General features: G+C 68.4%; 48 protein-coding genes (2 of these 48 cut by a window edge). 18 read left to right on the top strand and 30 right to left on the bottom strand.

The window, feature by feature from the left end:
• Positions 1 to 5,767: the 5' end (the start) of a non-ribosomal peptide synthase/polyketide synthase gene (locus ACWEOI_RS10720; protein ID WP_452359476.1), read on the bottom strand. The gene continues 12,233 nt to the left of window position 1, outside the view; only the first 5,767 of its 18,000 coding nucleotides appear in the window; its start codon is at positions 5,765 to 5,767; the stop codon falls past the left edge of the window.
• 440 nt (positions 5,768 to 6,207) lie between these two features.
• Positions 6,208 to 7,560: a GAF domain-containing protein gene (locus ACWEOI_RS10725; RefSeq protein WP_357281711.1), complete on the bottom strand. Its 1,353-nt coding sequence runs from the start codon at positions 7,558 to 7,560 to the stop codon at positions 6,208 to 6,210.
• A 316-nt stretch (positions 7,561 to 7,876) separates the two neighbouring features.
• Between ACWEOI_RS10725 and ACWEOI_RS10730 the strand changes: the two genes are divergently transcribed.
• Complete coding sequence (locus tag ACWEOI_RS10730; RefSeq protein ID WP_452359477.1) at positions 7,877 to 9,112, top strand: cytochrome P450; 1,236 nt, start codon at positions 7,877 to 7,879, stop codon at positions 9,110 to 9,112.
• Positions 9,113 to 9,439 (top strand): nuclear transport factor 2 family protein, encoded by a 327-nt coding sequence (locus ACWEOI_RS10735; protein WP_433668633.1) that lies wholly within the window; start codon positions 9,113 to 9,115, stop codon positions 9,437 to 9,439.
• On the opposite strand, the gene mftF is transcribed toward ACWEOI_RS10735, so the two are convergent.
• Entirely contained in the window at positions 9,440 to 10,837 is a 1,398-nt protein-coding gene (gene mftF / locus ACWEOI_RS10740; RefSeq protein WP_452359478.1) for a mycofactocin biosynthesis glycosyltransferase MftF, read from the bottom strand.
• 313 nt (positions 10,838 to 11,150) lie between these two features.
• Between mftF and mftR2 the strand changes: the two genes are divergently transcribed.
• Together mftR2 and ACWEOI_RS10750 are read left to right on the top strand one after the other, a co-directional pair.
• Positions 11,151 to 11,771, top strand: coding sequence for a mycofactocin system transcriptional regulator MftR2 (gene mftR2 / locus ACWEOI_RS10745; protein WP_357091178.1), 621 nt, complete (start codon positions 11,151 to 11,153; stop codon positions 11,769 to 11,771).
• Between the two features lie 72 nt (positions 11,772 to 11,843).
• Positions 11,844 to 12,899, top strand: a complete 1,056-nt coding sequence (locus ACWEOI_RS10750) for a 2Fe-2S iron-sulfur cluster-binding protein (protein ID WP_404204528.1) — start codon at positions 11,844 to 11,846, stop codon at positions 12,897 to 12,899.
• Between the two features lie 106 nt (positions 12,900 to 13,005).
• On the opposite strand, the gene ACWEOI_RS10755 is transcribed toward ACWEOI_RS10750, so the two are convergent.
• The 6 genes from ACWEOI_RS10755 to ACWEOI_RS10780 all read right to left on the bottom strand — a co-directional run bounded on the left by ACWEOI_RS10755 (position 13,006) and on the right by ACWEOI_RS10780 (position 18,889).
• A complete protein-coding gene (locus ACWEOI_RS10755; RefSeq protein WP_433668635.1) occupies positions 13,006 to 13,584 on the bottom strand; it encodes a transglycosylase SLT domain-containing protein in 579 nt (192 codons plus the stop codon).
• 323 nt (positions 13,585 to 13,907) lie between these two features.
• The gene (locus tag ACWEOI_RS10760; protein ID WP_452359583.1) at positions 13,908 to 14,666 is read right to left on the bottom strand and encodes a DNA alkylation repair protein; all 759 of its coding nucleotides are present in this window, start codon (positions 14,664 to 14,666) and stop codon (positions 13,908 to 13,910) included.
• A gap of 102 nt (positions 14,667 to 14,768) precedes the next feature.
• On the bottom strand, positions 14,769 to 16,313 hold the full coding sequence (locus ACWEOI_RS10765; RefSeq protein WP_452359479.1) for a hypothetical protein: 1,545 nt from the start codon (positions 16,311 to 16,313) through the stop codon (positions 14,769 to 14,771).
• Between the two features lie 137 nt (positions 16,314 to 16,450).
• Positions 16,451 to 17,596 (bottom strand): lipase family protein, encoded by a 1,146-nt coding sequence (locus ACWEOI_RS10770; protein ID WP_433673495.1) that lies wholly within the window; start codon positions 17,594 to 17,596, stop codon positions 16,451 to 16,453.
• A gap of 178 nt (positions 17,597 to 17,774) precedes the next feature.
• A complete protein-coding gene (locus ACWEOI_RS10775) occupies positions 17,775 to 18,389 on the bottom strand; it encodes a TetR family transcriptional regulator (RefSeq protein ID WP_433591925.1) in 615 nt (204 codons plus the stop codon).
• A gap of 146 nt (positions 18,390 to 18,535) precedes the next feature.
• The gene (locus ACWEOI_RS10780; RefSeq protein WP_433668641.1) at positions 18,536 to 18,889 is read right to left on the bottom strand and encodes an SPW repeat protein; all 354 of its coding nucleotides are present in this window, start codon (positions 18,887 to 18,889) and stop codon (positions 18,536 to 18,538) included.
• A 157-nt stretch (positions 18,890 to 19,046) separates the two neighbouring features.
• Between ACWEOI_RS10780 and ACWEOI_RS10785 the strand changes: the two genes are divergently transcribed.
• Positions 19,047 to 20,240: an NAD(P)/FAD-dependent oxidoreductase gene (locus ACWEOI_RS10785; RefSeq protein WP_452359480.1), complete on the top strand. Its 1,194-nt coding sequence runs from the start codon at positions 19,047 to 19,049 to the stop codon at positions 20,238 to 20,240.
• Positions 20,241 to 20,335: 95 nt separating this feature from the next.
• On the top strand, positions 20,336 to 21,118 hold the full coding sequence (locus ACWEOI_RS10790) for an aspartate/glutamate racemase family protein (RefSeq protein WP_433668644.1): 783 nt from the start codon (positions 20,336 to 20,338) through the stop codon (positions 21,116 to 21,118).
• Between the two features lie 156 nt (positions 21,119 to 21,274).
• Here ACWEOI_RS10790 and tuf read toward each other — a convergent pair whose 3' ends face one another.
• The 7 genes from tuf to hppD all read right to left on the bottom strand — a co-directional run bounded on the left by tuf (position 21,275) and on the right by hppD (position 28,368).
• A complete protein-coding gene (tuf, locus tag ACWEOI_RS10795) occupies positions 21,275 to 22,465 on the bottom strand; it encodes an elongation factor Tu (protein ID WP_433668646.1) in 1,191 nt (396 codons plus the stop codon).
• 116 nt (positions 22,466 to 22,581) lie between these two features.
• Entirely contained in the window at positions 22,582 to 24,687 is a 2,106-nt protein-coding gene (gene fusA / locus ACWEOI_RS10800; RefSeq protein WP_433668648.1) for an elongation factor G, read from the bottom strand.
• A gap of 177 nt (positions 24,688 to 24,864) precedes the next feature.
• Entirely contained in the window at positions 24,865 to 25,335 is a 471-nt protein-coding gene (gene rpsG / locus ACWEOI_RS10805; RefSeq protein WP_040813378.1) for a 30S ribosomal protein S7, read from the bottom strand.
• The gene (rpsL, locus tag ACWEOI_RS10810) at positions 25,335 to 25,709 is read right to left on the bottom strand and encodes a 30S ribosomal protein S12 (protein WP_014353064.1); all 375 of its coding nucleotides are present in this window, start codon (positions 25,707 to 25,709) and stop codon (positions 25,335 to 25,337) included. Before rpsL ends, rpsG begins: the two co-directional genes overlap by 1 nt.
• Positions 25,710 to 25,987: 278 nt before the next feature.
• Complete coding sequence (locus ACWEOI_RS10815) at positions 25,988 to 26,551, bottom strand: DUF3558 family protein (RefSeq protein ID WP_433668650.1); 564 nt, start codon at positions 26,549 to 26,551, stop codon at positions 25,988 to 25,990.
• An 11-nt stretch (positions 26,552 to 26,562) separates the two neighbouring features.
• Positions 26,563 to 27,093: a DUF3558 family protein gene (locus ACWEOI_RS10820; RefSeq protein WP_433668651.1), complete on the bottom strand. Its 531-nt coding sequence runs from the start codon at positions 27,091 to 27,093 to the stop codon at positions 26,563 to 26,565.
• Positions 27,094 to 27,162: 69 nt separating this feature from the next.
• Entirely contained in the window at positions 27,163 to 28,368 is a 1,206-nt protein-coding gene (gene hppD / locus ACWEOI_RS10825; RefSeq protein WP_452359481.1) for a 4-hydroxyphenylpyruvate dioxygenase, read from the bottom strand.
• A gap of 163 nt (positions 28,369 to 28,531) precedes the next feature.
• Between hppD and ACWEOI_RS10830 the strand changes: the two genes are divergently transcribed.
• Positions 28,532 to 29,050: an Lrp/AsnC family transcriptional regulator gene (locus ACWEOI_RS10830; RefSeq protein ID WP_357091151.1), complete on the top strand. Its 519-nt coding sequence runs from the start codon at positions 28,532 to 28,534 to the stop codon at positions 29,048 to 29,050.
• Here the strand turns inward: ACWEOI_RS10830 and ACWEOI_RS10835 are convergent, their stop codons facing one another.
• The 3 genes from ACWEOI_RS10835 to ACWEOI_RS10845 form a co-directional block, all read right to left on the bottom strand.
• The gene (locus ACWEOI_RS10835) at positions 29,051 to 30,163 is read right to left on the bottom strand and encodes a winged helix DNA-binding domain-containing protein (RefSeq protein ID WP_452359482.1); all 1,113 of its coding nucleotides are present in this window, start codon (positions 30,161 to 30,163) and stop codon (positions 29,051 to 29,053) included.
• An 87-nt stretch (positions 30,164 to 30,250) separates the two neighbouring features.
• On the bottom strand, positions 30,251 to 31,225 hold the full coding sequence (locus tag ACWEOI_RS10840; protein WP_433668654.1) for a zinc-binding dehydrogenase: 975 nt from the start codon (positions 31,223 to 31,225) through the stop codon (positions 30,251 to 30,253).
• Between the two features lie 110 nt (positions 31,226 to 31,335).
• On the bottom strand, positions 31,336 to 33,198 hold the full coding sequence (locus tag ACWEOI_RS10845; RefSeq protein ID WP_452359483.1) for a protein kinase domain-containing protein: 1,863 nt from the start codon (positions 33,196 to 33,198) through the stop codon (positions 31,336 to 31,338).
• Positions 33,199 to 33,439: 241 nt separating this feature from the next.
• Between ACWEOI_RS10845 and ACWEOI_RS10850 the strand changes: the two genes are divergently transcribed.
• The gene (locus ACWEOI_RS10850) at positions 33,440 to 34,219 is read left to right on the top strand and encodes an acyl-[acyl-carrier-protein] thioesterase (RefSeq protein WP_357091144.1); all 780 of its coding nucleotides are present in this window, start codon (positions 33,440 to 33,442) and stop codon (positions 34,217 to 34,219) included.
• 176 nt (positions 34,220 to 34,395) lie between these two features.
• Entirely contained in the window at positions 34,396 to 35,136 is a 741-nt protein-coding gene (locus tag ACWEOI_RS10855; protein WP_452359484.1) for a hypothetical protein, read from the top strand.
• 81 nt (positions 35,137 to 35,217) lie between these two features.
• Here ACWEOI_RS10855 and ACWEOI_RS10860 read toward each other — a convergent pair whose 3' ends face one another.
• Positions 35,218 to 36,885, bottom strand: coding sequence for an FAD-dependent oxidoreductase (locus ACWEOI_RS10860; RefSeq protein ID WP_452359485.1), 1,668 nt, complete (start codon positions 36,883 to 36,885; stop codon positions 35,218 to 35,220).
• A gap of 228 nt (positions 36,886 to 37,113) precedes the next feature.
• Here ACWEOI_RS10860 and ACWEOI_RS10865 point away from each other — a divergent pair, with 228 nt between their 5' ends.
• Positions 37,114 to 37,605: a SixA phosphatase family protein gene (locus ACWEOI_RS10865; protein WP_404204403.1), complete on the top strand. Its 492-nt coding sequence runs from the start codon at positions 37,114 to 37,116 to the stop codon at positions 37,603 to 37,605.
• A gap of 25 nt (positions 37,606 to 37,630) precedes the next feature.
• Here ACWEOI_RS10865 and ACWEOI_RS10870 read toward each other — a convergent pair whose 3' ends face one another.
• Positions 37,631 to 37,834, bottom strand: a complete 204-nt coding sequence (locus tag ACWEOI_RS10870; protein WP_379447973.1) for a hypothetical protein — start codon at positions 37,832 to 37,834, stop codon at positions 37,631 to 37,633.
• Positions 37,835 to 37,963: 129 nt separating this feature from the next.
• Here ACWEOI_RS10870 and ACWEOI_RS10875 point away from each other — a divergent pair, with 129 nt between their 5' ends.
• Both ACWEOI_RS10875 and ACWEOI_RS10880 read left to right on the top strand, forming a co-directional pair.
• Positions 37,964 to 38,422 (top strand): MerR family transcriptional regulator, encoded by a 459-nt coding sequence (locus ACWEOI_RS10875; protein ID WP_452359486.1) that lies wholly within the window; start codon positions 37,964 to 37,966, stop codon positions 38,420 to 38,422.
• Complete coding sequence (locus ACWEOI_RS10880) at positions 38,419 to 39,429, top strand: aldo/keto reductase (protein WP_452359487.1); 1,011 nt, start codon at positions 38,419 to 38,421, stop codon at positions 39,427 to 39,429. The genes ACWEOI_RS10875 and ACWEOI_RS10880 overlap by 4 nt, the downstream gene beginning before the upstream one ends.
• Positions 39,430 to 39,493: 64 nt before the next feature.
• Here ACWEOI_RS10880 and ACWEOI_RS10885 read toward each other — a convergent pair whose 3' ends face one another.
• Positions 39,494 to 40,114 (bottom strand): GTP cyclohydrolase II RibA, encoded by a 621-nt coding sequence (locus tag ACWEOI_RS10885; protein ID WP_433668665.1) that lies wholly within the window; start codon positions 40,112 to 40,114, stop codon positions 39,494 to 39,496.
• A gap of 165 nt (positions 40,115 to 40,279) precedes the next feature.
• On the opposite strand from ACWEOI_RS10885, the gene ACWEOI_RS10890 reads away from it, so the two are divergent.
• From ACWEOI_RS10890 to ACWEOI_RS10900, 3 genes are read left to right on the top strand one after another with little or no spacing between them, the layout of a single operon-like run.
• Complete coding sequence (locus tag ACWEOI_RS10890; protein WP_452359488.1) at positions 40,280 to 40,735, top strand: carboxymuconolactone decarboxylase family protein; 456 nt, start codon at positions 40,280 to 40,282, stop codon at positions 40,733 to 40,735.
• 3 nt (positions 40,736 to 40,738) lie between these two features.
• The gene (locus tag ACWEOI_RS10895; protein ID WP_357091126.1) at positions 40,739 to 41,059 is read left to right on the top strand and encodes a GNAT family N-acetyltransferase; all 321 of its coding nucleotides are present in this window, start codon (positions 40,739 to 40,741) and stop codon (positions 41,057 to 41,059) included.
• 16 nt (positions 41,060 to 41,075) lie between these two features.
• Entirely contained in the window at positions 41,076 to 42,062 is a 987-nt protein-coding gene (locus tag ACWEOI_RS10900) for a pirin family protein (RefSeq protein ID WP_452359489.1), read from the top strand.
• Between the two features lie 3 nt (positions 42,063 to 42,065).
• Here ACWEOI_RS10900 and ACWEOI_RS10905 read toward each other — a convergent pair whose 3' ends face one another.
• A complete protein-coding gene (locus ACWEOI_RS10905; protein WP_452359490.1) occupies positions 42,066 to 42,905 on the bottom strand; it encodes a helix-turn-helix transcriptional regulator in 840 nt (279 codons plus the stop codon).
• Positions 42,906 to 43,073: 168 nt separating this feature from the next.
• Here ACWEOI_RS10905 and ACWEOI_RS10910 point away from each other — a divergent pair, with 168 nt between their 5' ends.
• A complete protein-coding gene (locus ACWEOI_RS10910; RefSeq protein WP_433668672.1) occupies positions 43,074 to 44,099 on the top strand; it encodes an aldo/keto reductase in 1,026 nt (341 codons plus the stop codon).
• 2 nt (positions 44,100 to 44,101) lie between these two features.
• Here ACWEOI_RS10910 and ACWEOI_RS10915 read toward each other — a convergent pair whose 3' ends face one another.
• The 3 genes from ACWEOI_RS10915 to ACWEOI_RS10925 all read right to left on the bottom strand — a co-directional run bounded on the left by ACWEOI_RS10915 (position 44,102) and on the right by ACWEOI_RS10925 (position 46,881).
• Positions 44,102 to 44,578: a PaaI family thioesterase gene (locus ACWEOI_RS10915; RefSeq protein ID WP_452359491.1), complete on the bottom strand. Its 477-nt coding sequence runs from the start codon at positions 44,576 to 44,578 to the stop codon at positions 44,102 to 44,104.
• A gap of 132 nt (positions 44,579 to 44,710) precedes the next feature.
• Positions 44,711 to 46,216 carry a malate dehydrogenase (quinone) gene (mqo, locus tag ACWEOI_RS10920; RefSeq protein WP_433668676.1) on the bottom strand — a complete coding sequence of 502 codons (1,506 nt, stop codon included), beginning with the start codon at positions 46,214 to 46,216 and terminating at the stop codon, positions 44,711 to 44,713.
• Between the two features lie 128 nt (positions 46,217 to 46,344).
• Complete coding sequence (locus tag ACWEOI_RS10925) at positions 46,345 to 46,881, bottom strand: CGNR zinc finger domain-containing protein (protein ID WP_452359492.1); 537 nt, start codon at positions 46,879 to 46,881, stop codon at positions 46,345 to 46,347.
• Positions 46,882 to 46,920: 39 nt separating this feature from the next.
• On the opposite strand from ACWEOI_RS10925, the gene ACWEOI_RS10930 reads away from it, so the two are divergent.
• Positions 46,921 to 47,874, top strand: coding sequence for an EamA family transporter (locus tag ACWEOI_RS10930; protein WP_433668678.1), 954 nt, complete (start codon positions 46,921 to 46,923; stop codon positions 47,872 to 47,874).
• Between the two features lie 117 nt (positions 47,875 to 47,991).
• On the top strand, positions 47,992 to 48,645 hold the full coding sequence (locus tag ACWEOI_RS10935) for a hypothetical protein (protein WP_452359493.1): 654 nt from the start codon (positions 47,992 to 47,994) through the stop codon (positions 48,643 to 48,645).
• Positions 48,646 to 48,663: 18 nt separating this feature from the next.
• On the opposite strand, the gene ACWEOI_RS10940 is transcribed toward ACWEOI_RS10935, so the two are convergent.
• The 4 genes from ACWEOI_RS10940 to ACWEOI_RS10955 form a co-directional block, all read right to left on the bottom strand.
• The gene (locus ACWEOI_RS10940; protein WP_452359494.1) at positions 48,664 to 49,137 is read right to left on the bottom strand and encodes a hypothetical protein; all 474 of its coding nucleotides are present in this window, start codon (positions 49,135 to 49,137) and stop codon (positions 48,664 to 48,666) included.
• A gap of 139 nt (positions 49,138 to 49,276) precedes the next feature.
• A complete protein-coding gene (locus ACWEOI_RS10945) occupies positions 49,277 to 53,230 on the bottom strand; it encodes a DNA-directed RNA polymerase subunit beta' (RefSeq protein ID WP_433668683.1) in 3,954 nt (1,317 codons plus the stop codon).
• A gap of 103 nt (positions 53,231 to 53,333) precedes the next feature.
• Positions 53,334 to 56,822, bottom strand: a complete 3,489-nt coding sequence (gene rpoB, locus ACWEOI_RS10950) for a DNA-directed RNA polymerase subunit beta (protein WP_357281766.1) — start codon at positions 56,820 to 56,822, stop codon at positions 53,334 to 53,336.
• Positions 56,823 to 57,400: 578 nt separating this feature from the next.
• Positions 57,401 to 57,671 carry the end of a hypothetical protein gene (locus ACWEOI_RS10955; protein ID WP_433668685.1) on the bottom strand. 473 nt of this gene lie beyond the right edge of the window, so only the last 271 of its 744 coding nucleotides appear in the window; its start codon lies off the right edge, out of view — the gene reads right to left on this strand; its stop codon occupies positions 57,401 to 57,403.

The following is a 57,671-nucleotide window of genomic DNA, read 5'->3' on the forward strand; positions in this document are numbered from 1 at the left end:
TGACCGGCAGGCCGCCCAGGTACAGCTCGCCGATCGCGCCGACCGGCACCGGCCGCAGCCGCTGGTCCAGGATCCACTCGCGCGCACCCGGCACCAGGTGGCCGATGGTGACGGTCTCGCCCGCCGCCAGCGCGCCGGTGATGTTCACGACCACGGTGGCCTCGGTGGGGCCGTAGGCATTGATCATGTCGCGTCCGGCCTCGGCCCAGCGCCGCACCATCTCCGGCGACAGCGCCTCGCCGCCGACCGCGACGTGGCGCAGGGTGGGGACGTCGGCCGGATCGATGGTGCTGGCGCCCGAGGGCGTCATGAAGACGTGGGTGACCCCGTGCGCCCGAATGACTTCCGCCAGCTCGTCGCCGATGTGCGCGCCGGTCGGGGCGACCACCAGGGTGGCGGCCGACCGCAGGGCCAGCAGCAGCTCGCCGACCGAGACGTCGAACGAGGAGCTGGTCACGTGCAGCACCCGCGCGTCGGCGGAACCGCTGAAGCGCTCGTACTGCGCCTCGGACAGACCCGCCAGGCCCGTGTGGGTGACCACGACGCCCTTGGGCAGACCCGTCGAGCCGGAGGTGTAGATGGAGTACACGACATTCGCGGCGCGCAGCGGGCGCACCCGGTCGGCGTCGGTGATGGGCTCGGCCGGGAAGGCCGTGCGGGCAGCGGTGAATTCGGCGTCGTCGAGCAGCAGCCAGGGCAGCGTGTCCGGCAGCGCGGCGCGCACCGGCGCCACGGTCAGGCCGAGCACCGCGCCCGCGTCGCGCACGATGTACTCGATGCGGTCGGCCGGGAAGGCGGGGTCCACCGGCACCCAGGCGGCGCCGGTCTTGGCGATGGCCCACACGGCGACGATGTACTCGATCGACCGCGGCAGGCTCACGGCCACCAGCTGCTCCGGGCCCAGGCCGCGCTCGATCAGCAGGCGCGCCAAGCGATTCGAGAGGGCGTCCAGTTCGGTGTAGGTGAACTGGACATCGCGCTCGATCAGGGCGATCCGGTCCGGGGCCGACGCCACGGCCGCCGCCATGATCTCCGGCAGCAGGCGGACCGCGTCCACCGCCCCGCCGGAACGGGTTGTCAGATCGGTGTATTCGGCCTCGGACAGCAGCGGCAGCGCGTTCACGATCACGGCCGGATCGGCGGTGATCGCCTCGAGCAGGCGCACATAGCGGCGCGCGAAGACCTCGATGGTGGCGGGATCGTAAAGATCCACCGCGAATTCGAACTCCGCGTGGATCCCCGCCGGTGCCGGACCTTCCCCGGGACCGGCACCGGCGAAGCTTTCGGTGACCGCGACCGACAGGTCGAATTTGGTCACCTCGGTGTCCAGGGTACTCGTCGTGGCAAGCAATCCGGGCAGTTCGAGGCTGATGTCTCCGGCGGCGGTGAACGAGAGGGCCACCTGGAACAGCGGATGCCGGGCCGCCGAGCGCACCGGATTCAGGGTCTCGACGAGCTGTTCGAAGGGGACGTCGGCGTGCGCGAACGCGGCGAGATCGATGTCGCGGACCCGGTGCGCGAGGTCGCGGAAGCTGAGCTCGCCGTCGATCTCGGTGCGCAGCGGCAGCGTGTTGACGAACATGCCGATCAGGTCGTCGAGTTCGCGCGCGCCGCGGCCGCCGACCGGGGTGCCGATGACGATGTCCGATTCGCCGGACAGGCGGGACAGCAGCACCGCCAGCGCGGTGTGCATCAGCATGAAGGTCGAAATGCCCTCGGCCCGAGCCGTTTCCGAAATGGCGGCGTGCAACTCCGCGGTGAGCTCGACGTCGAGCTTGCCGCCGCGGCCGGTGGCGATGGCGGGACGGGGACGGTCGGCCGGGAGCTCCAGCACGTCCGGCGCGCCCGACAGGGTGCCGCGCCAGAAGTCCAGCTGCCGCGAGAGCAGCGACTCCGGGTCGTCGGCCGCGCCGAGCCGATCCCGCTGCCACAGCGTGTAATCGGCGTACTGCACCGCGAGCGGCTCCCAGGCGGGCGCCTGGCCGCCGGTGCGGGCCAGGTAGGCGGTGATCAGATCGCGGGCCAGGATGGGCAGCGAGAGGCCGTCGGCGGCGATGTGGTGCAGCACGATCGCGATCGCGTACTCGGGGACGTCGAGGTCCGCGGCGTCGACCAGGACCGGACCGCCCAGTCCGCAATCGGCAGCGACGGCGCCGGTAACGGTGAACAGTCGTGCACGGAACGGGATCTCGCGCTCCAGGTCGAAACCCTGGGCGGCGAAGGCCCGAAGGCGGGCGTCCAGTTCGTCGGCGTCACAGGACTCCTGCGCCACCGGCTCGGTCGCCGCCGCGACCGGAAGCACCTGCTGCGTCGCGAAACCCGCCGCGGTGGTCGGGAACACGGTGCGCAGCACCTCGTGGCGGCCCAGCACGTCGACCAGCGCGGCGCGCATGACCTCCGGATCGGCCTCGCCGCGCAGGCGCACCACGAACGGCATGTTGTAGCCGGCGCTCGCGGTGTCGAAACGGTTCAGGAACCAGATGCGCTGCTGCGCCGGGGACAGCGGCAGCGCCTCCGGACGATCGCGGCGCACCAGGGCGACCGCACTGCCGGACTCGGCGTCGTCGTCCACGAACTGGGCGTCGATCACCGCGGCCAGCTCGGCCACGCCGGTGGCGGAGAACATCTCGCGCACCGTGAGGTGGCAGCCCAGCTCGGCGTTCAGCCGCGACGCCACCTGGGTGGCGATCAGGCTGTTGCCGCCCAGGGCGAAGAAGTCGTCGGTGCGGCCGACCTGGTCGGTGCCCAGCACCTCGGCGAACATGGCGGCCACGGCCCGCTCGGTCACCGTCACCGGCGCCTCGTGCACCACCGCGACCCGGACCGGATCCGGCAGCGCGGCCCGGTCCAGCTTGCCGGAAGCGTTGACCGGCAACGCCTCCAGCAACACGAACGCGCTCGGCACCATGTAGGCGGGCAGCGCCCGCGCGGCGGCGGCCTTGAGCTTGATCGCGTCCACCTCGTCGGTCGCGACCGCGTAGGCGACCAGCTGGTCGTCGCGCACGATCACCACCGCGCGGGACACGCCCTCGACATCGCCGAGCACGGTCTCGATCTCGCCCAGCTCGATGCGCAGGCCGCGCACCTTGACCTGGAAGTCGGTGCGACCCAAGTACTCGATCTCACCCGACTCGGTCCAGCAGACCAGATCGCCGGTGCGGTACATGAGTTCACCCGGGGCCGCGAACGGGTCGGCGACGAACCGCTCCGCCGTCAGACCCGGACGCGCCATGTAACCCCGGGCGAGCTGAACCCCCGACAGATACAGCTCACCCGGAGTCCCCATGGGGACCGGCCGCAGGCGTGCGTCGAGCACGTACAGCCGGGTATTGAACACCGGCGCGCCGATCGGCACGGCGGTGGTGTCCGCGGCAGTCACCTCGTGCGAGGTGACCTCGACCGCAGCTTCGGTGGGGCCATAGAGATTGTGGAGCGGGGCGCCGGTCAGGGCGCGCAGCCGCTGCGCGATGGGGCCCGGCAGCGCCTCGCCCGAGGCGAACAGCTGCCGGATCCGCAGCGGCGGCTCACCCGCGGCCGCGGCGGCCTCCAGCTCGGCCACGAACGGATCCATCATCGACGGCACGAAATGCACCACCGTGACGCCGAATTCGGCGATCACCGCGCGCAGGTAGGCCGGGTCACGGTGGCCGTCGGGCTGGGCCAGCACCAGGGTCGCGCCGATCTGCAGCGCGAAGAACAGCTCCGGCACCGAGACGTCGAAGGTCATCGGCGTCTTCTGCAGCATCACGTCCGTGGCGGACAGCGCGAAGGTCTCGCGCATCCAGACCATGCGGTTGACGATCGAGCGGTGGCTCACCGCCACGCCCTTGGGGCGGCCGGTGGAACCCGAGGTGAAGATGACGTAGGCGGTGTTCGCCGGACGCAGCGGGGACAGCCGGTCCGCATCGGTCACCGTGGCGGCCGAGAACTCGGCCAGCGCGGCCTCGGTCAGATCGGCGATGTCCAGCACGGCGGCGGCGGTGTCGGGACGGTCCGCGGCGGTGGTCAGCACCAGCGCGGGCGCGGCGGTGTCCAGGATGTGCGCGATCCGGTCGGCCGGGTGATCGGGGTCCAGCGGCACGTAGGCGCCGCCGGCCGCCTGCACCGCGTAAACCGCGACCAGTAGCTCCGGCGAACGGCGCAGGTGCAGCGCGACCAGCGACTCCGGGCCGATGCCGCGCGAGATCAGGTAGCGGGCGAGCCGATTCACCCGTCCGGCGAACTCGGCGTATGTGAGATCGCAGGCGGGGGTTCCGCCGAAACGCACCGCGAGCGACTGCGGCGTCCGGGCGGCCTGCGCCTCGAACATCGACACCAGCGTCGCCTCGGGGTCCACGGTGAACGCGGTGTCGTTCCACTCGCGCAGCACCACCTCGCGCTCGCGCTCGGTGATGACCTCGACCGCCGACAGCGGGGCCGCCGGGTCCAGCTCCACCAGCCGCTCGACGAACGCCACGAAACGCTCGATGTGGCGGTCGATCTCGTCGGCGGTGTACAGGTTCGGGTTCACCTCGAGGTCCAGGCGCACCCGGTCGTTCTCGCCGTAGAAGGCGTTGAGGCTCATGTCCTCGACCGGGCTGGTGGACAACAGGTTCAGCCGGCCCTGGATGTCGCCGAAGTCCAGCTGCGGGTGGAACAGCATGATGTTGACCATCGGGCCGTACAGCGCCCGCGACGCCGGGGCGCCCTGCAGTTCGGCCGCGTCGCGGCGGATGTCCTCGTGCCGGTAGCGCTGGTGGCGCAGCGCGCCGGAGATCTCCAGGCGAGCCGCGGTGAGCAGCTCCAGCCAGGTGGTGTCCGGCCCGGCCGCCATCCGCAGCGGCACGATGTTGGACAGCATGCCGGTCGAGCGGCGCATGACCGCGGTGGTGCGGGCGGTGACCGGCAGGCTCAGCACGGCCTCGTCCTGGCCGGTCAGCTTGGCCATGTAGGCCGCGAAGGCGGCGATGATCACGCCCGCCAGACCCGAATCATGCTGCGCGCCACACTCTTCCATGCGGCGGACCAGGTCCTCCGGCAGCACCACGCCGCGGCGCAGGTTGTCCGAGCGCGGCGGGGCGGCGCGGCCCTTGAGCGACATGGTGCCGTCCAGGCCCGCGGTGCGCTCCTGCCAGTAGGCGCGATCGGTGCGGAAGCGGCTGCTCTCGCGATAGGCCAGTTCGGATTCGACCAGCTCGCGCAGCGTGCCGACCTTCACCGTCTCCGGCTCCTGGCCGCGCTGCAGCGCGGTGTAGCGACGGGCCGTCCACTGCATGGTGTTCAGGGCGGCGTAGCCGTCGCCCACGATGTGGTGACCGACGAAGAACCAGAACCAGCGCTGGTCGGCGACCCGGATCAGGGTGGGCGAGAACAGCTTGCCGGTGAGCAGGTCGATCGGCTCGAGGATCTGGACCTGCATCCACTCGTGTGCGGCGGCGATGGGATCGGCCGCCGAGCGCAGGTCCATCAGCTCGGTGTTGTGGCCCGCGGTCGGGTCGATGTACTGGTGGGGCTGTCCGTCGATCTCGGTGAAACGCAGCTGGGAGGAACGCCAGATCGGGACGCCGTCCTCGGCCACGCGCAGCAGCAGGTCGACGTCGAAGTCACCCTCGATGTCGACGTACTGGACCAGGTTGAGGGGCACTTCGGGAGCCAGCAGCTGGGCGTACCACAGCCCGATCTGCGCGGGTCCGAGCGGGAACGGCGTAGACAATTCAGTCGACGTCGGAACTTCACTCGGTCCGAGACCACTCGAGTCCGTACCCTGCACCAGAGCCTCCCTTGTCATGGCGAATTGCTATGTCGACCAACGGTTTCGGGGCATCACGAAATAGACCTGCGTGCGCTCGGCTGACGAGAGCGCACCAGGCCGCGAGTTATCGCATCGCCCTGGGTTTTTCGACGAATGCGCGGCGAATCCGCGCGTGATCCAACTAGTGCTCGAAGCGGCCGGGCTTACTGGCTCGCCGGCCGGGACGCGATTGCCTCCGGGTCATCGCGTCCGGACTGTCCTACTGCCGATCTCCTCCAACTGTCACCTGCATCACAAGGGATGCCGTTCATGCATGCGAACACTAGGCGTTTACACAATAAAAAGGAACTTTTTCCTGAAAAAAAGTTGGACGAGCGTCTAGTTGGCAGCCGATCCGGCGCGAAGATCGCGATGAATGTGGGTCAGACCACATAACAAGGCGGCGGTGTGACCGACCGCACTTTCGGATGTGGAGATTAGGAGTCGAAACGTTGCAACTGCGTTGCATCGGCGCCCAAGCGCCGGTCCAGCACCCGGATCTTGGCCTCGATCTGCGCATACAGCGGAGACTCGCGATCCACGGTGGCCCGATAGGCCGCCCACGCCGCCGCGTCGTCGCGCCCTTCGGCGCCCGCAGTCCACCGACTCAAGACCGAAGCGTCGCCGGAACGTAATACAGCCGTTCTCAAGCGCACCCGCAATTCATCGCGAATGTCTATAACTCCCGGAGCGGTCGAGCGCGGCAACACCGGGCCCGCGTACAGCCGCACGGCGGCGTCCACATCCCCGGAATCCAGGGCGGCGCGCAGCGCCTCCACATCGGTGGCGATCGGCACCCGCAACCGGTACGGGCGCGAGCCGAAGACGTTCGAACCGACCACCGAGCGCAGCCGCGACATGGCGGCGCGAATCGTGGCGTTGTCCAGATCGGCGTCATCGAGGAGCAGGGCCAGGTGATCGGCCGACAACCCCTCGGAATGCTCGGCGAGCAGCAACAGGATCTCGGCGTGCCGCTGCGACAACGGGACCCGCTCCCCCGCCACGGTCAGCTGCGGCTGCCCCAGCCCGAGCACCTCCAGACCCAGGCGTTCCGGCGCGGGCGCGTCGGCGTGCGAACGCCGGTCCTGGCCCGAACGCACCGCGGCCAGCAGCAGATCCATCTCCGCGGCCGTGGCCGCCGCCTTCACCAGCGCCAGGATCTCCGGGCGCGCCACCCGCACGCCGCCGGCGATCATCAGCACGCCCACCAGGCGGCCGTCCGGATCGTGCACCGGCGCAGCCGCTCCCGTGATCTGGTGCATGCGGTGCAGGAAATGCTCGGGGCCGTGGATCCAGGCCGCGCGGCCGGTGCGCACCACCAGGCCCACCGCGTTGGTGCCGACCCGGCGTTCGCTCAGGTCGTTGCCCTCGCGCAATCCCGCCTCGGCGGCCGGCTGCACCCGGTCGGCATTGCCGTGCACCGAGAGCACGCGGCCGAACTGGTCGGCCACCACCACGATCAAACCGGTACTGGTCGCGTCCCGCAGCAACAGCTTGTCCACCAGCGGCATCACCGCGGCGATCGGATGCGCGTCGCGATAGCGCTCGAGGTCCGCGCCGCGCAGGCCGCGACCGTCCCCATCGTCCATCGGGTCCACGCCGCCGCGCACGCTGCGCAGCCACGATTCCAGGACCATGGGACGTAACAAGCCGGGCAGTTGCCCCAGCTGTTCTCCACCCAGGCTGAGATATCCGTGAGCCTGGGCGGCATATGTTTCGAGCGCACCGAGTTGACTGCCCGGTTCGGCGCCGTGGTTAGGGTTTCCCCCACCCGCAAGATTGCTGACCATTTGCCTTTCTTTCCGCACCCAAAGGGTACCGGCGGACCTGAGAGCCCAAGGCGGAAGCTGTACGTTTGTCCGGCAGGTCACACAGCAACCGTGTCCCGCGGAAATGTGAGCTACGCAGCATCTTGTTAAACACGCCGTGTTCAGTCACTGCGCGTGATCCGCGCGTCGCGGCGGCCCCGCCGAGGTTGCGGTGGCGCCGCTGACCGGATCACGACCGCGCACCCCGCCCCGAAAACCTTGCGGCGGCCCGGTTTTCGGTTAACACGGTTCACCGAATGTACCGCCCCGGCTCGCGCACTGTGCGAGGGTGGGTGGGGTGGAGGACATCGACCTGACCGATCTCGACCGGTTCGCGCGCGGCTTCCCGCACGCGGTCTTCGACCGGCTGCGGGCCGACACGCTGGTCTGGTGGCACCCGCCCACTCCACACACCCCCGACGGGGAAGGGTTCTGGGTGGTCAGCCGGTACGCCGACATCGTTGCCGTGGCCGGGGATTCGGTCACCTACTCCTCCGAGAGCGGCGGAGAACGGCGCGGCGGCGGCACCCTCATCGAGGACCTGCCCGTGGACTGGGCCGTCGGAGTCCTGCTCAACATGATGGACGACCCCCGGCACGCGGGCGTGCGGAAACTCCTCATGCCCAGCGTCGCGCCGCGCACCCTGAAACTCATCGAGGACGACCTGCGGCAACGCGCCGCCGACCTGGTCGACGCGGCGCTGGCCAAGGGCGAGTGCGACTTTCTGCTCGACCTCGCCGCCGAACTGCCGCTGCAGGCCGTCGCCCAACTGCTCGGGGTGCCGCAGGAGGACCGGCACCGGCTCTTCGGCTGGGCCAACGTCGCCCTGGACTACGACGATCGCGACCTCGGCGAGGCCACCGCGCGCACCCAGCGGGCCGTCGCCGAAACCCGGGCCTACGGGCGGGAACTGCTCGCCGCCAAGACCGCCGCGCCCGCCGACGACCTGCTCTCCCTGGCCGCCCACGCCACCATCGACGGGCAGCCGCTCACCGATATGGAGCAGGCCATGCTGTTCAGCCTGCTCATCGCGGCGGGCAGCGAGACCACCCGCAACTCCATCGCCGTCGGGATGCTGGCGCTCATCGAACGACCCGAGGTCTGGCGCAGCCTGCGCGAGGACCGGTCCCAACTGGACGGGGCCGTCGACGAGATGCTGCGGTGGGCCTCCTCCACCTCCTACAACCGGCGCACCGCCACCCGCGACGCCGAACTCGGCGGACAGCGAATCAAGGCCGGGGACAAGGTCACCCTGTGGTGGACCTCCGCGAACCGGGACGAAGCCGTGTTCGCCGACCCGCACACCTTCGACATCACCCGGCGGCCCAACCCGCACCTCGCCTTCGGGCGCGGCGGGCACTTCTGCCTCGGATCCAATCTGGCCCGCATGGAGATGCGGGTGGTGTTCGACGCGCTACTCGACCGGGTCGAGACCGCCGAACTCACCGGGGCCGTCGAATACACGCGCAGCAACAAGCACACCGGCGTCCGGCACATGCCGGTCCGGCTGCGGGCGCGCGGGGAGGAGGAGTAGATGAGCATCTCGGAGGATTACGTGCGGGCGGTCAACGCCGCCGACGAGGCCGCGCTGCTGAAGCTCTTCGCGCCCGGGGCCGAACTGCGCAATCCGCGAGGCGTTTTCACCGGTCACGACGAAATCGCCGGGTTCTATCGGGATGTCGTGTTCGCGGGCCGGGCGCGGACCGAGATCACGCGGGTAATCCCGGGCCCGTCAGTCGAAGTCGCACAGCTCGAGGCGACCAGCCCGCTCGGCAAGCCCGGCAACCGCACCTACGCGATCGACGTCTTCGGTCTCGGCCCCGACGGGCGCATCACCACACTGGAGATCTACTACCGCTGATCAACTGGACGGGAGCGTCGGTTTCAGCGCCGCCGCACTGCGGGTGCGGGCCGCGCCCCACCACACACCCGTCCCGTAGGCCACATCGTCCAACCGCCGGCAGAACACGTAGCGGATCGGATCCAGGCTGCCCGGCTCCCGATGGGTGAACCAGTCCGCCAAGCCCTCCGCCATGGCCAGGGTGATCGCGATGTGCCGGATCCGGCGCGAGCACAGCATGCCCAGCAGCGTCACCGGCCAATAGTGGCGGCACATGGCCGACGCCAGCCGCCACACCGCACCGCCGAAACCGCGCGTCATATAGATGGCGGCCACCCGGTTCGGATTGTCGAGCCCGGCGAACACCCGGCGTAATCGGACCAGCGTCGCGCCCAGGGTCAGCACCCCGCCGAAGATGCCCCAGCCCGACGCGGTGCTCAGCAGGCCCGCCGACACCGCCGTCCAGATCGGCAGCGACAGCGGCGCGGCCATCCCCTTGTGCCGCTGCGCCAGCGGGGCCACACCCGTCCCATGGGTGACCTTGTGGGCGAACCACTTTCGCAGCGACACCGGATTGCTGTGCGCCACCCGGGCCGCGGGCTCGTAGCGCAGCCGCCAGCCCGCGCGATCCAGCCGCCAGCACAGGTCGACATCGCCGCCCGCACCCATGGACTCGTCGAAACCGCCCTCGCCCAGCACGGCCAGCCGGCGCACCAGCACCGCCGAACTCGGCACGTACGGCACCGGGCCGTGCGCCTGCACCGCCGACTCACGGCGGCCGCGATGCACCGAACCGCGGGTGTGCTCGTAGCGGGCCAGCACCGTGGAATCGGGATCCATGGCCAGGATGCGCGGGGCCACCAGCGCCACCTTGGGATCGCTGAAATGCCCCAGCATGACCTCCAGCCAGCCGGTCCGGGGCACCACCTCCGGATCCAGGAAGGCCACGAATTCGGTTGACGCGGATCGCAATCCGAAATTACGGGCCGCGGCCGCCCCGTGCCGGCGATCGCGGCGCAGCACGGTGATCCGGCATCGGCTGCGCGCCTCCGGAATCCGCACCGGCTGATCCGAACCGTCGTCCACCACGATCACCGTGTGGCCGCGCAGCGCCGACAACAGCCGCGACAGCTCCGGAGCGTTGTTGTGCACCGGCACGATCACGGTGACGTCCTCCAGCGACGGCAACAGCCGCGGACGCGGGTTCGCGACACCGGAATCGAGAAGACGTCTGGCAACCCGCGCCGACGCCGGGTCGGTCACCTCGAGGTACCCGTCACCGATCAAGGCCGCAGCTTCCGGAGCGAGCCGTAGCAACCTCGTCGGCGTGCCGCCGACCAGTAGCCGTCCACCGGAATAAGTGCGCACCTTGGGATCGATTCGCACCCCGAAACCATCGGGAAGGCGATCATGGCGCATTCCCGAATGCTAAGTCAGCACACCACTGGCAATGATGATTGCCACGCTGGCTCTGTTAATTTTGCCCTCCGCTTCGCTCCGGGCGGGTTCGCGGCCCCTGGTCCCGATTCTTCCCTCCTCCGCTCCTCCGCTTCGCTCCCCCGCTCCGTCAGTCCAGAATCGGGACGGCCGCGAACCTTGGGTGCACATCGGACCGTAGCTCGACCAGCAGAGTCGGGTGCGCTCTACACTGCGGAAGGAAAATCGGCAGTTGAACAGGTAGGGGACGGAAATCCGTGCCCGTGGTGGTCGAGGCGGTATGGGAGTCGGGCGCATGCAGACAGGCGGGGGCGGTAACACCCTCTCGGAATCCGAGATCGTCGAGGCCGCCCTGCGGGTGGTCCGGCAGGACGGCGTGGAGAAGCTGTCGATGCGACGGCTCTCCCGCGAACTCGGAGTTTCACCGATGGCCCCCTATTACTACGTCGCCGACAAGCGGGAGCTACTCGACTTGGTGGCGACCGCGGCGCTGACCGGCGTCCGCAAGCCGCCACCCGAATTCGGCACGTGGCAAATGCGTTTGCGGGATCTCATCGACCAGATCGACGAGAAATTGCGCAAGCACCCGGGTCTCGGCGACGTCCTGATCGAGCAGATGCTCGGCAAACAGCTCGACCTGATCGCGGCCGTGATGGAAATCCTCTTCGACGCCGGTTTCGACGAGCGCAATGTGCTCTCCGCCTACGCCACCATCCACACCTATCTGTTCGGTCGTTCCAAGGTGAACCCGCGCGACCGCTCGTCGCTGCTGGACCGGGTGCTGCCCGAGGCGGTGGAGCGCGCCACCAAACACATGGCGGATCTGCGCGGCAAGTTCTCCTACGACTTCTCGATGGACGTGCTGATCGCCGGTCTGGAAGCTCAGCTTGTCCGGCAGCGCGACAGCCACGTATAGTCAAACTAGAACACGTTCTAGTTTGGGTAGACTGCTCCGGCTGACCATCACTGCCGGGTTCGAGAGGACACTATGACCACCGTCGACGTACCGCACAGCTCGCGATCGGCCGTGCTGCGGGTCTCCGCGGTCATCAACGAGACGGCCGACTCCTGCTCGCTGGTCTTCGACGTGCCCGAGGAACTCAGCGAGCGCTTCGCCTACACGCCGGGCCAGTTCCTGACCCTGCGCATCCCGAGCGACCTGACCGGGTCCGTGGCCCGCTGCTACTCGCTGGCCAGCTCGCCGCACACCGACGACAAGCCGAAGGTGACCATCAAGCGCACCGTCGACGGCTACGCGTCGAACTGGGTGTGCGACAACGTGAAAGCCGGCGACACCATGGAGGTGCTGCCGCCGTCCGGCGTCTTCACCCCCAAGAACCTCGACGAGGACCTGCTGCTGTTCGCGGCCGGCAGCGGCATCACCCCGGTGATGTCCATCCTCAAGTCGGCGCTCGCCCGCGGCAACGGCCGCATCGTGGTGGTCTACGCCAACCGCGACCACGAGTCGGTCATCTTCGCCCGCGAACTGCGCGAACTCGCCGACAAGAACCCGCAGCGGGTCGTCGTCATCCACTGGCTCGAAGCCCTCCAGGGCCTGCCGACCGCGGACGCCTTCGCCGCCCTGGTCTCGCCCTACACCGCCCACGAGGCGTTCATGTGCGGCCCCAAGCCGTTCATGGACCGGGTCCACGACGCCCTCGGCCAGCTCGGCGTGCCGCGCAACCGCACCCACGCCGAGGTCTTCAACTCGCTCTCCGGCGACCCGTTCGCCGATGTCGCCCCGGTCGAGATCAGCGCCGAGGAGGCCGCCGACGCCGCCAGCGTCGAGGTCGAACTCGACGGCGAGACCCACGAGATGACCTGGCCGCGCAGCCAGACCCTGGTCGACATCATGCTCTCCAAGGGCCTGGACGTGCCCTACTCCTGCCTCGAGGGCGAATGCGGCTCCTGCGCCTGCACCGTCCTGGAGGGCGAGGTGGAGATGGAGAACGCGGAGATCCTCGACCCCGAGGACATCGCCAACGGCTACATCCTGGGCTGCCAGGCCCGGCCGGTGACGGACCGCCTGAAGATCCAGTTCTGAGACAACCCGACTCCCGGAACTCTCAGGGCTTCGCCCCGAACCCCGAAAACGATTCGGCCGCCGCGTTGTTTCACGCGGCGGCCGATGTCGTTTGTGCGGTCCGGGCTCAGTACGCCGAGAAGACGTTGTCGATCGAGCCGTAGCGGTGCGCCGCGTAGTTGCAGGCGGCGGAGATGTTCGCGACCGGGTCGTAGATGTCCCACGAGGTGCCGTCGACGTGGTACGCCTGGAACGTCGGGTCGATGACCTGCAGCAGCCCCTTGGACGGGATGCCCGCGGCGGCGTTCGAGTCGTAGAGGTTGATGGCGCGCGGGTTTCCGCCGGACTCACGCTGGATGTTGCGGAAGATGCCGTCGTAGCTGCCCGGAATGCCGCGCTGGTTCATGACCTGCATGGCATTGCGGATCCAGCCGTCCAGATTGTCGGCGAAGACCGGGGGCAGCAACTGGTTGAGGGGGCCGGGCAGGCCCTGCACCGCGGCGCGGACCTGGTCCTGCTGCGGCGCCGGCAGGGAGTTGTTGAGATCGGTGGCCTGCTGCTGGACCTGCTGGGCGGTGCCCTGGAACTCGGGCGGGACGCCGTTGACGTCGGCGGAGGCGGTGCCGGCGGCGATGGCCGAGGCGGCGAGCGCGACGGCGGCGAGGCTGGTGACGGTTCGGACGGGCTGAGCGAAGAATTTATGCATGGCGAATCTCGGTATCGCAGCGCTGACCACGGCGGGTGTCCCTCGGGACCCTGCCGACGCACTGCATGGATCGTGATGTGCAAGGTGGCGGAACGAGATTCGGGAGATTTCCCAGCTATCACCGTTCGTTCACGCTCTCGCCGAAGGCGGCGGTCTCCGCGTGGGGTGCTCCAACTCGTTTCGAGCTGGTATCGGCCATTGCCGACTGATCACAGAGTGGTCTCGACAAATGAACGTAAACTGAACGCAGGGTTAACTGTCAGGATAAATCCCTCGAGCGATGCGTCACAGCAACCCGGCAGCGTGGGCTACCGCCGCGGTGTTCACCGCTGGGCGCGGTAGTGCGCCCGTTGCTCCAGGGTGAGGTGCTCGGTCGCGTAACTCAACGCCGTGCGGCCCATCGCCGCCGCGTGCGCGTCCAGAAATCCGCTCAGAATCGCGGGATCCACCCGCTTCCCGATCTCGCGCAGCATCCAGCCCACCGCCTTCTGGATCAGATCACGGCGGTCGTCGAGCAGGCGCTCACACAATTCCACGGTGGTGGCGGTATCCCCCTGTTTGATGAACGCGAACGTGGTCAGCAACGCCACCCGCCGCTCCCACAGCGAATCCCCCGCCGCGAATTTCCCGAGCAGATCGCGCGGACGCTCCAGCAACCACGGACCGAGAATGAACTCCGCCGAGGCGTCCACCAGATCCCAGTTGTTCACCCGGCCCCTGCGCACCGCCGCCAGATACAACTCGACAATCTCACGCTGCCGCGCCGCATCGCCCCCGCGCTTGCGCGACGCCTTCGTCATCTCCCTATTCAGAATCACCAGCGCCGCCAGCCGATGCTCGTGCACCGGACTGTCGAGCAGTGCGTCGATCTCCGAAAGCGGCATCCCGGCAAACCGTTTCACCGCCTTCCGGGTCTGCGGAACCCGGACGCCGATGAATACATCCCCTTCGCCGTACTCGCCCGGCCCGGTCTTGAAAAAGCGCTGCAGATGCACCGCGTCGGCCGGATCGGCGAGCGCCGCCAAATCCGCTCGCACCGCATCGGCGGTCAAACCATTCGACGCCGCACCGATACCGCTCATCGCGCCTCCCGAGTCAGTGATCCAAGGCCCTCTCGAACGAATACTGAAGTGACGCCTCATCCCATAACGGTCCGGGTAACTCGCCGGGGACGTCCACGAGCTTTACCGTGTTTCCGCCGCGGCTCGTAAGAGGACCTCGCCAAAATTTCGCATGTGGTCCGCCCCTCCGTACCAGGCGGCGACCAATTCCACGGCCGCCGAACGGGTCCGGTGCGCGGCGTCGGCCAACTGCGCGATATCACCCCCACCGGATTCGGCGGCGCTGGCGGCCACCTCCAGATCGTGGCTGGCGACCAGCAGGCGCATGATGTGGTGCAGATCGATGGTGGCGTCGCCGGTGCGGAACTCGGCGGCGGCCTTCGACTCCGGCGCGGCGGCGGGCGATGCGGGCGCGATGACCGTCGACTCGGTCGCGACCTCCGTCGACTCGGTCACGACGGGCGTCGACTCCGTCAGTGCGTGCGCCGGCGCGGCCACGGGCTCGGCCGGCACAGCGGCGGGTTCGGACAGCGCGACGACGGGCTCGGACAGCGCGGCGACGGGCTCGGACAGCGCGGCGATCGGCTCGGGAACGCTCGAAACCTGCTGTTCGACAACGGGTTCCGGGGCGGCGCGACGACGCGAGGGAGCACCCGCCGGGCGGGTGGACTCGCGGGGCGTCTCGTGCACGCTCTCACGCAGGGACGCGGCGACCGCCTCCATGCTCTCCAGACTGGCCGGGGCCTCCAGGCTCTCCAGACGGGCCGGAGTCTCCAGTCGCTCCGGGGTCTCCAGGCGCTCAGGGGTTTCCAGCCGCTCCGGGATCTCGTACCGGACGGGCGGCTCGGGGTCCGGCGCGTAGCGGCGCGACACCGGAGGCTCGAATTCGACAGCGGGGCCGGCGCCGAAGACGCTGTCCCGCGGCTCGGCCGGCAGGGCGAAGGACTGCAGCTCGGGGGCGGGACGCAGGCCCAGCGTGTCGCTGTCCATGGCGGACGGCGCCGCGAAAGGCTCGCTCTCCGGGGCGGAACGGGTGAACTGCCCGCTGTCGGCGGGACTGGTCAGCGGACCGCTGTCATTGATCGACCGGGTGAACGGCGACCCGTCGGCGGCGGGGCGCGTTCCGAACGGCTCACCGTTGACCGGCACCGCGAACGGCTCACTGTCGGTGGTGATGCGGGCCGAGAACGGCTCGTCCGCGGCCAGCCGGGCGGCCACGGCCTCCGGGTCCGAGGTGCGCTGCGGCAGTCCGGGGGCGCGCTGCGGCAGCTCCGGAGCACGCTGCGGCAACTCCGGCGCGCGCTGGGTCAGGTCGAAATTGCGCTGCGGCAGGTCAGGGGAGCGCTGCGGTAGATCGGGCGCGATCCGGCGCGACAGGGCCTCCGATTCCGGTGTGCTGCGCAGGGTTACGGGTGCCGACGACCACTGCACCTGCTGGTCGTGGCCGTTCCGGCTCAGGCCGTCGTGCCCGTTGCGGGACAGACCGTCGTGGCCGTTGCGGGACAGGCCGTCATGTCCGTTGCGGGACAACCCGGCGTGCGCGCCGGTATCGATGCCGGTCAGCACCGGATTCGGTGAGGTGCCCGGCGCGTCCGGGTGGGTGAGGCGGTAACCCGGCTGACGCGCGGAACGCGAATCCCCCGGGCCGGTGGTGAAATCGGCATCCATGGCCGCCATTCTTACCGGGCGGTGGCGGCCGGTGCGAGTCGGGCTACGCTCCGGCCGTGCGCCCGGTCACCACGAAACCGGCTCACGACCAACGGTATTGGGGCATTGACGCGCGCGCCACCCGGCGGCGAACCGGCTCAGCAGGTGGTCGGAGCCGGTACGCCGCGCAACCGGGCGTCCACCCAGTCCAGCGCCGCGGGCAGGCCCAGCACCGCCGCGGACAGGTGTTCGGGCGACGAGTTCAGATTGACGTCGACCGGCACCCCCGCCGCGCAGTACCGGCGGTCGGTGTTCACGATGGCGTCCACCGGGATCAGCGGATCGGTCGGCGAATGCCATTCGAAGATCGGCGTATTCGGCACCCCGTCGTACAGCTCCAGGCTGTTCTCCTGTAGCACCGACAGCGCCGTCGGATCGTCGATCAGCAAGGTGCTGGCCGCGAACTCGCGCGCGCTGTGGCCCGCCCCGATGGCCATGATCTCGTTGGTGCAGCCATTGGCCATGGCGTTGCGGGCGGACAGGCCCGCGGTGTTCATCTGGGTGCTGATCGGCAGCCGGTCCGGATACTCCCGCTCCAGGCCGATGGCGGCCGCCATGGCCAGCCCGAACGCCGGATGCGGCTGGAAGCCCAGCTGGCGCACCATCTTCTCCAGATTCATCGGCACGCCGCCGGTGGCCGCGCCCGCGATCTCCAGTTCCGGCGCGTAGCGCGGGGCCAGCGCCGCCGCCCACGCGGTCGCCATGCCGCCGCCGGAGTATCCGGCCATCGCGACCCGGCTGTCACCGAGGCCCAGTTCCGGCGTCCGCTTGACCGCACGAATCCCGTCCAGGGTGATCTGCCCGCCCAATTTGGCCGCGCCGTAGGCGAAATTCGGTCCGAGGTGGTCCGGCAGCGCCACCGACCAGCCGCGCCGCAGCGCCACGTTCAGGGCGACGGCTTCCTTCACATACAGATTCGGGTCGCTGGTGTACAGCACCCGCGACACCGCGCACTGCGCGCCGAGGCCGTTGATGATGTGCTGATAGGACAGCAGCGGCCCGCCCGGCTGATGCTCGCGCGGCGTGAGCACCGTGGTGACCGCGGCGATCGGGCCGCCCTCGGAGCCGGTGGACCGGAATTTCACCATGGTGACCGCGGTCTCGGGGAACATCAGCAGCGGCGGCATGGGCCGCGTCGCCAGCACGTCGCCCGGCGCGAAGTCGGCGATGTCGGCCGGTTGCGCGTAGAACGGATCCGGGTCGGGCGCGGGATAGATCGGATCCGCGTGCGCCGCGGGCGCCATCGCCGCGAGAGCCAGACCCGCCGAGAACAATCCGAAAATACGCAGCAACAGCTTGGCTTTCACCAGTTCCTCCACGAATTTCGCAGTGAGAATCGCATGTTTGCCCCACAAGGAGTGTGGTTCGCGAAGGTTGGAGAAGAAGCAGCGACACGCCAGCAATCATGATGTCGCGGCGAACTCAACCCATCTGGGTCATGCCCGCCGCCACCACGTTCGCCACATTCAGGATCTCGTCGGCCGTCGGCAACGGCAGCCCGTCCAACGCGTGCAGGCGATCCGTGCTCGCGATGGCCAGCATCGCCGACACCCACGCCGCCGCGCAGGCCCGCAGCGTCCCCGGCTGCACCGGGCCCGGCGCACTCGCCGCCAGCACCCGCGCGGTCGCGTCCAGCAGCTGATCGCGCATGCGGCGCAACTGCTTGCGCACATCCGGATGGGTATCGGCCTCGCGCCACATGATGACGCGCAGCACCGAGGAATGGTGATCGCGCAGATTCAGCGCGGCGTCCATATTGACCAGACTCTTGGCCGGATCACCCGGCACCACCACCGAATAGATATCGTCGATCGGCTCCGGCGGGACGCGCTCGGCCATCAGGGCCGACAGAATCGCGTCCTTGGTCGGGAAGTAGTAGAAGACGAGGCCTTTGGGCACCCCGGCGGCCTCGGCGATGGCCGCGGTGGCCGTGGCGTCGAAACCATTGGCCGCGAACAGCTTCTCGGCGGCATCGAGAATGAGCTGGCGAGCGTCCCCGTCGACCTTCTTGCTGCGACGCTTCCGTGGTGCAGGCACTGCTCGACTTCCTCCTCACGCTTCGAAGCGGAGGCGGCCGCCACCGGTCGGGCGGACGTAGGGAACAAGCATATCGCGCGGACACGCCGGCCTCGTGGGGTCTCCCGCCCTTCACAGGAGAACGAGGCCGGCGCGCCGCGACCCGGTCAGTGGTGCGCCGCGGTGCCGAATCGGCCCGCAACCTCCGGCATCTCGGCCAACGCGACCACGACCGTCAACGCGCCCACGATCCATGCGACCCAGGAGGCGTTGCTGTAGGAGTGGAAGTTCATCACCCACGGGGAGATGAACATCAGGACACCGAGGACGCCGAGCGCTCGGCCCGTCATCGCGGTACCCATATCGCGCAACTGCGCCAGGCCCGCGAGTGCGATCAGCACACCGAGCACGACGAGGGTCCACAGTGCGCGGTCGCTGTGCGACACCCAGATCGGGGACAGCGCGGCTACGACGCCGAGCACGAACGTCAAGGCGTGCTCCGCGCGACTCATGGTGAACATGGAATGCCTCCTTTGAAAGGCCAGGAAATATGTTCTGATTCCGTTGTAATACTGATTGACCGCCCGATCAATAAATGCCCGGATACGATTGGGCCGCATCTCGGGTGTGACGGCCGACACGTCGGTGGGGGCCTGCGGGAACCGCTAAGGTGGGCACATGTCGCACTCGGTAGAACAGGTTCTAATTGTCGGTGGTGGACTCGCGGGATTGCGCACCGCAGAGGAGCTCCGACGTGCCGGTTACACCGGTGAACTGACCCTGCTGAGCGACGAGAACCACGCCCCGTACGACCGGCCGCCGCTGTCGAAGCAGTACATGCGCGGCGAAACCGACGACACCGCGCTGCGGCCCGCCGAGTTCTACGCCGAACAGGACATCCGGCTGCGCCTGGGCGTGACCGCCACCGGCGTCGACACCGACGCCCGCCGGGTCCGGCTCTCCGACGGCACCGAAGCCGCCTACGACGCCCTGGTCATCGCCACCGGGCTGCGGCCGCGCCGGATCCCCGGGCTGCCCGAGGTCTCCGGCGTGCACGTGCTGCGCTCGCACGACGACGCCGCGGCCATGCGCGACCACCTGGACTCGGCCCGCAAGGCCGTCATCGTGGGCGCCGGCTTCATCGGCTGCGAACTCGCGGCCAGCTTCCGGGCGCGCGGGCTCGACGTCACCATCGTCGAACCGCAGCCCACTCCCCTGTACGCCGCGCTCGGCGAGCAGGTCGGCGCGCTGGTGGCCCGGCTGCACGAGGCCGAGGGCATCGAGCTGCGCTGCGGCGTCGGGGTGGAAACGCTTGTCACCGAGGGTGACTCGGTGAGCGGCGTCCGGCTCGCCGACGGCAGCGTCGTCGACGCCGACCTGGTGGTCATCGGCATCGGCTCGGTGCCCGTCACCGAGTGGCTCGACGGCTCCGGCATTCCGCTGGCCGCGCCCGCCGACGGCGGTGGCGTGCTCGCCGACGAGACCGGGCGCACCTCGGTCCCCGGCGTCTGGGCGCTCGGCGACGTGGCCGCCTGGCCGCACGCCATCGGCCGCAACAAGCGCGTCGAGCACTGGACCAATGCCGGCGAGCAGGCGCAGGTGCTGGCCGCCGCGCTGCTGGGCGGCGCCCCGGCCGAGATCCAGGTGCCGTATGTGTGGAGCGACCAGTACGACATGAAGATCCAGGTGCTCGGCATCCCGGCGCTGGCCGACGAGATCGAGATCGTGGAGGACAAGGGCCGCAAGTTCCTGGCCCACTACCGCCGCGCGGGCACGCTGGTCGCCGTGGTCGGCGCGAGCATGGCGGGCAAGGTCATGAAGGCCCGCGGCGAACTCGCCGCGAACCTCCAGCCGGTGGCTACCGCGGGCTGAACGGGAGCGGGCAACCGCTCGGCCACACCTGGACAAGCGCGACATTCCGACCCGCGGTTCGCGATCAGGCCGGTGCTTTCACTACCGTGCAAGGTGTGATCGTCGCGCTCATCGACTCCGGACTGGGGCTGCTGCCCACGGCCGCCTGGTTGCGGAAGCTGCGGCCCGATCTCGACCTGCTGCTGCTCAACGACCCCGACGGCGCGCCCTGGGGTCCCAAGCCCGAGCAGTGGGTCATCGACCGGGTGCTGGACACCGCACGCCTCGCCCTGAGCGAGGGCGCGGAAGTCATTGTGCTGCCCTGCAATACGGCCAGCGTCACCGCACTCGAACACGTCCGCGCCATGGTCGGGCCCGAGGTGCCGGTGATCGGCACCGTGCCCGCCATCAAACCCGCCGCGGCCGCCTGCGCGAAGGTCGCCGTCTGGGCGACCGCCGCCACCACCGGCAGCTCCTACCAGGCCGGGCTGATCGCGCAGTTCGGCGGCGACGCCGAGGTCACCGGGGTCGCGTGCCACGGGCTCGCCGACGCCATCGACCGCGGTGACCTCCCGGTCATCGCCGAGGCCATCGCGGCTGCCGCCGCCCGCACCCCCGCCGACACCGAGGGCATCGTGCTCGGCTGCACCCACTACCCGCTCGTCCTCGACGACATCCTCGCCGCTCTGCCCGACGGCGTGCGCGTCTTCGACAGCGCCGAGGCCGTGGCCGGGCAGACCCTGCGCCGCATGGACGCCCTCGGACGGCCCACCGCGGGGGCGGGCGCCGTCCGCATCCTGGCCTCCGGACGTCCGGCCCGACTGCCTTCCGCCGCAGCGGCTTTCGAATCCGGCCGCCTGCTCGGCGCGACCTGCGAGGACCGGCTCACCGCCTCCTGATCACTCCCCCGGACACACGAAAGGGCCGCTCCCCCAAGGGAAGCGGCCCTTTCGCATGCGGCGACGCGAAGGACGCCGAAAAGGCAGACGGCGCCGCCCCTTTCGGAGCGACGCCGTCCGTCAGCGATTCAAGGAATCACCAGGTGATTCAGCGAATCACTTGATGATCTTGGTGACGCGACCGGCACCGACGGTGCGGCCACCCTCACGGATCGCGAAACGCAGGCCCTCGTCCATGGCGACCGGCTGGATCAGCTTGACCAGCATCTCGGTGTTGTCGCCGGGCATGACCATCTCGGTGCCCTCGGGGAGGGTCACGACGCCGGTCACGTCCGTGGTACGGAAGTAGAACTGCGGGCGGTAGTTGTTGAAGAACGGGGTGTGGCGGCCGCCCTCGTCCTTCGACAGGATGTACGCCTGGCCCTCGAACTCGGTGTGCGGGGTGGTGGTGCCCGGCTTCACGACGACCTGACCACGCTCGACGTCGTCACGCTTCAGACCACGAACCAGCAGACCGACGTTGTCGCCCGCCTGGCCCTGGTCCAGCAGCTTGCGGAACATCTCGACACCGGTGATGGTGGTCTTCTGCGACTTCTCGCGGATGCCGACGATCTCGACTTCCTCGTTCACGTTGATCACACCGCGCTCGATACGACCGGTGACGACGGTGCCACGACCGGTGATCGTGAAGACGTCCTCGATCGGCATCAGGAACGGCTTGTCGGTCTCACGGACCGGGTCCGGGATCGACTCGTCGACAGCGTTCATGAGCTCCAGCACGGACGCGGTCCACTTCGGGTCGCCCTCGAGCGCCTTCAGGCCGGAGACGCGCACGACGGGGGCATCCTCGTCGAACTCCTGCGAAGCCAGCAGCTCGCGGACCTCCATCTCGACGAGCTCGAGGATTTCCTCGTCGTCGACCATGTCGGACTTGTTCAGCGCGACCAGGATGTAGGGCACGCCGACCTGGCGGGCGAGCAGCACGTGCTCACGGGTCTGCGGCATCGGGCCGTCGGTGGCGGCCACGACCAGGATCGCGCCGTCCATCTGGGCGGCACCGGTGATCATGTTCTTGATGTAGTCCGCGTGACCGGGGGCGTCGACGTGCGCGTAGTGGCGCTTCTCGGTCTGGTACTCGACGTGGGAGATGTTGATCGTGATACCACGAGCCTTCTCCTCCGGCGCCTTGTCGATCTGGTCGAACGCGAACGCGGCGTTCACGTCCGGGTAGGTGTCAGCCAGCACCTTGGTGATCGCGGCAGTCAGCGTGGTCTTGCCGTGGTCGACGTGACCAATGGTGCCGATGTTGACGTGGGGCTTCGTCCGCTCGAACTTCGCCTTCGCCACTGTGGTCCTCCTGGACTAGTTAGTGCGTGCTTTTTTGCAGCAGTGCGGTTTGTATAACAGGGGGTCGTTCGACGACCACGCGGGGCGGACTCTCGAGAATCCGCCCCGACAGCGAATTACTCGCCGGTCGCCTTGGCGATGATCTCCTTCGACACGTTGGCCGGAACCTCCGCGTACGAATTGAACACCATCGAGAAGTTCGCCCGGCCCTGGGTCTTCGACCGCAGGTCACCGATGTAGCCGAACATCTCCGAGAGCGGAACCAGCGCCTTGACGACACGGGCACCACTGCGTTCCTCCATGGCCTGGATCTGGCCACGGCGGGAGTTCAGGTCGCCGATCACTTCGCCCATGTAGTCCTCGGGCGTGGTGACCTCGACCGCCATCAGCGGCTCGAGGATCACCGGACCGGCCTTGCGGGCCGCTTCCTTGAGGGCCATCGCGCCGGCGATCTTGAACGCCATTTCCGAGGAGTCGACCTCGTGGTAGGCGCCGTCGAGCAGCGAAGCCTTCACGTTCACCAGCGGGAAGCCGGCGAGCACGCCGTACTGCATGGCGTCCTGGATACCGGCGTCGACCGAGGGGATGTACTCACGCGGAACACGGCCACCGGTGACCTTGTTCTGGAACTCGTAGGTGGCGCCGTCCTCGGCGTCGACCAGCGGCTCCAGAGCGATGATGACGCGGGCGAACTGACCCGAACCACCGGTCTGCTTCTTGTGGGTGTACTCGTACTTGTCCACCGCCTTGGTCAGGGTCTCACGGTAGGCCACCTGCGGCTTACCGATGTTGGCCTCGACCTTGAACTCGCGCTTCATGCGGTCGACGTAGATGTCGAGCTGGAGCTCACCCATACCGCCGATGACGGTCTGGCCGGTCTCCTGGTCCAGCTTCACGTTGAAGGTGGGGTCCTCCTCCGCGAACTTCTGGATCGCGGTGCCCAGCTTCTCCTGGTCGGCCTTGGTCTTCGGCTCGATGGCCACCTCGATGACCGGGTCCGGGAAGGTCATGGACTCCAGCACGATCTGGTTCTGCGGATCGCACAGGGTGTCACCCGTGGTGGTGTCCTTCAGACCGATGACCGCGTAGATGTGGCCGGCCACGGCCTCGGGAACCGGGTTCTCCTTGTTGGAGTGCATCTGGAACAGCTTGCCCAGACGCTCCTTCTTGCCCTTGGTCGCGTTGATGACCTGAGCGCCGGAGTCGACCTTGCCGGAGTACACACGGACGTAGGTCAGCTTGCCGAAGAACGGGTGGGTCGCGATCTTGAACGCCAGCGCCGCGAAGGGCTCGTCCGAAGACGGCTTGCGGGTGAGGATCTCGTCTTCCTTGCCGGGCACGTGGCCCTGCACCGACTCCACGTTCAGCGGCGACGGCAGGTAGTCGACGACGGCGTCGAGCATGGGCTGCACGCCCTTGTTCTTGAACGCCGAACCGCACAGCACCGGGTAGAGCTCGGAGTTGACGGTCATCTTGCGGATGGCGCCCTTGATCTCCTCGATCGAGAGCTCCTCGCCACCGGCGAACTTGTCCAGCAGCTCCTCGTCCGACTCGGCGACGGTCTCGAGCAGCTCCTCGCGGTACTGCTCGGCGCGCTCCTTGAGATCGGCCGGGATCTCGACGACCTCGTACTGCTCGCCGAGCTTGGTCTCGCCCTTCCAGACCTTGGCGTTCATCTCGACCAGGTCGACGATGCCCTCGAAGGTGTCCTCGGCGCCGATCGGCAGCTGGATGACCAGCGGCTTCGCACCCAGGCGGTCCTTGATGGTCTGAACGGTGAAGTAGAAGTCAGCGCCCAGCTTGTCCATCTTGTTGACGAAGCAGATACGCGGCACGTCGTACTTGTCGGCCTGACGCCACACCTGCTCGGACTGCGGCTCGACGCCTTCCTTGCCGTCGAACACCGCGACGGCGCCATCGAGCACGCGCAGCGAACGCTCCACCTCGACGGTGAAGTCGACGTGGCCGGGGGTGTCGATGATGTTGATCTGGTTGTCGTTCCAGTAACAGGTCGTCGCGGCGGACGTGATGGTGATGCCGCGTTCCTGCTCCTGCGCCATCCAGTCCATGGTGGCGGCGCCATCGTGAACTTCACCGATCTTGTACGTGATACCGGTGTAGAACAGGATGCGTTCGGTGGTGGTGGTCTTGCCCGCATCGATGTGGGCCATGATGCCGATGTTGCGGACCTTGTTCAGGTCGGTGAGCACTTCCTGTGCCACGGAAATCTTCCCCGCTCGTAGCTAGTTGGGATTCAACGGGATAGGCCCTGGGGTTCCTGGGCCATCGGTGTCAACGTCGGGCGCGACGCGTAAGTGCCTCGCTTGCAGCAGCTCGGCGGTCGCGCCCGACATGTGACTCGTCTCCCGGCACTTCCGAACGGAGGGCCGGGCCACAGGTCACCAGCGGTAGTGCGCGAAGGCCCGGTTCGACTCGGCCATCTTGTGGGTGTCCTCGCGACGCTTCACCGAAGCGCCCAGGCCGTTGCTGGCGTCCAGCAGCTCGTTGGCCAGACGCTCGACCATGGTCTTCTCGCGGCGAGCGCGGGAGTAGTTGACCAGCCAGCGCAGCGCCAGAGTGTTGGCGCGGCCCGGACGGACCTCGACCGGCACCTGGTAGGTGGCGCCACCGACACGGCGGGGCTTGACCTCGAGGGCGGGCTTGACGTTGTCCAGCGCGCGCTTCAGCGTGACGACCGGATCGGTGCCGGTCTTCTCGCGAGCCTGCTCGAGGGCGCCGTAGACGATGCGCTCGGCGGTGGACTTCTTGCCGTCCAGCAGGATCTTGTTGACCAGCTGCGTCACCAGGGGCGAGCCGTAGACCGGGTCGTTGATCAGGGGACGCTTGGGAGCGGGACCCTTACGCGGCATTAGCTCTTCTCCTTCTTGGCGCCGTAGCGGCTGCGGGCCTGCTTGCGGTTCTTGACACCCTGGGTGTCGAGCGAGCCGCGGATGATCTTGTAGCGCACACCCGGGAGGTCCTTCACACGACCGCCGCGCACGAGCACCATCGAGTGCTCCTGGAGGTTGTGGCCCTCACCGGGGATGTAGGCCGTGACCTCGACCGCGCTGGTCAGGCGAACACGCGCGACCTTACGGAGCGCGGAGTTCGGCTTCTTCGGGGTCGTGGTGTACACGCGAGTGCACACGCCACGACGCTGCGGGCTCCCCTTGAGGGCCGCAGTCTTGGTCTTGGCGACCTTGTCGCGGCGACCCTTGCGGACCAGCTGGTTGATGGTTGGCATAGACCGGCTTTCCTTATTAGTAACCAGGTGTCTGGAACTTCATGTCTTTGTCATTCGAGCTCTCCGCCCAGTTCCCGCGGCATTTCGCCGCCACGGGGTCGGGCGTGTCGTACGCAGCTCGGAGCCCTTTTCAAGGCACGCTGAAAAGGTCAGCCGCTCTCGCTGGCCTACGTACTGCGCATCAACTTGCCCGAATGCTTCCGGGCACAGCGGTCCACGATACCCGCGGGCTCTGGGAGGGGCAAAAGAGGGTCCCTCCGCCGGGGCTGGTAGAGCCCTTATCGAGCCAGGTTCAACGTCAACTCCACCAGCTTGCGAGCCGCTTCGCAGGGGTCCGCGTGCCGAGATCCATTGCGGTAGTTGACCCACCAGCCGACGATGCCGGTATCCGCGGCCGGGGCGCTCACGCCGCACGAGTCCGGATCGTTCGGGCGGTGCGTCTCCAGCGAGCGCCGGCCCTGCACGGTGATGTCGTTGGTCACATACTTCAGACGGTCGTTGTTGGCCTTCTCGTTGGCCAGCGAGCCGAGCTCGTACCAGCTGAGCGTGACCATGCCGCTGCCCGCGGCCCCGCCGGTCAGATTCCACATGCAGACCGCGCCATTGAACGACGGCTCCACATACATGTTGTCGCCGACCGCTTTGCCGATGTCGTCGACCGCGACCACCTGGCATTCGCGCAGCAGCTTGTCGAAGTTGGTGTTGATCCGGGGCGAGCCGCCGGTGCCGGTGGTGCCGCCGGCGGGCAGGGCGGTGCCCGGCACGGTCTTGCCGCACCCGGCCAGCGCCGCGGTGAGGACGAGCACGGACGCGGCTACAGCAAGCTTGCCGCGACGCGGCATGGCGGTCCCCCTCATCCGAGCCGCTGCACGGTCAGTTCGGCCATCTTGCGGGTGCGGTCGCAGGGGTTGCCGAGATTGCCGCTGCCGAACGCGCCGTAGGAGATGGACCATTCGAAGAAGTCGTCGTCGAGCTGCACCGCGAGATCGCAGACCGCGTTGCTGGGGTCCAGCGCCTGGAAGCCCTTGCGCCCGCCGACCTCGATGCTGGCGGGGGTGCGGCCGACGCTGGCCACCCACGCCTTCTCGCGATCGATGGGGCTGCCGCGGTAGGAGGCGAAAGTCACGCTGGAGGAACTGATTCCGCCCGCCTGCCAATTGCAGCCGGTGGAGTTCTTGAAGACGGTGGTGAGGGTCCCGAGCCCGCCCAGGTCCCGGACCTCGTCGTCGGTGAGGTGACCGCACTCCCCGACGAACGGCCCGAGCGTCGCCACTTTGGGCGGTGGCCGCAACCCCGGAGTGTCCTCCGAATCCTTGGTCCCCCCGCACGCCGACAGCAGCAAGGCGAGGACCGACCCCGCGACGATCGCTGACGCCATTCGCATGGCCTGAACTCTACTGGTTTTGCCGGATCAGGCTCGTCGTCAGGGTTTGCGGTCGTGTTGCTTTGCTGTTCAGAGGTTTCCGCGCGCTTCCTGTTCACGCTCTATCGCCTGGAACAGGGCCTTGAAGTTTCCCTTGCCGAAACCGAGGGAGCCGTGGCGTTCGATGAGCTCGAAGAACACGGTCGGGCGGTCGGTGACGGGCTTGCAGAAGATCTGCAGCAGGTAGCCGTCCTCGTCGCGGTCGACCAGGATGCCGCGGCGCTGGAGTTCGGCGACCGGGACCCGGACGTGGCCGATGCGGGCGCGCAGTTCCGGATCCTCGTAGTAGCTGTCGGGGGTGTCGAGGAATTCGATGCCCTCGCGGCGCAGCACGTCGACCGCGGTGAGGATGTCGCCGGTGGCCAGGGCGATGTGCTGGACGCCGGGGCCGCGGTAGAACTCGAGGTACTCGTCGATCTGGGAGCGCTTGCGGCTCGGGGCGGGTTCGTTGAGCGGGAACTTGACCCGGTGGTTGCCGTTCGCCACGACCTTGCTCATCAGCGCCGAGTAGTCGGTGGCGATGTCGTCGCCGACGAATTCGGCCATGTTCTCGAATCCCATGACGCGCCGGTAGAACTCGACCCACTGGTCCATGCGCCCGAGTTCCACATTGCCGACCACGTGGTCGATGGCCTGGAAGACGCGCGTCGGCTGCCCGGGGCGTGGAGCGTAGGCGGAGCGGCGGGGCTGATAGCCCGGCAGGTAGGGACCGTAGTAGCGGGAGCGGTCGACGAGGCTGTGCCGGGTGTCGCCGTAGGTGGCGATGGCGGCGGAGCGGACGACCCCGTATTCGTCGCCCTCGTCGTGCGGTTCGACCAGGACGGTGGCGCCCTGGGCGCGGGCGCGGCGGATGCAGCGGTCCACGTCCGGCACCTCGAGCGCGATGTCCACCACCCCGTCCCCGTGCCGATCGTGATGCGCCACAAGCGGACTGGCCGGGTCCACCGCGCCCTTGACCACGAAGCGGGCGCCGCCGCTGCGCAGCACGAACGCCTTGTGGTCGCGATTGCCGTTCTCGGGTCCGGAGTAGGCCTCCAGCCGCATACCGAACGCGGACTGCAGGTAGTGCGCGGTCTGGGTGGCATTGCCGACCACCCACACCAGCGCGTCCCAGCCCAGCACCGGGAAGGGGTCCGTGGCGGCGTCGTGGTCGATCAGGCCGACCAGGCGGCGCAGTTCGTCGTCGCCGGGCAGGTCGCCGGACCGCGGGCGCTGGTGTCCTGCGTCGATGCTCATGTGATCAGGAAAAGCCCACCGGTCGCCACTAGGCAATATCGCCGAAATTCACTGAACACTGTGGTGAATCGCACCACCATCCGCCGCCCGGTGCTGGACAATTTGAATAGCAGCGAACTCACGAGCGGAGCTTCCGCTCGACCCCCTGAGTGGAGGCTCCGCGATGTCCCGCACGCCCGCCCGGCTGGATGAACTCGACCTGGCCATCCTCACCGCCATGCACGAGTACCAGAAGGCGGGCATCCTGGAACTCTCCCGCCGCACCCGGGTCGCCCGCGCCACCGTGCAGTCCCGCATCGCGCGCATGGAGGAGGCGGGGGTGATCTCCTCCTACGACCCGCAGATCGATGTCACCGCGGCCGGTTTCGACGTGCAGGCCTTCGTCACCCTGGAGATCGCGCAGGGCGCGCTGGACGCGGTCGCCGTCGACCTCGAGGCCATTCCCGGCGTGCTCGAGGCCTATGCGACCACCGGTTCCGGTGATGTGCTGTGCCGGATCGGCGCGGACTCGCATGCCGGGTTGCAGGCGGTGCTGCTGAGCATCGACCGGACCAGTTCGGTGGTGCGGTCGCACAGCGTGGTGGTGTTGTCCACGGTGGTCCCCCACCGCACGCTGCCGCTGCTGCGGACGCTCACGCCGTCGGGATCGAGCAAGGCCCCGGCGTATCGCGCCGCGCACTGATCACGGGCGCAGGTCGGCTCCGGGATCGAGGATCTCGACGGCCGGTTCGCGATCCGGCTCCGAGAAGGCCAGCAGGGCAAAGGCTTCCGCCTCTACGGCGGCACGGTCCGAGCTGGACCAGGCAGCGTGCGGGCTGATGCGCAGAGCCGCGGTGGCGCCCTTGGTGAAGACCTTGTAGACGCCGGAGAGGAAGCCGTCGACCAGGATCGGGGCGACCTGGTTGGCGAAGGCGCGCAGGGGCGGGGCGTTGCCGTCGGGGACGATGCGGGTGCGGTCCTGGTGGGAGAGGATCGCGTTGTCGTACCAGCCGAGGAAGCGGACGGGGGCGGGCAGGTCCGGGTCGGCGAGGGTGGCGTCGGCGGCGTCGTAGAGGGTGCGGCCGCGGTCGTCGGTGTAGGTGCGGACGCGGTCACCGAGTTTCGCGACGGCGGGCTTCATGCCGGTCAGCTTGGACCAGGTCTGCATGTCCATGGTGGTGGCGGGGCCGAAGGCGCGCAGGTAGCGCAGCAGCAGTTCCTCGAGTGGGTAGGTGGGGTCCGGGGGTGCGCCGAGCCAGGGGTGCACGCGGGACCAGACCGGGCGGCTGCTGTCGCCCCAGCGGCCGCGCGGCGGGGTCTGCAGGACGGGGAGCTGGTAGAGCCAGGCCTGCACGATGGCGCCGGGATCGCGGTCGGGGTAGCGCGCGGCGGCGTGCTCGCGCAGGGTCGCGGCGGGGGCCGGGTCGTCGCCGAGCACCGATTCGCCCTGGGCGCGGACCTCTTCCGGGTCCAGGCCGACCAGGGCGCCGTAGTTGAAGCCCTTGCGGAAGGGGATCTTCTCCAGCTCCGGCTGGATGTGCGGGGCGATGCGCAGCGCGTCCGGCGGGGTGACCAGGTGAATGGTGCCGCGCATCAAGGTGATTCGCACCAGGGAGCGGTCGTCGAGCGCCTTCGACACCGCCGCCGGATCGAAATCGGCGGCGCGGCTCCACAATGCGACGAACGGCGGCAGCATGTCCTGCGCCTGCAGGCCGACGAGGTGATCGCACAACTCGTGCACGCCGAGCGTGGACCGTTCCAGCAGATGCTGGCGTTCGAGCAGAGTCCGGTTCAGAACCCGGGTGGACAGCTTCACGCTCGTCGACGCTACGTGAGCCGCGATCGATTCGCCCGTGTCAGCAACCGATCGCGGCTCGCGTCCCGGCGAGCGTGTGGTCCGGATTCAGCGGAGCGTGACGACGACTTTGCCGGTGGCGGTGCGCTTGTCGAGCGCGGAGACCGCCTCGGCGGTGTGCGCGAGGCTGTAGAGCAGCGGCTCCGGCGGGGTGATCTTGCCGTTCGCCAGCAGCGGCTCCACCTCGGCCCACTGCTCGCGCAGGTAGCCGGGGTGGCTCATGACCCATTCGCCCCAGGCCGCGCCGATCACCTCGACGTTCTTGAGCAGCAGGCGATTCACCTTCACGGTCGGGATGTCGCCCGCGGTGAAGCCGACCACCAGGACACGGCCGCCCGAGGCCAGCGAGCGGATGCTGTCGGTGAAGCGGTCGCCGCCCACCGGGTCCAGCACGATGTCTACGCCGCGGCCGCCGGTCAGTTCCTTGACCGCGGCCAGCCAGCCGTCGGTGAGCACCACGTCGGTGGCCCCGTTGGCGCGCGCCACCTCGGCCTTCTCCTCGGTGCTGACCACCGCGATCACCCGGCCCGCGCCCAGCGCCTGCGCCATGCGCAGCGTGGAGGTGCCGATGCCGCCGGCCGCGCCGTGCACCAGCACGGTCTCGCCCTGGGCCAGGCGGCCGCGGTTGCGCAGGCAGAAGTGCACGGTCAGGTCGTTGAACAGCACGCCCGCGCCGGACTCCAGGGAGACGTTGTCGGGCAGCTTGAAGACCATGTCGACGGGCGCGATCGCGACCTCCGCGGCGGCATTGCCGAGCAGCGTCAGCGCGATCACCCGGTCCCCGGCCTGGACGTGCGCGCCCGCCGGGGCCTCCCGTACGATGCCGCCCACCTCGCAGCCCACGACGTAGGGCAGCGGCGGCTTCATCTGGTACAGCCCCCGGGTCATGAGCACGTCGGGGAAGGCGATTCCGGCGGCGTGCACGTCGATGACGACACCGCCCGGGTAGGCGACCGGCTCCGGAATATCGAGAACCTCGATCGCTTCCGGGCCTTCCAGCTTGCTCACCACGGCTGCGCGCATTCGCGATCAACTCCGATCAATCCACCGGCGGATACCTGCCGAAACTATCCGATACGGACACACCCTGCCAACGATCATCCATCGGACGCGAGGTTTTCGTGGGACCGGGCTCAGCGGTGGGCGTACTCGACCATGGATTCGTTGGCCACGACCTGACCATCCTGGGTGATGACCAGGCCGTACGCGGTGATGCGGTACTGGGTGCCGTCGGTGGGGTTGGTGACGGTGAAGCCGCCGTTGCCGTCCGGCACCGGATCGTTGATCTGGATGGTCGCGCCACCGCTGATACGCAGGCCCTTGTAGTAGTAGCGGCCGGTGGCGCTGCGGCACACCACCAGCCGCGAGAGCGGGGTGCGGCCGATGACCATCGCGGGATCGCTCGAATCGCAGCGCGGGCTCGCGTCGAAACCCTGTGCGTCCGAGTTGGATACGTTCGCGCTCAGCGGGACCAGCGTGGTGGTCGGGGCGGTGGGCGAGGTGTACCCGGCCGAGTTCGCCGCTTTGGTGGTGGCGCTCCCGGCATTGTCGGAGCCACCGCCGGAGTCGTTGCCGGACAACAGCACCCAGGCCAGCACCGAACCCAGCACCAGGACCATGCCGAGCAGCGCGCCCACCACCAGCGGCAGCGAACCGCGGTTCTTGGGCGGCAGTGGCAGTGGCGCGGAAGGATGTTCGCGCGGCGCGGACCGATCGGCGAACCCGGGGAGGTACCCGGACTGCCCGGAGACGGTCTGCCGTCGCACCGTGGGGTCGACGGTGCCCGGCGCGACCGGGGCCGCCTGCCCCGGGACCTGCTCTCCGCGTGAGTAATCCATCGGACCCGCGGAAGGGCCGACCCGAGAGTTGTCCACAGGCATCCCACGGGAGTGATCCACAGGCCCCGCCGGGAACGCCTGTGCGGCACGCGCATTGTCCACAGGCGCGGACGGGTGCGGCTGCGGTCCGGACGGATGCCGCACCGGACCGGAGGGGTCGATGCCCCGGACCGGGCCGCCGACCGGCGGATTCAGCTGGCGCGCGGGATCGGCCGGGCCCGAAGGGTTGTCGAGATAGTGGGGTTCCGAATGACCGGGCGGAACCGCCGGACTGCCGATGGTCGGCGGAGCGGGCGGCACCGTGGTGCGGGTCGGTTCACCGTGCGCGGCACGCATCAGCGCGGCCCGGGCGGCCCGGGCGAGCTGGCCCGCGCTGGCGTAGCGGCGGCCGGGCTCCTTGGCCATGCCGATGGCGACCACCTGGTCCAGGCCGACCGGAACGCCGGTGCGGACGCTGGGGCGCGGCGGCGGGGTCAGCATGTGGGCGCGGATATTGGCCAGATTGCCGACCACCCGGAAGGGCGGGCCGCCGGTCAGGCATTCGTAGAGGACGCAGGCCAGCGCGTAGATGTCGGCGCTCGGCGAGACCGAGGCATTGTGCTCGAACCGTTCCGGCGCCATGTAGGCGAAGGAGCCGATGGCATTGCCGGTCTGGGTCAGCTGCACGTCGGATTCGGTGTGCGCGATGCCGAAATCCACCAGGTAGGCGAACAGGTCGCCGGTGAGCAGGATGTTGGCGGGCTTGACGTCGCGGTGCACCAGGCCGTTCTCGTGCGCGGAGTCGAGGGCGGCGGCGATCTGCTCCACCACGGCGACCGCGCGCTCGGGCGGCAGCGGGCCCTCCTCGAACAGGTAGGCCTTGAGGTCGCGGCCGCGGACCAGCCGCATGTCGATGAACAGGACCCCGTCCACCTCACCCCAGTCGTGCACCGGAATGACGTGGGGTTCCTGGAGTTTGGCGGCGGTGCGGGATTCGCGGCGGAAGCGTTCGACGTAGGTGGGCTGCCGGGCCAGGTCCACATCGAGCAGTTTCACGGCGACCACCCGGTCGCGCACGGTGTCGTAGGCCTCGTAGACCTCGCCCATGCCGCCGACCCCGAGCAGCCGCCGTAGTTCGTACTGCCCGAACCGCGAACCAGCCCTCTCCCCTGCGGCCACCCGCGTCGTCCTCCCTACTGCCGGATGCACTCCGGGAACCCACCGGAGATACACCTGGAAAGGCTACGGGGCGCACGGCCCGGTGTCATTCCTTCGAACAGCGCACCGGCATTCCTTCGACTCGGCGCGAACGGGTACCGCGAGCCCCGTAGAGTCATGTCACCGACTTCGGTCAGCAGGCGCCGCACCCCCGGCGCCGCTGGATAGACATGCGGCACACCGTGCAGCGCGAGGAGCACCAGTGTCACTCGATGAGCCACTCGCCCCGCTTCCCCAGGAGGGCATGGGCTTCGCTTCCGCGTGGCCGGTGCGAGCCGGCGATGTGGACCCGTATCAGCGGCTGCGATTCGACGCCACGGCCCGCTACCTCCAGGACATCGCCTGGGAGGAAATGCAATCCGGCTTCTTCCACCGCACCGATCCGGCCTGGATCGTGCGGCGCACCGTGGTGGACGTGGTCCGGCCGGTGCACTGGCCGGACCGGGTGGAGCTGCGCCGCTGGTGCTCGGCCATGTCGACCCGCTGGACCAATATGCGGGTGCGCATCACCAGCGACAACGGCGGCCTGATCGAGACCGAGGGCTTCTGGATCAATATCAACGAGTTCACCAATATGCCGACCCGGATCAGCGACGAGGGCCTGGCCGAACTCGCCCGCACCACCGATGAGCACCGGCTGCGCTGGCGGCCCTGGCTCACCGACCCCACCCCGCCGGAATCGGATGTGGACCTGCCGTTCCCGGTCCGCGCCACCGATATCGACCAGTACAACCACGTGAACAACGCGGCCTACTGGCAGGCGGTGGAGCAGTACCTGGTGGATTATCCGAAGCTGCTGGCGGGGCCGCATCGCGCGGTCATCGAATACGTGGCGCCGGTGCTGGCCCGCCAGCACGTGAGCGTGCGCAGCCGGTACGAACCCGGCGACCGGGCCGGGCATCCCGCCTCGCTGCGGCTGTGGTTCGTGGTGGGCGGGGTGACGACCACCGCGGTGCGGATCGGACCGCTGCCCGGCGCCTGAGCCGACCCCGAAGGCGGGTCTGTTGCCCACCTGCGCCGCGGTGTCGCAACTGCGAAATCGATTGACCTCCGGCGACATTCCCCGCGTCACACCACGTTCGCTGAACGTTTGCCTGCGACACTGAGCGGCAGGTCGATCGCCCAGGGGTGGCGATCGGGGACAGGAGACCGTTCGCCATGCGATTCGCTCACATCGCGCTGCTCGCGGCCGCGCCCGCGCTGGTCGTCGGGATGACGGCCTGTGGCAGCTCCCAGGATTCGTCGAAGAACACCACGTCGACCACCGTCGCGGCGAGCAGCATCACCGCACCGGGCACCACCACCGAGCATCCCGGCCCGACCCACCCGCCGGTGCCCACCACCCAGACCGCCGGCGACGTCGATTGCGGACCGATCACCGGAGCAAACGGCCAGGGCGCCAACGTGATCGCCTACGCCAGCTCCGGCGGCGTCCCCGGCTGCACCGAGGCCATCACCGTCACCACCCGCTACGTGCAGGCCACCCGCACCGGCGATGCCGCCCAGGTGGACGGGTGGACCTGCCAGCCCCAGCCCGACGCCGCGGTCCCGCACATCTGCTTCAAGGAGGGCTTCCTGATCGGCCTGCGCGGCGGCGCGGCCCCCAACCCGCCCGCCACGACTCCCCCGCCCACCACCAGCGGAGCCGCGCTCCCCGACGCCGACTGCGGCACCGTCACCGACGCGGGCGGCGGCAGCCGCTCGGTCACCGCCGTGGCCGGCGCCGCCGGCCGGGTCGGCTGCACCGAGGCCATCAACGTCGCCACCAAGTACGCCCAGCAGGTCGGCACCAGCGATCAGGCCACCATCGACGGCTGGTCCTGCCACGCCGTCCCCTCGAACCCCACGGTCGGGTCCATGTGCTCCAAGGACGGCCTGTTCATCAACCTCGGCAAATAGCCCCCGACACGAAAACGACTGCGGCCCCACCCTTTCCGGGTGGGGCCGCAGTCGTTCACGCGTGGTCAGGCTCCGAGGGAGTTACCCTTTGGCGGCCTTCAGCAGGTCCTCGACGCTGGTGAACTTCACGCGGGGGCGGCCGGCGGCCTTGCCCGCGGTCTTCTCGGCGGCGTCGATGGCCTTCCAGCCCTCGCGGCCGATCTGGTCGGGCTGACGCTCGGCGAGCAGCGCATCGAGGGCAGCGCGGTCGCCCTGCGGGGCGGCCAGCTTGCCGTTGGTGTAGTCCTCGATGATCTGGTCGACGGTCTCGGTCGAGTCGACCCGGTTGGAGCCGATGACGCCGCGCGGGCCGCGCTTGATCCAGCCGGAGACGTACACGCCCTGAACCGGGTTGCCGTCGGCCAGGACTCGGCCCTTGTCGTTCGGGATGACGCCCTTGGACTCGTCGAACGGCACGTCCGCGACCGGCTCGCCCTTGTAGCCGATGGAGCGCAGCACCAGCGACGCCTCCAGGCTGCCGGTGCGGTCGGAGGCGCGGGCCACGGTGCGGCCGTTCTCCTCGACCAGCTCGTTGTGCACGTACTCCACGCCCTCGGCCTTGCCCTCACCGGTGACGGCGGTGGGCGAGACCAGGTAGCGGAACACGATGCGCTTGTTGTCCGGGTTGCGGGTACCGGCGGCGTATTCCTGAGCGAGGGTGTACTTGAGCTGCAGCGACGGCTCGACCTCGGGGCTGTCCAGCTCGGCCTGCGAGGCCGGGTCCAGGACCAGGTCCTCGGGGTCGACGATGATGTCGACGCCCTTCAGGTGCGCCAGCGCCAGGAACTCCGGCGAGGTGCAGGCGGCCTGCAGCGGGCCACGGCGGCCCAGCACCACGACCTCCTTGATGTTGCTGCGGCGCAGCGCATCCACGGCGTGGTCGGCGATGTCGGTCTTGGCCAGCTCGTCCGGGTTCACGGTGAGCACGCGGGCCACGTCGAGCGCCACATTGCCGTTGCCGACGATGACGGCGCGTTCGCCGGACAGGTCGAACTCGCGGTCGGCGAAGTCCGGGTGGCCGTTGTACCAGGCCACGAACTCGGTGGCGGAGTGGCTGCCGGGCAGGTCCTCACCGGGGACGCCGAGGCGGCGGTCGGTGGCCGCGCCGACGGCGTAGATCACCGCGTGGTGATGGCCGAGCAGCTCCTCGTGCGAGATGTGCTTGCCGACTTCCACGTTCAGCCGGTACTGCAGCGCCTCGCGCCGGAAGGCCGACTCGAACAGGTTGGCCACCGACTTGGTGCCCGGGTGGTCGGGCGCGACGCCCGCGCGCACCAGGCCGTACGGCGTGGGCAGCCGGTCGAACAGCTCCACCTCGACGTCGGCGCGACGCAGTAGCTCCTCGGCGGCGTAGCAGGCCGCGGGGCCGGCGCCCACGATGGCGACGCGCAGCGTACCCAGCTCCTTGGGCGCGCGGGTCGGGGCGACCAGCGGCTCGAAGTTGGACTCCAGCGGGTGACGCTGGAAGTAGGCGGCGTTGATATCGCGGAACCGCCCCAGCGAGGCGAGCAGATCGTCCTCGGAGAAGATCGCGTCGACCGGGCAGGCGTCGACGCAGGCGCCGCAGTCGATGCAGGTATCCGGGTCGATGTAGAGCTGCTCCGTCGTCGCGAACTCGCGTTGCTCGGGCGTGGGACGAATGCAATCGACCGGACACTCGGGTACGCAGCTGGCGTCGTTGCAACAACGCTGCGTGATCACATAGGCCATATCTCGCAGATCCTCGAAACTGTCGCGTGGTGCTACTCCGCTCGGGGTTCGAGCAGGGTCGGTAGAACACGTTCTAATATAGGCGGCATTCCAACGGGTGTCGGCACAGCTGTGTGCCGCCAACCACCAGTGTGCCTCGAGTGTGAGCAGTGTCTCGCGGCGGCACCTGGCAGCGCCGCTGTGAGTCCGGTCTCCGGGCTCCACTCGAGGACACCTACCGTAGTGCGTATGGTGCGGACTCTCATCCTGATGCGGCACGGCAAGTCCGGATACCCCGAGGGCGTGGCCGACCACGACCGGCCGCTGGCCGCGCGCGGGCGGCGCGAGGCGGCGCTGGCGGGCGAGTGGCTGCGCGCCACCCAGCCGGAGATCGACGCCGTGCTGTGCTCCACCGCGACCCGGACCCGGGAGACGCTGGCGGCCACCGAGGTCACCGCGCCGGTGTCCTACGAGAAGTCGATCTACGAGGCGTCCCCGCACACCCTGATCGAACTGGTGCAGCTCACCGATCCGGCCGTGGAGACCCTGCTGCTGGTCGGCCATTCCCCCGGAATGCCCTGGACCGCATGGGAATTGGCGGCCAACCGGAACTCCGGCCCGGCCGGGGAGATGAGCGAGAAGTTCCCCACCTCGGCCCTGGCCGTGCTCGAATTCGACCGGCTGTGGGCAGACGCCGACCCGGGCACGGGTGAGCTGGTGCGCTTCCACGTGCCGCGTTAGCCGCCCGGGCAGGGCTGGCTCGGGCTCAGCCGAACAGCTTGCCCTTCCACACCACGACTCCCGCCATGATCAGCAGGAGCAGCAGCGCCCAGCCGAAACCCGCGAGCGCCCACACGACACCGAGCACCGCCAGCACCGGTAGTACGGCGATGGCCGTGATCACCGGCTGTTCCTTGGCCGTCTCCAGAGCCGATCGCGCTCTGATCCGATCCATGTCTCTTCCAGGCATGCCCCCAGGGTAGGCCCGGAATCGGCCGATTCGCCGACCGTTCGAATCTTCGCGCGCCCAGCCCTTGCTTGGAGTGCACTCCAACCCAGTAGCGTCGATACCGGGGTTCGGCACAGGAGGGCGAGACCGATGAACGCAGCACCGGCGACGAACGACACCGTGGACTTCGAGCGACCGCGGTATTCGATCGGCGAAGCCTCCGAGCACAGCGGGCTCACCCGCGACACGCTGCGCTGGTACGAGCGCATCGGCCTGATGGACTACGTGGATCGCGACCATTCCGGTCAGCGCCGCTTCAGCGACCGCGACCTGCAGTGGCTCGCGTTCATCGGCAAGCTGCGCAGCACCGGCATGTCGGTGGCCGACATGGTCCGCTACGCCGAGCTGGTGCGCGAGGGCGACCACACCTTCCCGGAGCGCCTCGCCATGTTCCGCCGGACCCGCGAGGAGGTGCTGGCGCAGATCGAGGAACTCCGATCGACGCTGGTGGTCCTCGACCGCAAGATCGCGCTCTATCAGGGCGGCCCGGTCTGCGCACCACCGCCGGCCCGGGCGAAGAGCAGTGCAACCAAGGGGATTGATCGATGACCAGCACAACGGCATTGCCCACCACCGCGCTCGGGACCACCCGGGTCGGCGCGCAGGGCTACGGGGCCATGGGGATCAGCGAGTTCTACGGCCCGACCGACGCCGCCGAGGCCCGGGCCACGCTGGAGCGGGCCCTCGAACTGGGCGTGACCCTGTTCGACACCGCCGACATGTACGGCAGCGGCCACAATGAGGAGTTCGTCGGCGAGTTCGTGCGCGCACACCGCGAGAGCGTGGTGCTGGCAACGAAATTCGGCTTGGAGCGCCGCGCGGACGACCCCGGATTCCGGGGTATCAACAACTCGCCGGAGTACATCCGCACGGCCGTGGACGCCAGCCTGGGACGGCTCGGCATCGACGTGATCGACCTGTACTACATGCACCGCAAGCAGGACGGCGTCCCGATCGAGGAGACCGTCGGCGTGATGGCGGAACTCGTGGCGGCAGGCAAGGTCCGGCAGCTGGGATTGTCGGAGGTGACCGGCCCGGAACTGCGCGCCGCGTACGCCGTGCACCCGATCGCGGCCGTGCAGTCGGAGTGGTCGTTGTTCTCGCGGGACGTGGAGCGCGCGGTGGTTCCCGCCGCGGCCGAACTCGGTGTCACCTTCGTGCCCTACTCGCCACTGGGTCGCGGCTTCCTCTCGGGCGCCGTCACGCCGACCGGCGAACTGCCGGAAGGGGATTACCGTCGCCGCCATCCCCGCTTCGCCGGGGACAACGCGGTGCGCAATGCCGAGATCCTGGCCCCGATGCACGTCATCGCGGCGGCGCGGGGGCTGACCCCGGCGCAGGTGGCGCTGGCCTGGGTGCACGCCCGGGCGCGGGTGCACGACCTCCCGGTGGTGCCGATTCCGGGTACCCGCAGCCGCACCCGGGTCGCCGAGAACGTCGCCGCGGCGACGGTGGAGCTGACCGCGGCGGAACTGGAGACCCTGGACGCGATCGCGGCCCTGGTGGCCGGAGATCGCTACGCGGACATGAAGTTCAGCTCGGCCGGACGCGAATAGTCCCCCTGCCCATACTGTTTCCGGCCCCGCACCGACTCGGCGCGGGGCCGGAAACGCGTCGGGTTCAGCCGACCAGGCGGATGGTGTGCCCGGTGTGCTCGGCTTTTGCCCGGAGGTAGCGCAGGTTACCGGGATTGGCGTGGACGCCGGTCGGGACGGTGTCGCGCACGGTGACGCCGAGCGCGGTGAGCTGCCGCACCTTGTCCGGGTTGTTGGTGAGCAGGTCCAGCTCGCCGACGCCGAGCGCGGTCAGCATCTGGGCGGCCGCGGTGTAGTCGCGGGCGTCCTCGTCGAAGCCGAGGGCGGTGTTGGCCTGATAGGTGTCGAGGCCGTCGTCCTGCAGGGCGTAGGCGTCGAGCTTGTTGTAGAGGCCGATGTCTCGGCCCTCTTGACGCAGATAGAGCAGGACGCCGCCGGTCTCGGTGATGCGTTCCACGGATTCGCGCAGCTGGGGTCCGCAGTCGCAGCGGGCGGAGCCGAAGACGTCGCCGGTGAGGCATTCCGAGTGCAGCCGCACCAGCGGCGTGGCGGCGCCGAGGTCGGGGTCGCCGAGGATGAGGGCGACGTGCTCGCGGCCGTCCTCCAGGCCGTCGAAGGTGACCGCCTGCGCGGTGGTCGAATAGCCGTCGGCGAAGGCCAGCGGGATCCGCACCCGGGTGCGGATGCCGGCGAGGCTGCTGCTCATTGATTGCTCCAGAGGCCGAGGACCGTGTCGTCGATTGGTGAACGACGGATGCGGGCCGGTTATTTCGCGACGGTCCGGAATGTTCAATTTTCAGACCAGAACGCACGGTTCAGCTTCTCGGCTTACGATGCAGCCACTATGCAGTCACCTGTTACTCATGACCGAGTGTGGATCGACAAGCAGTCGCCCGAGATCTTCCACGCGCTCAACGGCGTCGCGCTCGCAGTGCGGAACGCCGCCGCGGCAGCCGATCTGGACCGGGCCGTCATGGAATTGGTGAACGTGCGGGTGTCCCAGCTCACCGGTTGCCCGTTCTGCCTCGACCTGCACACCCGCGCGGCCCGCGAGGCCGGCGTCACACAACAGCAATTGGATGTGCTCTCCGGCTGGCAACGCAGTCCGTATCTGTTCACGGAACTGCAGCAGGCGGCGCTCTCGGTGGCCGAGACCGTCACTTCGTTGCCGGATGAGGAAAGCATGCAGCGTGAGTATGCTGCTGCGCGGCAACATTTGTCGGATGACCAGATGGCCGTTCTCATCTGGGCTGCCACCACTATCGGCGCGTTCAATCGAGCGTCGATTGTGAGCAAACATCCGGTGCGGGTGCGGAAGGAGAACTGAACAATGAGCGAACAGGCCGTGGCGGCTACAGTCGTTCGTAACGACGCGCAACACCGGTACGAGGTGTGGTACGGGAATTCGCTCGCCGGATTCAGCGAGTACCGCGAGCGCGACGACAACGACACCACCTTCATTCACACCGAGGTGGATCAGGAATTCAGCGGCAAGGGCCTGGCGAATCTGCTCGCGCAGGAGGCGATCAAGGATGTGATCGCCCGCGGCCGCACCATCGTGGCGCGCTGCCCGTTCATCAAGGGCTGGCTGGACAAGCATCCGGAGTTCGACGAATACGTTGTCGGCAAGGGCATCAAGCGGGATCGGTGAGCAGGGAGGTGCGGGTGTGAGTGATCTGGAGCCGCGGCCGGAGGAGTCGCTGTGCGAGTCGTCGGGCCATCCGGGGCCGCGGGCGGAGTTCTTCCCGGCCCGGGAGGTGCCGCTCGGCGGGGTCCGCGGGGTGACCGTGTTCCGGTCGCTGCCGCAGCGGGATCTGCCGACGGTCGGCGCGTGGTGCTTCCTGGACCACTTCGACGGCGCGTCGAAGGCCAACCCCGAGGGCCACGACATCGACCCGCACCCGCACATCGGATTGCAGACCGTCACCTGGCCGTTGGACGGGCGGATCCGGCACCGCGACAGTGTGGGCTCGGATGTGGAGATCGCGCCCGGCCAGCTCAACATCATGACCTCGGGCCACGGCATCGCGCACTCGGAATATCGGGTGCCGGGCCACATCTCGGGGCACGGGCTGCAGCTGTGGGTGGCGCTGCCGGGTGAATCCCGGGATATCGCACCGCATTTCGAGCAGCATCGGGAACTGCCCGCCTTCCGGGCGCCGTCGATCGAGGGCACGGTCCTGATCGGCACGCTGGACGGGGTCACCTCCCCGGCCACCGCCTACACCCCGATCGTCGGCGCGGACCTGCGCGTCGCGGCCGGAGCCGACACCGCGCTGCCGCTGAACCCGGCGTTCGAGCACGCGGTGCTGGTGATCGCGGGCGCGCTGAGCCTGGACGGCACCGTGGTCGAGCCGGGCAGCCTGTTCTACCTGGGCAGCGACCGGGACGCGATCCGCGTGCACGACACCACGGGCGCGCACCTGCTGCTGCTCGGCGGTGAACCATTCGGCGAGGACCTGGTCATGTGGTGGAACTTCGTGGCCCGCAGTCACGAGGAGATCGAGCAGGCCCGCAACGACTGGGAGAAGCACGATGTCGGCCGGTTCGCCGATATCGCGGGCCACTCGCCCGAACAGCGGATCCCCGCTCCCCCGCTGCCGGGGCTGCATCTCAAGCCCCGCAAGCGGCGCTGCGGCGTCCCCCACGAGTAGGGATCAGCCGCCGGTCATCGACTGGGTTCCGATGACCCGCAACAGATCCAGCTTGTCCTGGGTGTCGGTGCCCGGCGCGGGGTAGTAGATCAGCACGTGCCGGGTGGCGCTGGGGGTGAGCAGCGGCTCGCAGATCAGTTCCAGCACACCGACTTCCGGGTGGATCATGCGTTTGACGTGCCCGGTGCCGGTGCCCACCTCGTGTTCGTGCCACAGCCGCTCGAATTCCGGGCTGGCGGCGCGCAACCGGGCCACCAGTTCGGTGACGTCGGCGTCGCCCGCGCGGCGGGCGGAGACCGCGCGCAGGTCGGCGACGTGCTTGTGGCTCATGGCTTCCCAGTCCTCCGGCGGGAAGATGGCGCGCGAGCCCGGCTCGGTGAACCAGCGCCACGGAATGCAGCGGTCCAGGCCGCGCCGCCGCGTGTAGTCCCCGGACAGCAGGGTGTGCATGCGGTTCTGCACCAGCACCTCGCCCAGGTCGGAGATGACCACGGCCGGGGTGTCGTCCAGTTTGGACAGCACGTGCAGGATGCCGGGGCCCACGTGGCTGTCGCCGCCGCGGGCCGGGGCCTGATGCCCGGACAGGTGGAAGAGGTGGTCGCGTTCGCTGTCGGTCAGTCGCAGCGCCCGCGCCAGCGCGGCCAGCACCTGCACCGACGGTCGCGGCCCGCGCGCCTGTTCGAGGCGGGTGTAGTAGTCGGTCGACATGCCCGCGAGCAGGGCGACCTCGTCGCGGCGCAGGCCGGGCGTGCGGCGGCGGGCGCCCGGCGGCAACCCGACGGTCTGCGGTTGCAGCTGCTCACGGCGTCGGCGCAGGAAGTCGGCCAGCTCGGTTCGATCCACCTCACCACTGTCCCCCGTCCCCGGTCCGGTAACCAGGTATCGGCAGTCCCAGCCTGGGCACGGATCCATCCACAACCGTCCACAGCCCGGCCCGGCAACCAGGGATCGCCGATCCCTGGATCAGCGCTCCTCTCCCGCACTCCCGGGATCGGGCGCAGTGTTGTTCCCATGACCACGAACCTCAGCACCGGCCGGCTCGGCAAGACCGGGCCCGCCGTCTCCCGCATCGCCCTGGGCGCCATGGGGATGTCGGGCATGTACGGGTCGGCCGACGACGCCGTCTCGATCGCCACCGTGCACGCCGCCCTCGATTCCGGCGCGAACCTCATCGACACCGGTGACTTCTACGGCATGGGCCACAACGAACTGCTCATCCGGCAGGCGCTGGCCGACCGCAAGCGGGAGGACGTCCTGCTCAGCGTGAAATACGGGGCGCTGCGCGGCCCGGACAACAGCTTCGGCGGCGTCGACACCCGGCCGGCGGCCACCAAGAACTTCCTGGCCTACTCGCTGCAACGGCTCGGCACCGACTACATCGACATCTACCGGCCCGCGCGGCTGGACCCGAACGTCCCGATCGAGGAGACCATCGGCGGGCTGGCCGAACTGGTCCAGGCCGGGTACATCCGCCACATCGGCCTGTCCGAGGTGGGCGTGGAGACGCTGCGCCGGGCCGCGGCCGTGCATCCGATCGCGGATCTGCAGATCGAGTACTCGCTGATGTCGCGCGGTATCGAGGCCGAGATCCTGCCCGTCGCGCGGGAACTCGGGATCGGCATCACCGCGTACGGGGTGCTCTCGCGCGGCCTGCTCAGCGATTCGGTGCGCGCCGGGCAAGCGCGGGGAGGCGGAGCGCAGTTCGCGCCCAGCGACTTCCGCGCCCACAGCCCGCGCTTCCAGGGCGAGAACCTGGACGCAAACCTGCTGTTGGTGGAGGCGCTGGGCAAGATCGCGGCCGCGCGCGGGGTGAGCGTGGCCCAGCTGGCCATCGCCTGGGCGCTGTCGCGCGGCATCGACATCGTGCCGCTGATCGGCGCGCGGAAGCCGGAGCGCTGGGCCGAAGCCGTTGCGGCGGTGGACATCCGGCTGTCCGACGCCGAGCTGGCCACCATCGAGGCCGCGGTGCCCGCCGACCGGGTGGCGGGTGGGCGCTACGCCCCGGCGCAGATGGCCATGCTCGACAGCGAACGCTGAGACTACTTGCGGCGCGGCCGGATGACGGCGGTGAACGCGGCGCGGGCCACGGGCTTGCCGGTGACATCGGCGATGATCACCGGCACCTCCAGCTCGATCTCGGTGCGGGACTCGATGTTCGCGCGGGTCTCGGCGATGGTCTCGGGCGACAGCTCGGCGGTGCCGGTGAACGGGCCCTCCTGGCCCTTGGCGCGGGCCAGGTATTCGATGCGGCCGTCGCGGGCCACGATGAAGGTGTCGCCCATCAGGTCCACGATGCCGGAGATGGCCGCGCCCATGGCGGCCGTCTCGGCCAGGCCGAACAGCAGGGCGGCGTGGATGTCGCCATTGTGGTTGAAGTGCTCGGGGCGCGCGGCCATGCCGACCACGCTGCGGCCCGGGCCGTACTCGACGCTCTCGATGCCCGTGAACTGGATGAAGCCGAGCTTCTTGAAGCCCGCCATCACCATGTCGCCCATGGTCGCATTCGCGCTGTCCATCGCGTCTCCCGCCGATAGAAAAAATGAAACGTGTTCCAATTTCATACCGGGCGGAACGCGACTTTGTCCACGGCGGTCCGGGACCGGGGCCTGGCAGTTTCCTGCCGCATCAGCCCACGACGCCCGGAAGAATCAGCCCACCACCCGGCCCGCCAGACCCAGCGCCTCTGCGGTCCGGGCCATGGTCTGCCGGGCCAGCCGGGCGTCGTCGGCCAGACTGTGCCCCAGCGTCGGCATCAACTCCCGCAGCCGCGGCTCCCAGATCCGGGCATAGCGCGGGAAGCAGCGCTGCAGCACCTCGAGCAGCACTACCGGCGCCGTCGACGCGCCCGGGCTCGCCCCCAGCACCGCGGCGATCGATCCGTCCTGCGCGGCCACCACCTCGGTGCCGAACTCGAGCACCCCGCCGCGTTCGGCGTCCGGCTTCACCAGCTGAGCGCGCTGCCCGGCGGTGATCAGCGACCAGTCCTCGGCGCGCGCCTCGGGCACGAACTCGCGCAGCGCGGCCAGCTTCTTCTTGCGGGTCGAGGTCAGCTGCCCGGCCAGCAACCGCAGCAGCTCGGTATTCGCCTTCAACATGGCCGCGATGGACCCGGCATTGCCCGCCCGCAGCGAGGCCGGGGCGTCGAGCAGCGAACCCTGTTTCAGGAAGCGGGGATTCGCGCCCGCGTACGGCCCGAACAGCAGGGCCCGTTCCCCGTTCACGATGCGAGTGTCCAAGTGCGGCATGGCGATCGACGGCGCACCCGACAGCGCCCGCCCGTACACCTTGGCGTCGTGCCCGGCCGCCACCTCGGGATTGTCGCAGCGCAGGAATCGGCCGCTGACCGGCAGCAGACCGTAGCCGTCGGCCTCGGGAATCCCGGCCTTCTGCAGGATCCTCAGCGCCCAGCCGCCCGCGCCCGCGAAGACGAAACGGGCGTCGGCCTTGCGGGTGAGCCGGTCGTTGTCGGTGCGCCAGTCCACCCGCAGCTGCCAGGTACCGTCATTGTTGCGGCGCAGTCCGCGCACCTCGCAATTGCGGTGGATCTCCACGTCCTGCCAGCGCAGCCAATGGAACAGCTGCCGGGTCAGTTCACCGAAATCGACATCGCTGCCGGTGATGTCGCGGGTGGCGGCGATCGGATCGCCGTCGTCGCGGCCCGCGGTGAGCAGCGGCGCCCATTCGCCGATCACCGCCGGATCGTCACTGAACTTCATATTCGCGAAAAGGTGATGCGCGGACATGGTTTCGTGGCGGCGGCGCAGGAAATCCACCTCGGTCTTGCCGCGCGCCAGCGTCATATGCGGGACCGGATTGATGAAGGTCTCCGGATTGCGCAGAATCCCCGAGCCCACCAGCGACGCCCACAATTGCCGGGTCAGCTGGAACTGTTCATTCAGCGCGAGCGCCGGCTCGATATCGATGGAGCCGTCGGGATTCTCGCCGGTGTAATCGAGTTCGCACAGTCCCGCGTGCCCGGTGCCGGAATTGTTCCAGGCCGCCGACGCTTCGAGGCCGACCTCCGGCAATCGTTCGTAGACCCCGATGGTCCAGCTGGGTTCCAGATGCTTGATCAGCACCGCGAGCGTCGCGCTCATGATGCCGCCGCCGATCAGCACGACGTCGTAGGGACGTAGCGGCAGTTGTGTTCTCATCGTCATTACCTGGAACCCCGATTGAATTCGTACAGCGGGCGTGCTGGCACCAACGACCGGCCCGCCAGGGCGGCCTCGAGAACACTAATGCCGAAGCCCTCTCAGCGCACGCGGAGGGCGGAGACTACTCAATTCGCGGACTTGCGAGCCCGGTACGCGGCGACCGCGTTGCGATTGGTGCAGGCCGTCGAACAGTAGCGACGGGAACGGTTGCGGGACAGGTCCAGCACGATGCCCGCACAGGAGTCGTCGGCGCAGATCGACAGGCGGGAGAGCTCGTCGGCGCGGATCAGGTCGATCATCGCCATGGCCGTCTCCACGGCGATCCGGACCTGCAGCGGAGCCTGGGGCGGGACCGCGTGGATGTGGTAGTCGAGGCCGTCGTGGCGGACCAGTTCGGGGACCGCGCAGTGCTCGGCGAGGATGGCGTTCACCACAGCGACGGCGGTGTCGCGGTCGGCGGTGAGCAGGCGGCGCAGCGGCGCGCGCTGGGCGCGGACCGCGGCGAGTTCGGCGGCGGTCCCGGCATGCGCCCCGGTGTAGCGGTGCTTCTCGAAGAAGGCGTCCAGCTGCGCGATCTCGGTGAGGGTGTCCGGCTCCTCGGCCGAGTTCACCAGCTCGACCGCCGCGGCCATGGAGGCCACCGTGTCATCAGCGAAAAGCACGTTGACATATTACACACGCGGCCTTTAGCGTCATTTGTCATGGCGACTTTGACTCATGACAGGACGGTGGTGTCGCACCGGATCCGCTCCGGGCTGATCTGCGCCGCCCTGTCGGCCGCCGCGTTCGGGCTCTCCGGACCGCTGGCCCGCGGACTCATCGACGCGGGCTGGAGCCCCGCCGCCGTCGTCATCGTCCGCGTCCTCCTCGGCGCGGTCGTGCTGCTGCCCGCCGCCGTCGTGCGATTGCGCGGCGACTGGGACCTGCTGCGGCGCAATATCTCCCTGCTCGCGGGATACGGACTGCTGGCCGTCGCCACCGCGCAGCTGTCGTACTTCAATGCCGTCGCCCACATGGATGTCGGCGTCGCGCTGCTCATCGAATACACCGCGCCGATCGCCGTGGTGGTGTGGTTGTGGCTGCGGCACAGCCAGAAGCCCGGTCGCGCAACCGTTCTCGGCGCGATCATCGGGGTGACCGGACTGGTCATGGTGCTCAACCTGCGATCGGGCGCCAGCACCAGCTGGGTCGGCATCGCCTGGGCCCTGGGCGCAATGGTCGGTGCGGCCGCCTATTTCATCCTGAGCGCGCACGCCGGGGACGCGGTGCCCGGCACCGTACTGGCCACCGGCGGACTACTGGTCGGCGGACTCGGCATCCTGGCCGCGGGCCTGCTCGGCGTCGTCCCGCTGCACGCCACCACCACTCCCGTTGCCTTCCAGGGGTTCACCGTGGACTGGTGGGTGCCGCTGCTCGCGCTCGGCGTGATCACGGCCGCCGTCTCCTATGTCACCGGTATCGCCGCCACCCGGCTGCTCGGGTCACGCCTGGCGTCGTTCGCGGCGCTCGCCGAGGTGCTGGCCGCCATCCTGTTCTCCTGGGCGCTGCTGGGCCAGACCCCCGCGCCGATCCAATTGTTCGGCGGCGCTTTGATTCTCATCGGCGTCGTGGTCGTGCGACTCGGGGAACCCGCCGACGACACGAATGCGCCATAATGCTTCACATCTCGAGTTGATAACGGTAGTTTGTCGCAAAGGTCGGGAAACCTATCGCAAACTCGAGGAACAGCCACCATGGGTATCACGAAATACGTTGCGCCTGCCTTGCTTTGCTTGACCGCGACCACCGTCGCCGGCACGGCCACCGCCGCGCCCGAGCAGGCCCCCGCGCAGCCCACCCTGCAGATCAAGGGCACCGATCACAGCATCGGCTACGACGTGGCGCTCTCCTCGGACCACCGCTCCGCGGTCAGCACCCTGCAGGCCGGGCAGTTCCTCGCCACCTGGGACGGCGAGGCCGTCATCGTCACCGACGACAAGGGCGCCCTGGTCTCCACCGTGCCCCTGAAGTACGACATCGACGGCAAGACAGCGGAATTCACCCCGGTCATCGACCAGAGCAATCGCCGTCTCACCCTCACCCCGGTCGCCGCGTCCGGCACCGAACTGCGCGATATCGACGCCCAGCAGCACTTCTTCGACGTGGTCCAGGCCAATATGCCCGCGGTCGCCACCGGCGCGGCCATCGGCGCCACCATCGGCTTCATCGCGGGCTTCCCGCTCGGCCTGTTCGTCCTGGACTTCATCACCGCCCCGCTGCTCGCGGTGATCGGCGGCGTGGTCGGCGGGGCCATCGGCCTGCAGATGTCCGGCGGCCACGAGGCCTCGGAGGCCGCGCTCGCCTACGTCGACACCCTGGCCCCCGGCGCGTCGAACATCTTCCGGCCCGCCTTCGCCGCTATCCCGACTCCCCCGCCCGCCAACTGACTCCTCCCCCACCGGGATTCACGCCAGGAAGCTGACCGACTTCACCGGCATGGTGTTGTGCCAGTGGTACCACCACACGTTCATCTCCTGCGCGAGATCGAAACGGAAGGTGTGGCCGTTGCCGGGGCCGTCCACAATCGTCCACAGGCCGTTGGGCTGGCCGATCACCTGACTGACACTGCCGTCGGTCCAGTCGAATCGGCCCAGCGACGGCGAATCGAGGGCGTTGAACGGCAATTCGGCGGTGAAGTGGCCGGATTCGATGCCGGGCAGCAGCGGGCTCGAGCAGGCCCAGACGTCCGCCTCGCGGTGGACGCTCTGGCCCACGCTGCCGGTCCCCGGAATCAGCGCGCCGGTCAGGACGCCGCCGTGGCGGCAGCCGCCCAGTGCGCCACCGGGATCGGCGGCGGCGAGCGGTAGCGACAATGCGAGCGGCAGGGACAGGGCCGCTCCACAGCAGACGGCCGAAACGAGAGCACTACGAGCGAACACGTCAGCTCCTCCCCTGAAACGGGGGCCGGTTACTTCGTCGCAAACAGCATAGACCCGCGCGCCGCGCTCGAGCGGGAAAAGAGTTCGGCCCCCGCTCCATTTCGGAGCGGGGGCCGAATTCTATTGCCTGGCTACACGCTTAGCGGTAATCGCTGAAGCCGTAGTCGTCCAGCGGAACCGCGGCACCGGTGGAGGTGCCGAAGCCGTCCGGGCTGTAGTAGCTGTCGTCGTAGGACGGGACAGCGTACGCCGCCTGGCGGGCCTCTTCGGTCGGCTGCACCTGGATGTTGCGGTAGCGGTTGATACCGGTACCGGCCGGGATCAGCTTACCGATGATCACGTTCTCCTTCAGGCCGATCAGCTTGTCGGAGCGGCAGTTGATCGCGGCGTCCGTGAGCACGCGGGTGGTCTCCTGGAAGGAGGCCGCCGACAGCCACGAATCGGTCGCGAGCGACGCCTTGGTGATACCCATGAGCACCGGACGACCCGAGGCGGGCTCGCCACCCTCCGCGACCACGCGGCGGTTGGCGGACTCGAACTCGGCGCGCTCCACCAGCGAACCCGGGAGGAACTCGGTCGCACCCGAATCGATGATGGTGACGCGGCGCAGCATCTGGCGGACGATCACCTCGATGTGCTTGTCGTGGATGGACACACCCTGCGAGCGGTACACCTCCTGGACCTCGTGGACCAGGTGGACCTGCACCTGACGCGGGCCCATCACGCGCAGCACCTCGTGCGGATCGGCCGAGCCCTCGAGCAGCTGCTGACCGACCTCGACGTGGTCACCGTCGGCCAGGAGACGCTCGGAGCCGTCCTCGTGCTTGAACACCCGCAGACGCTGACGCTTCGACAGCTTGTCGTACAGGACCTCGTCCGACCCGTCGTCCGGGATGATCGTGATCTTGTAGAAGCGGTCGTCGTCCTCGAGCCGCACGCGACCCGACACCTCGGCGATGGGGGCCTTGCCCTTGGGCACACGAGCCTCGAAGAGCTCCTGCACGCGGGGCAGACCACCCGTGATGTCGTCACCCGCGACACCACCCTGGTGGAAGGTACGCATGGTCAGCTGGGTACCGGGCTCACCGATGGACTGGGCGGCGACGATACCGACGGCCTCACCGATGTCCACCAGCTTGCCGGTCGCCATCGAGCGGCCGTAGCAGGTGGCACACACGCCGGTGCCGGTGGTGCAGGTCAGCACGGAGCGGACCTTCACCTCGGTGATGCCGGCCTCGAGCAGCGCCTCCAGGGCGGGATCGCCCAGGTCGTGGCCCTTCTCGACGACGACATTGCCCTTGGCGTCCACCGCGTCGGTGGCCAGCGTACGAGCGTAGGTGCTGGTCTCCACGTGGGCGTCCCGGATGACAGAGCCGTCGGCCTGCTTCTCCGCGATCGGCACCACGATGCCGCGCTCGGTGCCACAGTCGGTCTCGCGCACGATGACGTCCTGCGACACGTCCACCAGACGACGGGTCAGGTAACCCGAGTCGGCGGTACGAAGCGCGGTGTCGGCCAGACCCTTTCGCGCACCGTGGGTGTTGATGAAGTACTCCAGAACCGTCAGGCCCTCACGGAAGGAGGACTTGATCGGCTGCGGGATGAACTCACCCTTCGGGTTGGTCACCAGACCCTTCATGCCCGCGAGGGTACGAGTCTGGGTGAAGTTACCCGTGGCGCCCGAGTCGACGATCGTGATGATCGGGTTGTCGGCCGGGTAGTGCGCGCGCAGCGCCTTACCGACCTCTTCGGTCGCTTCCTGCCAGATCTTGACCAGGGCGTTGTTGCGCTCCTGGTGGTCGAGAGCACCACGCTGGTACTTCTTCTCGATCTGGTCGGCCTGCGCGTCGTAGCGCGCCATGATCTCCGCCTTCTCCGGCGGAACGAGCACGTCCGACATGGAGACGGTGACACCCGAACGCGTGGCCCAGTAGAAGCCGGCGTCCTTGAGCTTGTCGACGGTCTGCGCGACCACGATCATCGGGTAGCGCTCGGCGAGATCGTTGATGATCGCCGCCTGACGCTTCTTCGGCATCGGCTCGTCGATGAACGCGTAGTCCGCCGGGAGCAGATCGTTGAAGATCACGCGACCCAGGGTGGTCTTGCAGGTCCACGCGTCGCCACGCTGCCAGCCGTCCGGGAACAGCTCGGCCTCGACGTCCTTCGGCGGACGCTGCTCGGTCAGACGGACCTTGATCAGCGAACGCACGGTCAGGTCACCGCGGTCCACGGCCATCTGCGCCTCGGCGGGCGAGGAGTAGACGCCGAACTCGGCCTCGTCCTTGGTGGCGGCCCGGTACTCGCCGACCGCGCCCTCTTCCAGGCGGGTCAGGTAGAACAGGCCGGTCACCATGTCCAGACGCGGCATGGCGAGCGGACGACCCGACGCCGGCGACAGGATGTTGTTCGAGGACAGCATCAGGATGCGGGCCTCGGCCTGCGCCTCCGCGGACAGCGGGAGGTGCACGGCCATCTGGTCACCGTCGAAGTCGGCGTTGAACGCCTCACACACGAGCGGGTGCAGCTGGATGGCCTTACCTTCGACCAGCAGCGGCTCGAAGGCCTGGATACCCAGGCGGTGCAGGGTGGGCGCACGGTTCAGCAGCACCGGGTGCTCGGAGATGACCTCTTCGAGGACATCCCACACCTGGGGACGCTGACGCTCGACCATCCGCTTGGCGGACTTGATGTTCTGCGCGTGGTTCAGGTCGACCAGACGCTTCATGACGAACGGCTTGAACAGCTCGAGCGCCATCAGCTTGGGCAGACCACACTGGTGCAGCTTCAGCTGCGGACCGACCACGATGACCGAACGGCCGGAGTAGTCGACACGCTTACCGAGCAGGTTCTGACGGAAACGACCCTGCTTGCCCTTGAGCAGATCGCTCAGCGACTTCAGCGGGCGGTTACCCGGACCGGTGACCGGACGGCCACGACGGCCGTTGTCGAACAGCGCGTCCACCGACTCCTGAAGCATGCGCTTCTCGTTGTTCACGATGATCTCGGGCGCACCCAGATCGATCAGTCGCTTCAAACGGTTGTTGCGGTTGATGACGCGGCGGTACAGGTCGTTCAGGTCGGAGGTCGCGAAGCGGCCACCGTCGAGCTGCACCATCGGGCGCAGCTCCGGCGGGATCACCGGAACGGCGTCGAGGACCATGCCCATCGGCGAGTTGCCGTTGGTCTGGAACGCGGCCACGACCTTCAGACGCTTCAGCGCGCGAAGCTTCTTCTGGCCCTTGCCCGTACGGATGGTCTCGCGCAGGTTCTCGGCCTCGGCCGGGATGTCGAAATCCTGCATGAGCTTCTGGATCGCCTCGGCGCCCATGGCACCGGTGAAGTACTCGCCGTAGCGGTCCTGCAGCTCGCGGTAGATCACCTCGTCGATGATCAGCTGCTTCTTGGCCAGCTTGGTGAAGGTGGTCCAGATCTCGTCGAGCCGGTCCAGCTCACGCTGGGCGCGGTCGCGCAGCTGACGCATCTCGCGCTCGCCGCCGTCCTTGACCTTGCGGCGGACGTCGGACTTGGCGCCCTCGGCCTCCAGCTCGGCCAGGTCGGCTTCCAGCTTCTGGGCGCGGGCCTCGAGGTCGGCGTCACGCTGGTCGGCGACGGTCTTCTTCTCGACCTCCATCTCCGCCTCGAGCGTGGAGAGCTCGTTGTGACGCAGCTCGTCGTCCACCGAGGTGATGACGTACGCGGCGAAGTAGATGATCTTTTCCAGATCCTTCGGCGCGAGGTCGAGCAGGTAGCCCAGACGCGACGGGACACCCTTGAAGTACCAGATGTGGGTGACCGGAGCGGCCAGCTCGATGTGGCCCATGCGCTCACGACGCACCTTGGCGCGAGTCACCTCGACACCACAGCGCTCGCAGATGATGCCCTTGAAGCGGACGCGCTTGTACTTACCGCAGTAGCACTCCCAGTCCCGGGTGGGACCGAAGATCTTCTCGCAGAAGAGGCCGTCCTTCTCCGGCTTCAGCGTGCGGTAGTTGATGGTCTCCGGCTTCTTGACCTCGCCGAAAGACCAGTTACGAATGTCTTCGGCGGTCGCCAGGCCGATCCGGAGTTCATCGAAGAAGTTGACGTCTAGCACGTAACTTCCTTTCCCCTGTTCGGGTTGAGTATGAGCAAAAGTTCGCTAAATCCGTTGCCCGGGAAGGCTTCTCGAATCCGATCGGCCTTCCCGGACCGATCGCTCACTGCGCCAGGTCGTCGACCGTCGCAGCCTCGTTGCGGGACAGGTTGATACCCAGGTTCGCCGCGGCGCGCTCCAGGTCCTCGTCGTCACCGTCACGCATCTCGATGGCGGCGCCGTCCGAGGACAGCACCTCCACGTTGAGGCACAGCGACTGGAGTTCCTTGAGCAGAACCTTGAACGACTCCGGGATACCCGGCTCCGGAATGTTCTCGCCCTTGACGATGGCCTCGTACACCTTCACGCGGCCGACCACGTCGTCCGACTTGATGGTGAGGAGTTCCTGCAGGGTGTAGGCCGCGCCGTACGCCTGCATGGCCCAACATTCCATTTCACCGAAGCGCTGACCACCGAACTGCGCCTTACCACCCAGCGGCTGCTGCGTGATCATCGAGTACGGACCGGTCGAACGCGCGTGGATCTTGTCGTCGACCAGGTGGTGCAGCTTCAGGATGTACATGTAGCCGACGGACACCGGGTACGGGAACGGCTCACCGGAGCGGCCGTCCAGCAGGATCGCCTTGCCGTCGTCGTTGATCATCTTCTCGCCGTCGCGGTTCGGCAGAGTCGAACCGAGCAGGCCGGTCAGCTCCTCCTCGCGCGCACCGTCGAACACCGGGGTGGCGATGTTCGTGTCGGCGGGCTGACCGATCATCTCGGCCGGCAGGTTCTTCGCCCAATCGGGAGAACCCTCGACCTGCCAACCGGTCTTGGCGATGTAACCCAGGTGGGTTTCCAGCACCTGACCGATGTTCATACGACGCGGCACACCGTGGGTGTTCAGGATGATGTCGACCGGGGTGCCGTCGGGCAGGAACGGCATGTCCTCCTGCGGGAGGATCTTGCCGATGACGCCCTTGTTGCCGTGGCGACCGGCGAGCTTGTCGCCGTCCTGGATCTTGCGCTTCTGCGCGACGTAGACGCGGACCAGCTCGTTGACGCCCGGGGGCAGATCGTCGTCGTCGTCACGCGAGAACACGCGCACGCCGATGACCTTGCCGGACTCACCGTGGGGCACCTTCAGGGAGGTGTCGCGGACCTCGCGGGCCTTCTCACCGAAGATGGCGCGCAGCAGGCGCTCCTCGGGGGTCAGCTCGGTCTCACCCTTCGGGGTGACCTTGCCGACCAGGATGTCGCCGTCACGGACCTCCGCGCCGATGCGCACGATGCCACGCTCGTCCAGGTCCGCCAGGACCTCGTCGGAGACGTTCGGGATGTCCCGGGTGATCTCCTCGGCGCCGAGCTTGGTGTCGCGAGCGTCGATCTCGTGCTCCTCGATGTGGATCGAGGTGAGCACGTCGTCCTCCACGAGGCGCTGCGACAGGATGATCGCGTCCTCGTAGTTGTGGCCTTCCCACGGCATGATCGCCACGAGCAGGTTCTTGCCCAGGGCCATCTCACCGTTCTCGGTGCACGGACCGTCGGCGAGCACGTGCCCGGCCTCCACACGGGTGCCCTCGTCCACGATCGGACGCTGGTTCGCGCAGGTGCCCTGGTTGGAGCGCTCGAACTTACGCAGGCGGTACGAACGACGGGTGCCGTCGTCGTGCATGACGGTGATGAAGTCGGCCGAGACCTCTTCCACCACGCCGGCCTTCTGGTTCACGACCACGTCACCGGCATCGACCGCGGCGCGCAGCTCCATACCGGTGCCGACCAGCGGCGACTCGGAACGGATCAGCGGCACGGCCTGACGCTGCATGTTCGCGCCCATGAGGGCACGGTTGGCGTCGTCGTGCTCGAGGAACGGGATCATGGCGGTCGCGACCGACACCATCTGGCGCGGCGAGACGTCCATGTAGTCGACCGCACTGGCGTCGACGTATTCCATTTCCTCGTTGCCGTGGCGGGCGAGCACGCGGTCCTCGAGGAAGCGGCCGTCCGCGTCGACCGGCGAGTTCGCCTGGGCGCGGATGTGGCGGTCCTCTTCGTCGGCGGTGAGGTACTTGACCTCATCGGTGACGCGGCCGTCGACGACCTTGCGGTACGGGGTCTCGATGAAACCGAACGGGTTGACCCGCGCGTAGACCGAGAGCGAACCGATCAGGCCGATGTTCGGGCCTTCCGGGGTCTCGATCGGGCACATGCGGCCGTAGTGCGACGGGTGGACGTCACGGACTTCCAGGCCGGCGCGCTCACGGGACAGACCACCCGGGCCCAGCGCCGACAGACGACGCTTGTGGGTCAGACCCGAGAGTGGGTTGTTCTGGTCCATGAACTGCGACAGCTGCGAGGTGCCGAAGAACTCCTTGATCGCCGCCACGACGGGACGGATGTTGATCAGGGTCTGCGGGGTGATGGCCTCGACGTCCTGGGTGGTCATGCGCTCACGCACGACACGCTCCATACGCGAGAGACCCACGCGGATCTGGTTCTGGATCAGCTCGCCAACCGTCCGCAGACGACGGTTGCCGAAGTGGTCGATGTCGTCGACGTCGACCGGGACCTCGGAGCCGCCGGGGGCGGTCATGAGGCGATCGCCCTGGTGCAGGCGGACCAGGTACTCGATCGTCGCGACGATGTCTTCCTTGGTCAGCGTCGAGCCGGTGACCGGCTGGTCCAGGTTCAGGCCCAGCTTCTTGTTGATCTTGTAGCGACCGACGCGCGCCAGGTCGTAGCGCTTCTCCTTGAAGAACAGGTTCTCCAGCAGGGTCTGCGCGGACTCCTTGGTCGGCGGCTCGCCCGGACGCAGCTTGCGGTAGATGTCGAGCAGCGCCTCGTCCTGACCCGGGGTGGAGTCCTTCTCGAGGGTGGACATCATGATCTCGGAGAAACCGAAGCGCTCGGTGATCTCCTCGGTGGTCAGACCCAGCGCCTTGAGCAACACGGTGACCGGCTGACGACGCTTGCGGTCGATGCGGACACCGACGGTGTCGCGCTTGTCGACGTCGAACTCCAGCCACGCGCCGCGCGAGGGGATGACGCGCACGGAGTGCAGCGTCTTCTCGGTGGACTTGTCGATGGACGAGTCGAAGTACACACCCGGCGAACGGACGAGCTGCGACACGACGACGCGCTCGGTGCCGTTGATGATGAACGTGCCCTTGTCGGTCATCATCGGGAAGTCACCCATGAAGACCGTCTGAGACTTGATCTCACCGGTGTTGTTGTTGATGAACTCCGCGGTCACGAACAGCGGAGCCGCATAGGTCATGTCCTTGTCCTTGCACTCCTCGATGGAGGCCTTGACCTCTTCGAAGCGCGGGTCGGAGAAGGACAGCGACATGGAGCCGGAGAAGTCCTCGATCGGAGACAGCTCCTCGAGCACCTCCTCGAGGCCCCCGGTGGGGTTGGTGACGTCGCCGCGCGCGGTGGCACGCTCACGCCAGTCTGCTGAACCGACCAGCCAGGCGAACGATTCGGTTTGTAGATCGAGAAGTCCGGGAACCTCCAGGGGTTCACGAATCTTCGCGAAAGACACCCGCTTCGGGGCTCCGGGGATACCGGCCTTGGTCTGGGTGGAGACTGCCAAGATGCGTCCTTCCAGCACCTAACGCGCGTCGCGTGGTGGTCCGCGACCGTCGCTTGTCTGCTACGAATTCCGCTGGTTACGACCCGAACGAAACCCGAACAGCAGACAGCGGAAGTAACACCGGAAGGCGAAACTTTCGTGATGCGATCGAGGTATGGACAGGAGGCAGCCAGCGCAACGTCCAAAACTACACCCAAACCTACGGGGGTGTCAAAGTACCACCCGTGGCGATCCGCGGGCGTCAACTTCGCCCCGGTGTGTCCGTGTCGATATTCCCGGCGTTCAGATCGCCGATACCGCCACAGCCGAGTGGCGGTCTTCACAAGGTGTCCGGCCGGGTCTCAGAGTCCGCTGGCTGCGTTCACAGTGCCCACGCCGGCGAGTTGTCTCCTGTGACAGCCGCCGCTGTTGTGAATAGCGTGACGGCTAGGACGAAAGTCGTCAAGTGGCGGGCCGAGTTGACAAAACGCGAGATCGCCTGTCGCAGAGCAAGATCACCCTCCGACGTCGCGCAATGCCGGAAAGACGGCGGCGAGCAGGCGATGTGACGACCGACTTACCGGTGATCCCCGACTCCCGCCGGGGATCTCCGCGGCCTACTTGTCGGTGATCTCCGAGGCCAGCCAGTGGCCGTCGGTCTTCTGCATGCGCAGCACGATCGGGCCCGACGCGAGGGGTTCGGGCTTGCCGTCCTTCACGGCGGAGATGTTCAGATTCACCAGCAGCTCGGCCCGGTCGCCGGTGAGCAGCGTCACGCCGATCGGGTCGGTCTTGACCGTGGTGTCGGTCTGGGTCTGCTTGATGGTGTCGACCGTGGTGTCGACGAACTTCGCGAAGTCCTTCTGCATCTTCTCGGTGAGGACCGAG

The sequence above is a fragment of the Nocardia sp. NPDC004340 genome (assembly GCF_053602575.1).

Coding starts and splice junctions, on each gene's coding strand:
- ACWEOI_RS10725 (WP_357281711.1), bottom strand. CDS start 7,560: ATGGTCAGCAATCTTGCGGGTGGGGGAAACCCTAACCACGGCGCCGAA.
- ACWEOI_RS10735 (WP_433668633.1), top strand. CDS start 9,113: ATGAGCATCTCGGAGGATTACGTGCGGGCGGTCAACGCCGCCGACGAG.
- mftF (WP_452359478.1), bottom strand. CDS start 10,837: ATGCGCCATGATCGCCTTCCCGATGGTTTCGGGGTGCGAATCGATCCC.
- mftR2 (WP_357091178.1), top strand. CDS start 11,151: ATGCAGACAGGCGGGGGCGGTAACACCCTCTCGGAATCCGAGATCGTC.
- ACWEOI_RS10750 (WP_404204528.1), top strand. CDS start 11,844: ATGACCACCGTCGACGTACCGCACAGCTCGCGATCGGCCGTGCTGCGG.
- ACWEOI_RS10755 (WP_433668635.1), bottom strand. CDS start 13,584: ATGCATAAATTCTTCGCTCAGCCCGTCCGAACCGTCACCAGCCTCGCC.
- ACWEOI_RS10760 (WP_452359583.1), bottom strand. CDS start 14,666: ATGAGCGGTATCGGTGCGGCGTCGAATGGTTTGACCGCCGATGCGGTG.
- ACWEOI_RS10765 (WP_452359479.1), bottom strand. CDS start 16,313: ATGGATGCCGATTTCACCACCGGCCCGGGGGATTCGCGTTCCGCGCGT.
- ACWEOI_RS10770 (WP_433673495.1), bottom strand. CDS start 17,596: ATGGCGCCCGCGGCGCACGCGGATCCGATCTATCCCGCGCCCGACCCG.
- ACWEOI_RS10780 (WP_433668641.1), bottom strand. CDS start 18,889: ATGTTCACCATGAGTCGCGCGGAGCACGCCTTGACGTTCGTGCTCGGC.
- ACWEOI_RS10785 (WP_452359480.1), top strand. CDS start 19,047: ATGTCGCACTCGGTAGAACAGGTTCTAATTGTCGGTGGTGGACTCGCG.
- rpsG (WP_040813378.1), bottom strand. CDS start 25,335: ATGCCGCGTAAGGGTCCCGCTCCCAAGCGTCCCCTGATCAACGACCCG.
- rpsL (WP_014353064.1), bottom strand. CDS start 25,709: ATGCCAACCATCAACCAGCTGGTCCGCAAGGGTCGCCGCGACAAGGTC.
- ACWEOI_RS10815 (WP_433668650.1), bottom strand. CDS start 26,551: ATGCCGCGTCGCGGCAAGCTTGCTGTAGCCGCGTCCGTGCTCGTCCTC.
- ACWEOI_RS10820 (WP_433668651.1), bottom strand. CDS start 27,093: ATGCGAATGGCGTCAGCGATCGTCGCGGGGTCGGTCCTCGCCTTGCTG.
- hppD (WP_452359481.1), bottom strand. CDS start 28,368: ATGAGCATCGACGCAGGACACCAGCGCCCGCGGTCCGGCGACCTGCCC.
- ACWEOI_RS10830 (WP_357091151.1), top strand. CDS start 28,532: ATGTCCCGCACGCCCGCCCGGCTGGATGAACTCGACCTGGCCATCCTC.
- ACWEOI_RS10840 (WP_433668654.1), bottom strand. CDS start 31,225: ATGCGCGCAGCCGTGGTGAGCAAGCTGGAAGGCCCGGAAGCGATCGAG.
- ACWEOI_RS10855 (WP_452359484.1), top strand. CDS start 34,396: ATGCGATTCGCTCACATCGCGCTGCTCGCGGCCGCGCCCGCGCTGGTC.
- ACWEOI_RS10860 (WP_452359485.1), bottom strand. CDS start 36,885: ATGGCCTATGTGATCACGCAGCGTTGTTGCAACGACGCCAGCTGCGTA.
- ACWEOI_RS10865 (WP_404204403.1), top strand. CDS start 37,114: ATGGTGCGGACTCTCATCCTGATGCGGCACGGCAAGTCCGGATACCCC.
- ACWEOI_RS10870 (WP_379447973.1), bottom strand. CDS start 37,834: ATGCCTGGAAGAGACATGGATCGGATCAGAGCGCGATCGGCTCTGGAG.
- ACWEOI_RS10875 (WP_452359486.1), top strand. CDS start 37,964: ATGAACGCAGCACCGGCGACGAACGACACCGTGGACTTCGAGCGACCG.
- ACWEOI_RS10880 (WP_452359487.1), top strand. CDS start 38,419: ATGACCAGCACAACGGCATTGCCCACCACCGCGCTCGGGACCACCCGG.
- ACWEOI_RS10885 (WP_433668665.1), bottom strand. CDS start 40,114: ATGAGCAGCAGCCTCGCCGGCATCCGCACCCGGGTGCGGATCCCGCTG.
- ACWEOI_RS10895 (WP_357091126.1), top strand. CDS start 40,739: ATGAGCGAACAGGCCGTGGCGGCTACAGTCGTTCGTAACGACGCGCAA.
- ACWEOI_RS10910 (WP_433668672.1), top strand. CDS start 43,074: ATGACCACGAACCTCAGCACCGGCCGGCTCGGCAAGACCGGGCCCGCC.
- ACWEOI_RS10915 (WP_452359491.1), bottom strand. CDS start 44,578: ATGGACAGCGCGAATGCGACCATGGGCGACATGGTGATGGCGGGCTTC.
- mqo (WP_433668676.1), bottom strand. CDS start 46,216: ATGAGAACACAACTGCCGCTACGTCCCTACGACGTCGTGCTGATCGGC.
- ACWEOI_RS10930 (WP_433668678.1), top strand. CDS start 46,921: ATGGCGACTTTGACTCATGACAGGACGGTGGTGTCGCACCGGATCCGC.